This is a genomic window from Amycolatopsis sp. NPDC048633 (assembly GCF_040650695.1).
In the GTDB taxonomy this organism is placed as follows: Bacteria; Actinomycetota; Actinomycetes; order Mycobacteriales; family Pseudonocardiaceae; genus Amycolatopsis.
In genome coordinates this window covers 55,543-113,213 of the sequence record NZ_JBEZHS010000002.1, presented here as the reverse complement: position 1 = coordinate 113,213, position 57,671 = coordinate 55,543, and the positions used below count along the sequence as shown (strand labels likewise).

Annotated in this window: 30 protein-coding genes (2 of these 30 only partly in view); 11 read left to right on the top strand and 19 right to left on the bottom strand. The window is 73.6% G+C overall.

Going from position 1 to position 57,671, the window contains the following annotated elements; translation table 11 throughout:
• Positions 1 to 440: the 3' portion of a GntR family transcriptional regulator gene (locus AB0C38_RS06980; protein ID WP_360667821.1), read on the top strand. It extends 262 nt beyond the left edge of the window; only the last 440 of its 702 coding nucleotides appear in the window; the start codon falls outside the window, past its left edge; it ends in the stop codon at positions 438 to 440.
• Between the two features lie 2 nt (positions 441 to 442).
• Here AB0C38_RS06980 and AB0C38_RS06975 read toward each other — a convergent pair whose 3' ends face one another.
• From AB0C38_RS06975 to AB0C38_RS06890, 18 genes are all read right to left on the bottom strand, one after another.
• The gene (locus AB0C38_RS06975; RefSeq protein WP_360667818.1) at positions 443 to 1,330 is read right to left on the bottom strand and encodes a PfkB family carbohydrate kinase; all 888 of its coding nucleotides are present in this window, start codon (positions 1,328 to 1,330) and stop codon (positions 443 to 445) included.
• The gene (locus AB0C38_RS06970) at positions 1,327 to 2,799 is read right to left on the bottom strand and encodes a cytosine permease (RefSeq protein ID WP_360667815.1); all 1,473 of its coding nucleotides are present in this window, start codon (positions 2,797 to 2,799) and stop codon (positions 1,327 to 1,329) included. Before AB0C38_RS06970 ends, AB0C38_RS06975 begins: the two co-directional genes overlap by 4 nt.
• Entirely contained in the window at positions 2,768 to 3,802 is a 1,035-nt protein-coding gene (locus tag AB0C38_RS06965) for an ADP-ribosylglycohydrolase family protein (RefSeq protein ID WP_360667812.1), read from the bottom strand. The genes AB0C38_RS06970 and AB0C38_RS06965 overlap by 32 nt, the downstream gene beginning before the upstream one ends.
• A 50-nt stretch (positions 3,803 to 3,852) precedes the next feature.
• Positions 3,853 to 4,407 carry a DM13 domain-containing protein gene (locus AB0C38_RS06960; RefSeq protein WP_360667810.1) on the bottom strand — a complete coding sequence of 185 codons (555 nt, stop codon included), beginning with the start codon at positions 4,405 to 4,407 and terminating at the stop codon, positions 3,853 to 3,855.
• On the bottom strand, positions 4,404 to 4,988 hold the full coding sequence (locus AB0C38_RS06955) for a hypothetical protein (protein ID WP_360667807.1): 585 nt from the start codon (positions 4,986 to 4,988) through the stop codon (positions 4,404 to 4,406). Before AB0C38_RS06955 ends, AB0C38_RS06960 begins: the two co-directional genes overlap by 4 nt.
• Before the next feature lie 92 nt (positions 4,989 to 5,080).
• Entirely contained in the window at positions 5,081 to 6,196 is a 1,116-nt protein-coding gene (locus AB0C38_RS06950; protein ID WP_360667804.1) for a GntG family PLP-dependent aldolase, read from the bottom strand.
• Between the two features lie 17 nt (positions 6,197 to 6,213).
• Positions 6,214 to 7,689 (bottom strand): argininosuccinate lyase, encoded by a 1,476-nt coding sequence (locus tag AB0C38_RS06945; RefSeq protein ID WP_360667802.1) that lies wholly within the window; start codon positions 7,687 to 7,689, stop codon positions 6,214 to 6,216.
• 157 nt (positions 7,690 to 7,846) lie between these two features.
• Entirely contained in the window at positions 7,847 to 9,085 is a 1,239-nt protein-coding gene (locus tag AB0C38_RS06940) for an ATP-grasp domain-containing protein (RefSeq protein WP_360667799.1), read from the bottom strand.
• A complete protein-coding gene (locus AB0C38_RS06935) occupies positions 9,043 to 10,077 on the bottom strand; it encodes a pyridoxal-phosphate dependent enzyme (protein ID WP_360667796.1) in 1,035 nt (344 codons plus the stop codon). The genes AB0C38_RS06940 and AB0C38_RS06935 overlap by 43 nt, the downstream gene beginning before the upstream one ends.
• A gap of 5 nt (positions 10,078 to 10,082) precedes the next feature.
• Positions 10,083 to 11,006 (bottom strand): kinase, encoded by a 924-nt coding sequence (locus AB0C38_RS06930; protein WP_360667794.1) that lies wholly within the window; start codon positions 11,004 to 11,006, stop codon positions 10,083 to 10,085.
• Between the two features lie 11 nt (positions 11,007 to 11,017).
• Positions 11,018 to 14,992 carry an amino acid adenylation domain-containing protein gene (locus tag AB0C38_RS06925; RefSeq protein WP_360667791.1) on the bottom strand — a complete coding sequence of 1,325 codons (3,975 nt, stop codon included), beginning with the start codon at positions 14,990 to 14,992 and terminating at the stop codon, positions 11,018 to 11,020.
• On the bottom strand, positions 14,989 to 35,154 hold the full coding sequence (locus AB0C38_RS06920; protein WP_360667788.1) for a non-ribosomal peptide synthase/polyketide synthase: 20,166 nt from the start codon (positions 35,152 to 35,154) through the stop codon (positions 14,989 to 14,991). Before AB0C38_RS06920 ends, AB0C38_RS06925 begins: the two co-directional genes overlap by 4 nt.
• Positions 35,085 to 35,291, bottom strand: a complete 207-nt coding sequence (locus tag AB0C38_RS06915) for an MbtH family protein (protein WP_360667785.1) — start codon at positions 35,289 to 35,291, stop codon at positions 35,085 to 35,087. Before AB0C38_RS06915 ends, AB0C38_RS06920 begins: the two co-directional genes overlap by 70 nt.
• Entirely contained in the window at positions 35,288 to 36,802 is a 1,515-nt protein-coding gene (locus AB0C38_RS06910; RefSeq protein ID WP_360667782.1) for an MFS transporter, read from the bottom strand. Before AB0C38_RS06910 ends, AB0C38_RS06915 begins: the two co-directional genes overlap by 4 nt.
• Positions 36,803 to 36,899: 97 nt before the next feature.
• Entirely contained in the window at positions 36,900 to 38,153 is a 1,254-nt protein-coding gene (locus tag AB0C38_RS06905) for a glutamate synthase-related protein (RefSeq protein WP_360667779.1), read from the bottom strand.
• Positions 38,150 to 39,145 (bottom strand): asparagine synthetase A, encoded by a 996-nt coding sequence (locus AB0C38_RS06900; RefSeq protein ID WP_360667776.1) that lies wholly within the window; start codon positions 39,143 to 39,145, stop codon positions 38,150 to 38,152. Before AB0C38_RS06900 ends, AB0C38_RS06905 begins: the two co-directional genes overlap by 4 nt.
• Before the next feature lie 7 nt (positions 39,146 to 39,152).
• Positions 39,153 to 40,448, bottom strand: a complete 1,296-nt coding sequence (locus AB0C38_RS06895; protein WP_360667773.1) for a methylaspartate mutase — start codon at positions 40,446 to 40,448, stop codon at positions 39,153 to 39,155.
• Positions 40,445 to 40,930, bottom strand: a complete 486-nt coding sequence (locus tag AB0C38_RS06890; protein ID WP_360667770.1) for a cobalamin-dependent protein — start codon at positions 40,928 to 40,930, stop codon at positions 40,445 to 40,447. The genes AB0C38_RS06895 and AB0C38_RS06890 overlap by 4 nt, the downstream gene beginning before the upstream one ends.
• A 422-nt stretch (positions 40,931 to 41,352) precedes the next feature.
• Between AB0C38_RS06890 and AB0C38_RS06885 the strand changes: the two genes are divergently transcribed.
• The 10 genes from AB0C38_RS06885 to AB0C38_RS06840 all read left to right on the top strand — a co-directional run bounded on the left by AB0C38_RS06885 (position 41,353) and on the right by AB0C38_RS06840 (position 57,517).
• Positions 41,353 to 44,196 (top strand): type 2 lanthipeptide synthetase LanM family protein, encoded by a 2,844-nt coding sequence (locus tag AB0C38_RS06885; RefSeq protein ID WP_360667767.1) that lies wholly within the window; start codon positions 41,353 to 41,355, stop codon positions 44,194 to 44,196.
• A gap of 35 nt (positions 44,197 to 44,231) precedes the next feature.
• Positions 44,232 to 44,411 carry a hypothetical protein gene (locus tag AB0C38_RS06880; protein ID WP_360667764.1) on the top strand — a complete coding sequence of 60 codons (180 nt, stop codon included), beginning with the start codon at positions 44,232 to 44,234 and terminating at the stop codon, positions 44,409 to 44,411.
• Positions 44,412 to 44,455: 44 nt separating this feature from the next.
• Positions 44,456 to 44,638, top strand: coding sequence for a hypothetical protein (locus AB0C38_RS06875; protein WP_360667761.1), 183 nt, complete (start codon positions 44,456 to 44,458; stop codon positions 44,636 to 44,638).
• 50 nt (positions 44,639 to 44,688) lie between these two features.
• Positions 44,689 to 44,862 (top strand): hypothetical protein, encoded by a 174-nt coding sequence (locus tag AB0C38_RS06870; protein WP_360667758.1) that lies wholly within the window; start codon positions 44,689 to 44,691, stop codon positions 44,860 to 44,862.
• A 69-nt stretch (positions 44,863 to 44,931) separates the two neighbouring features.
• Positions 44,932 to 47,823, top strand: coding sequence for an AAA family ATPase (locus AB0C38_RS06865; protein ID WP_360667756.1), 2,892 nt, complete (start codon positions 44,932 to 44,934; stop codon positions 47,821 to 47,823).
• Between the two features lie 236 nt (positions 47,824 to 48,059).
• Positions 48,060 to 51,383, top strand: a complete 3,324-nt coding sequence (locus AB0C38_RS06860; protein ID WP_360667753.1) for a glycosylhydrolase-like jelly roll fold domain-containing protein — start codon at positions 48,060 to 48,062, stop codon at positions 51,381 to 51,383.
• A gap of 60 nt (positions 51,384 to 51,443) precedes the next feature.
• Positions 51,444 to 52,541 (top strand): ferredoxin reductase, encoded by a 1,098-nt coding sequence (locus tag AB0C38_RS06855; protein WP_360667750.1) that lies wholly within the window; start codon positions 51,444 to 51,446, stop codon positions 52,539 to 52,541.
• Between the two features lie 44 nt (positions 52,542 to 52,585).
• Positions 52,586 to 53,848: an acyl-CoA desaturase gene (locus AB0C38_RS06850; RefSeq protein ID WP_360667747.1), complete on the top strand. Its 1,263-nt coding sequence runs from the start codon at positions 52,586 to 52,588 to the stop codon at positions 53,846 to 53,848.
• 124 nt (positions 53,849 to 53,972) lie between these two features.
• A complete protein-coding gene (locus tag AB0C38_RS06845) occupies positions 53,973 to 55,946 on the top strand; it encodes a hypothetical protein (protein WP_360667744.1) in 1,974 nt (657 codons plus the stop codon).
• A 2-nt stretch (positions 55,947 to 55,948) separates the two neighbouring features.
• Entirely contained in the window at positions 55,949 to 57,517 is a 1,569-nt protein-coding gene (locus AB0C38_RS06840; protein ID WP_360667741.1) for a hypothetical protein, read from the top strand.
• Here AB0C38_RS06840 and AB0C38_RS06835 read toward each other — a convergent pair.
• Positions 57,514 to 57,671, bottom strand: the 3' portion of a protein-coding gene (locus tag AB0C38_RS06835; protein ID WP_360667738.1) for an alpha/beta hydrolase. It continues 694 nt past the right edge of the window; only the last 158 of its 852 coding nucleotides appear in the window; the start codon falls outside the window, past its right edge; the stop codon is at positions 57,514 to 57,516. The two genes, AB0C38_RS06840 and AB0C38_RS06835, sit on opposite strands and share 4 nt — an antisense overlap.

The following is a 57,671-nucleotide window of genomic DNA, read 5'->3' as shown; positions in this document are numbered from 1 at the left end:
TGGGCCTGCGCGGCATGGTGGCCCGCTTCGCCGCCCGGCACGCGACGCCCGAGCAGCTGGACGGTCTCGACGAGGTCCTCGACGAGGCCGACGACCTGCTCATCCTCATCAAGCAGCGGCACGAGTCCGGGCAGGACGTGGCCAAGCACGTCGGCCGGCTCTTCGACGCGATGCAGCGCTTCAACGGTCTCGTCGAGTCGTGCGCGGGCAACCCGGTGCTCGTCCGGCTGCTCGACCAGACCCGGGTGTTCTCCTACCCGGAACGGCGTTCACGGGTGATCGAACGCGTGAGCGTGGACGAAAGGTTCGGCCTGGACCGCTACGCGACCCACCGCGCGCTCGTGCACGCGCTGCGGGCGGGCGACTCGGCGAAGGCCGAGGCGCTCGTGCTCGAAGACGCCCGGGGCGGGCTGGGCGACCTGCTCGCCGGCGGCTCCTGAAGCTACCGGCGAGCGGCCAAGAGCTCGTCGACCTCCGTGCGGGACGGGCTCGTCGCCGGGCCGTACCGCCCGACCGCGATCGCGGCGGCCGCGTTCGCGCGTTCGGCCGCGACGAGGAGCGGCTCCCCGCGCAGCAGTTCCGCCGCCAGCACGCCGGCGTGGGCGTCCCCCGCGCCGTTGGTGTCCACCGGGTCGACGGGGAATCCGGGGACGCGCACGGTCACCCCGTTCTCCACGACGTCGCAGCCCTCCGCGCCGACGCGCGTGACCCGCACGGGCACGGCCCCGATGCCGTCCACAGTGGACATCGCTTCGGCTTCCGCAGCGTTGCACGAAAGGATGTCGACCCGCGGCAGCACTGCCCGCCAGACATCGGGGGCGACGTCGGCCGCGAGCGGGCCGGGGTCCAGCAGCACCCGGTGCTCCCCCCTCGACGGCAGCCAGTCGAGTAACGCGTCGCGGTTCGACTCCCGCAGGAGGCTGTACCCGGTGACGTACACCAGGTCCCCGGCGCGCGGCCGCACCCGGTGCAGGTGCTCCGCGGTGAGGGTCCCCTCGGCGCCGGTCTCGGTGATGAACGTCCGCTCGCCGCCCGCGTCGACCAGGACGACGCACACCCCGGTGTCCGAGGCGACCGGGAGCTGGACCAGCTCGACACCTTCGGCGGCCAGGGCTTCCCGGACCAGGTCGCCGAACCGCCCGGTGCCGTGCTCCCCCGCGTAGACGACCTCCGCCCCGGCGCGGGCCGCGGCGGCCATCACGTTGAACCCGCCGCCCGCGGTGAAGCGGACGTCGGTGGCGAGCACGTCACCACCCGCGGGCGGCAGCGCCTCGACCCGCATCACGAGGTCCACGATGGCCTGTCCGGTGTGGACGAGCCGGCCGGTCATCGCCGGATCCTCGCACCGCCGAGCGCGGCGTACAACCCGGCGCCCACGACGAAGGTGACGACCCAGCCGAGCCCGTTGGCGCCGAGCCACGTGCCGGACAGGGGCCCGGTGAACCAGGCGTCGTCCCCGGTACCGGCCGTCGTGAACAGGTAGCCCGCGACGATCGCGGCGGCCCAGGCCAGCAGGGCGCGCGGCTCGCAGCCGGCGCGGTACCAGTACCCGCTCGTGCGGTGCATGTCCATCAGCGCCGCCGGGTCGTAGTCCCGCCGGCGCACCATGTCGACGACGAACACCCCGACCCACGCCGTGATCGGCACCGCCAGCAGGCTGATGAACGCGATGAACGGGCCGTAGAAGCCGTCCGCCACGAGCATGAAATACAGCGAGCCGAGGAACGTCACCACGATGTCGACGACCACGGCGTACACCCGCTTGATCCGGATGCCCAGGGTCAGCGTGGTGAGGCCGGCGGAGTACACGGACAGGTGGTTCGAGAGCAGCAGCCCGCCGAACGCGGCGATCAGGTACGGCACGGCCATCCAGCTCGGCAGCAGCTCGCGGATGGCGGCGACCGGGTCACCCGCCGAGGCGAGCGAGGGATCGTCGGCCGAGACCAGGCTGCCGAGCGAGATGAGCAGCACCAGCGGGATCCCCGCACCCGCCGCGGCCGAGGCGACGAGCGAGCCCGCCCGCACGGTCGGCGACTGGTAGCGCGACATGTCCGCGGACGCGTTGGCCCAGCCGATTCCCGTCCCGGCGGCGATGGTGCCGACGCCGGCGATCATCGCGCCGACCGGCGCCGGCGACGCGGCGAACACCTGGCCCCAGTGGATCCGGGTGATCAGGCTGACCGCGACGACCACGTTCAGCGCGCCGAAGATCCACGTCGACCAGCGCTGCACCACCACCAGCACCGCGTGGCCGAGCCCGGAGACCGTCACCGTGAGCAGGACGAACAGCAGCACGCCGGCGATCGTCAGCACCGGTGAGGCTTTCGCGTCCGCGTTCGCGCCGAACAGGATCGCGCAGAGGGAGAGGAACGCGAACGCGGCGGTCGTCGTGTTCACCGTCTCCCAGCCGAGCCGGGACACCAGCGACACCACGGTCGGCCCGATGTTGCCCCGGACGCCGAACACCGCGCGCGAGAGCGTGAGGCCGGGCGCACCACCGCGCCGCCCGGCGATGGAGACGACGCCGACGACCGCGAACGACCCGGCGGCGCCGAGCACCGCGACGAGGGCCGCCTGCCAGAACGCCAGGTGCTGCACCGCGACGAGGGTCGCGCCGAGCGGCAGCCCGAGGATGCTGATGTTCGCGGCGAACCACACCCAGAACAGCTGCATCGGGTGCCCGTGGCGCTCGGCGGCGGGCACGGGCTCGATCCCGCGGGTCTCCAGCGCTCCCGACCGCTCCGGGCCGGCCACCGTGTCCGCGGCGCTAGCGCTGGGGACCTGACCTGATTCGACCATCGTTACCTCGCACCTGAAGGAGGCCGTCCACGATGACGGCCAGCTCGAGCCGGTTGACCGCGCGCACCTTATCGACCAGGTGGGCGGGCAGTCCGGAGATCCCGTGGTGTGCGCCGAGGATCGCCCCGCACACGGCTGCCACGGTGTCGGTGTCGCCGCCGATCCCGGCGGCGAGGGTCAGGGCCGCCGCCGGGTCGTCGCCGAGCGTTTCGGCCAGCGCGAACGCGGCGACCACGGACTCCTGCGCGGCGACCGACGTCCCGATGACCCCGGTGAGCGCGTCGGCCAGGCCGGCGCGGCCCAGGCCCCGCACCCAGCCGCGCGCCCAGGCGATGCGGGCGGCGATGTCCCCGCCCGCGACCCAGTGCCCGCGCAGCGCGCCTTCCGCGGCGGCCTGTTCGGCTTCGTCCAGGGAAGTCTTGAGGTCGGCGCCGTCCACACCGGACGAAACGGCGGCGGCGACCGCGGCGGCCGCGGCGATGCCCAGGCCGGTGTTGTGGGTGACGCGGCTCGCCTCGACGACGGCGTCGAGGAACCCGTCACCCAGCGGCGTCGCGATGCCGACCGGGGTGATCCGCATGGCGGCACCGTTGGTGGCGCCGTCGCGACCGGCCTCGTCGGCGTCGACGCCCGCGTCGAGCCGGTCGAGGGCGCGGCGGGTCGAGGGGCCCAGCAGGTCGAGCGAGCCGCGGCGGATCATGTCCGCCTCCCACTCCCGCAGGGCGGCGGCGAAGGCGTGGGCGTCGATCCGGCCGCCGCCGTCGATCACCAGCCGGGCCACGAGCACGGCCTGTTCGGTGTCATCGGTGATCGACCCGGCCGCCATCCCGGGCGCGATCGGCTGCTCCGCGACGGCGTCGACGAAGCCGCTGATCGTCCCGTAGGCCTGCTCGATGGCGGCGCGCGACATCGACTGCGTGGGCATGCCGAGCGCGTCACCGACCGCGAGACCGTAGAAGGCGCCAAGCGCGCGGTCCCGCGTCAGAGACGTTCGGGTGAACATGTACAAACATGTACAGCTGCGGTGCGGGACGTGTCAAGCCCGGGCCATTGTCAGGCGCGCTCGCCGGACAGCTCGGCCGCGCCGAAGGAGACGTCGAAGCGGTCGCACCAGATGCTCAGGCTCGTGTACCCGGCCAGGTCGGTGCCCGCGGGCAGCGGGTAGTTCTGGTTCCCTTTGTTGCCTTTGAGCTTGCCGAGGTCGAGGTACCTGCCGTCGTCGAACAGGCCCCAGCCGTCCTGGCCGGGCTTCACCGGCGCGTCGGTGAGCCAGACGTGCACGTCCGGGCCGCTGCTGGTCGTCAGGTTCTCCAGGCGCAGCACGAGCGAGCCGTCGGTGGCGCGCAGGATCCGGACGGTGCCGGCGGTCCGGTGCTCGTGGCTGATCAGCGTCCCGGTCGCGACCTCGACGGGCGCAACCGGCCGAGGCGACGGCACCGACGAAGGCTGGGACACCGGCACGGCGACCGGCAAGGACTCCTCGACCGTCTCGTCCACCCAGAGCCGCCACGGCTGGAACCAGTACAGGCCCGCCGCGACCGCGACCAGGCCCACGACCAGGACGCCGACGAACCAAGGCCGGGTGAACAGACGCCGTGCGCGACTCATCGCGTCATCTCCTTCTCCGCACTTCGCTCGCCGGCGAGGTACACCCACGGCATCCCCGCGGCGACGCCGAGCATCGTGAGCACGCCCCGGGGCCAGAAGATGTGACTGTCCAGAAAGGACACGCTGGCGAGCAGCAGGACCACGCCGCCCGGCACCGCCCACCACCCCGCGCGCAGAACCGCCGCCACGACGATCAGGACACTGGCCGCGAGGAAGCAGGCCGCACCGATGAGACCCACCTGGTCGCCGGCCATGAACACCGCGCCGACGACCGGGGTGGCGCCGTGCTGGGCGTGGACCACCGTGCCCCCGGCGATCCCCGCCACGGCGTCGAGACCGCCGTAGAAGGCCGCGTACCCGAACGCCGCCAGCCGGCCGGGCCACTTGAGCCACCGAGGCGCCGGCGTCAGCAGGGACCACTGCGCCACGCCGAGCAACGGGAAGACCGGCAGCAGGATGATGTGCAGCGTCGTCCACCAGGGCGCCGTCGCCGCGTCGAGCTGCGCGGGGTGCACCGCGCCGAACCCGGCCAGCAGCAGCCCCGGGACGGCGACGAGGAACCCACGCGATGACCTGGACACCGGGCGACCGTAGCCCGGGTCGCCCGCGGAACCGGTCATTCACGGCATTAGGAAACCCTTACGGGCCGGGGCCCGCGCCCCGGCCCGGAGGTTCACCGCACCAGGGCGTCGTGGCCCAGGAGGTCGCCGAAGACCGAGACCGCGCGGTCCACCGCGTCGTCGTCGACGCCCGCGTGGGTCACCGCGCGGATGCGGTCGGTGCCGAGTTCTTCGACCCGGATCCCCCGCCGGCGGGCCGCCTCGATCAGCGTCCGGGTCGTGTAGCGGTCGTCGCGGACCTTGAAGAACACCATGTTGGTCAACGGCGGGCCGGGGTCCAGCCGGACGCCGGGGATGCGGGACAGGCCGCGGGCCAGGCGCGCCGCGCGGGCGTGGTCGTCGGCCAGGCGCTCGGTCATGTCCGTCAGCGCCACGATGCCGCAGGCCGCGATCATCCCGGCCTGGCGCATGCCGCCGCCGAGCATCTTGCGCATCCGCCGCGCCGCCGCGATCGTCACGCGGTCGCCGACCAGCACCGAGCCGATCGGCGCGCACAGTCCCTTCGACAGGCAGATCTGCACCGTGTCCGCGTGCTTGGCGACCTCGGCCGCGCTGACGCCGAGCGCCACCGCCGCGTTGAACAGCCGGGCGCCGTCGAGGTGCAGGGCGACGCCGTGCGAACGGATCAGCCGGGACACCTCGCTGAGGTAGTCCAGCTGCAGGGGCAGCCCGCCGCACCGGTTCTGCGGCGTCTCCAGGCTCAGCACCGCGGGCGGCGCGATCTGCGGGTCGCTGCGGTCCACCGCGCACGCCTCGGCGATCGCCGCCGGGTCGATCGTGCCGTCGGGCAGGTTCGGCAGCGGGTCGTAGACGATGCCGCCGCACAGCGACGCGCCGCCCGCTTCGTAGACGTACACGTCGGACTCGTGCCCGACGATCGCCTTGCCCCCACGGGGACAGTGCGCCAGCAGCGCGGTCAGGTTCGCCATGGTGCCGCTCGGCATCAGGCAGCCGGCCTGCTTGCCGAGCAGCTCGGCGGCGAGCTGCTCGAGGCGGTCCACGGTGGGGTCCTCGCCGTAGACGTCGTCGCCGAGCGGGGCGCGCGCGGCCGCCTCCAGCATCGTCGGGGTGGGCAGGGTGAAGGTGTCGCTGCGGAGTTCGACGTGCGTGCCCTGCGCGGGCGCGGCGTCCGGGCGGACGGTGGCGAGGTCGTCGGCGAAAGTGGTCACAACAGGCTCCTGAAAGGTCAGTGGGTGAGGTTTCGGACGGCGTCGTCGAGGCCGATTTCGGCCTGGCTCCAGCGCCAGCGGCGTTCCTCGGCGGCGGCGCGGATCCCGGCGAACGCCGTCTCGGCTTCGGTGACGGCGGCGAGCACGGACTCCCGCGCCGGGCCGCCGCCGTGGGCCGCGTGCTGGGCGACCTCGGCGGGGTCGAGCGCGGCGAGGACGTGCGCCGGCTGCCCGGCCAGCCGGACGCGGGCGACGTCGTGCAGCGGCACCCCGGCGGCGAGGGCCTCCTTGGCGATGGCGCCGACTTCGTGGTGGGCCTGCCGGAACGGGACACCGGCGTCGACGAGCCGTTCGGCGAGGTGGGTGGCCGCGGTCTGGCCGTCGACGGCGCGTTCGTACATCCGCTCCGGCACCGGCTCGGCGCCCTCGACGACGAGCCGCAGCAGGACGACGGCGTCGGTCGCGGCTTCGAGGGCCGACCACGCCGGGGCGACGGCTTCGGTGCCGACGGCGATGGCGTTGGTGAAGCGCGCCGTCGCCATCGCGCTCGCCGACGCGGTGAACGCGCCGAGCGGGGCCAGCGCCCGGCCCTGGACGTGTTCCAGCAGGAACGGGTTGCGCTTCTGCGGCATCATCGAGCTGGACCCGACGACGTCGTCGGCCAGCCGCAGCAGCCCGGCCTCGGCGCTGGTCCACGCCTGCAGGTCGTGCGAGACGCGGCAGAGCAGGACACCGAGGACGGTGGCCGCGGAAAGCTGGCGCAGCACCAGGTCCCGCGACGCGACGGCGTGCAGCGAGTTCGGGATCGGGGTGGCGAAGCCGAGCAGCGCGGTGGTGCGGTGCGGGTCGACCGGCAGCGAGGTGCCACCGACCGCGCCCGCGCCGAGCGGGTTCTGGTCGATCTCCGCGCCGGCCTGCCAGACGCCTTCGACGTCGCGGACGAGCGCGCTCGCCACGCCGGCGAGGTAGTGGCCGTAGGTGATCGGGACGGCGGGCTGGTGGTGGGTGTAGGCGGGCATGGTGACGCCGGCCCAGCGCCGCGCCCGGTCGAGCAGGGCGCGGCCGAGGGCGTCGGACTCGGCGAGCAGGCGTTCGTGCGGTTCGCGCAGCCGCAGCCGGACGACGGTGGCGTTGAGGTCGTTGCGCGAGCGTCCACTGTGGAGGATGCCGCCGACCTCGGCGCCGAGGGTGTCGATGAGGTGGGACTCGTAGGCGAGGTAACGGCCGCGGGGTGCGGGGACGTCGTGCAGCGGCGCGAAGCCTTGCTTCCGCAGGCTTTCGATGCCGTGGAGGAGTTCGCCGGCCCGGGCCCGGTCGACGATGCCGCGTTCGGCGAGCATGACGACGTGGGCCCGGTCGACCTGGCTGATGAGGCCGAGCTCGGCGGCGACCGGGTCGGGGGCGGGGGCGGTGTCGCGGTCGAAGAGGATCTCCCGGGCCGCGGCGGAGATGGGGCTGGTGAGCCGGCCGGTCCCGCCTGGGGCGATGGTCATCGAGGTGCTCCTTCCGGGGTGTCCGGGTGGGGTACTGGGGTGGGCGGTCTGCGCCACGGTGGTGATCAGGAACCGCAGGCTCATCGAGTCCTCCGCTCGGAGTGGCCGGGTGTCATGAACGACTCGTTCAGGGCCTCCGACGACATGAACGACTCGTTCATGACGTCGCCGGCCGGGGTGCGGGAACCAGGGCGGCCCGGAGCCGGTCCAGTCCGGCGGCCGCCGCCGCGCGGGCGCCGCGGGGACGGTCGGCCACGGCCAGGACGTGCCCGGCCCGGTCGCGGTAGTCGCGGGCCGGGCGGACCACCGTGCCGTCGGGCCGGTACAGCCGGGCTTCGGCCACCCCCGGCACCGTCGATGCCTTCGCCACCGCGTCGCCGGCGGCCACCGCCGAGGAGGAGGTGGCCGTCAAGAACCGCAGCGACGCGCACGCCCGCCGGGAAGCCCGCAGGTCCGGCGGCAGCCCGAGGACCGCCGCCACCTGCGCCGCCACCAGGTCGACGCCGGTCGCCGCGCGGACCAGCTCCGGGATCATGCCGCCCGCCGGGCGCGGGTTGACCTCCATCAGCCACGGCCCGGACGGGGTCAGGCGGATCTCGACGTGGGCCGCGCCGAAGCCGAGGCCCAGCGCGGTCACCGCCGCCCGGGCCGTGTCGATCAAGGCCGTCTCGTCCCCGGGGGGCAGCGAAGCCGGGACGTCGTGGCCCACCTCGACGAAGAACGGCGCCGGCCCGAGGTGCTTGCGGACGACCGCGACGACGACGTCGCCGAACAGCTCCACCGAGTACTCCGGCCCGCTCGCGTACGGCTCCACCAGCACCTGCGCCGGCACCGGCAGCCCGCGTTCGTTGTGCGTCACCGAAAGCAGCGCCGCGGCCTGGGCGGCCACCGCGTCGGACGTCTCGCAGCGCAGCACGCCGACGCTCCCCGACCCCTCGGCCGGCTTGAGCACGACCGGGAACTCGGTGGCCGCCTCGACCGCGGAAGCCACCGAAGTCGCCACCGTGCACGGCGCCCCGAGGACGGCCCGCTGGTGCGCCTTGTTGCGGCAGTCGGTCACGGCGTCCGGGTCCGGCCCGGGCAGGCCCAGTTTCGCCGCGATCCGGGCCGCCACCGGGATGAAGTACTCCGAGCTGCTCGTCACCCCGGCGGGCTCACCGATGTCCGCGGCCAGCACCGCGCACACGTCCGCCGTGTCGCACTGGACCACGCGGACGCCGTCCTCGGCCGCGTACGGGTACCGCGAAGGGTCGGCCGCGGCCAGCACCGGCTCGAACCCGAGCGAACGGGCCTGCCGCGCGAACAGCCGCCCGGTGCCGGTGGTGTTGCTCTCGACGAGCAGCAGCGTGCGCATCACGACGCGGCGTCCAGCGAACGCCGCCCCCAGTTCAGCCACGTCCACGAACCACCGGGCTCGGCGGGCGCGACGACCTCGTACGGCTCGGCCGCGCCCGGGTGCGCCAGCCCCTGCGCGCTCAGCCACTCGTCGGAGTACACCGTGTCCTGGTAGCGGTACCCCTCGTCCGGCAGCAGCGCGACGACCGTGGCGTCCGGGTTCCGGCGCGAGAACCAGTCGGCCACCTTGAACGACGCGCCACTGGTCGGGCCCATGAACAGGCAGTGCCGCGCGTACAGGTCCCGCGTCGCGGCGAAGGCCTCGGCCGCGCCGATCCAGTGCACCTGGTCGTAGCTCGCATGGTCGACGTTGGCCGGCACCAAGCTGTTGCCGAGCCCGCGCAGCACCCGCGGCCCGTCCTCCTGGCCGAAGATGGCGCTGCGCTGGGTGTCGACGCCGATGAGCGTCAGGTCCGGCACGAGCATCCGCAGGAACGAGCTCGTGCCCGACGTCGAGCCGCCGGAGCCGACCGCGCCGACGAGGCAGTCGGGGACGCCGATCGTCTCGGCGAGCTGCTCGGCCACCAGCGCGTACGACCGCGGGTTGTCGGGATTGCTGTACTGGCCCGGCACCCAGTGGTTCGGGTACTCCGCGCGAAGCTCCTCCAGCCGGTCGAGCCGCGCCCGCTGGTACCCGCCGACCGGGCTGGGCTTCGGGCAGATCTCGACGCGCGCGCCGAGGTGTTCGAGGCGGCGCTTCAGCGGCGCGTCGATCGCCGGGTCGCCGACGATCGTGAGCGGGTAGCCGCGCAGCCGGCAGACCATGGCGAGGCCGAGGCCGAAGGTGCCCGACGACGTCTCGAGCACGGTCGTGCCCGGGCCGACATCGCCGCGTTCTTCGGCGCGGTCGAGCATGAACCGGGCGGGCAGCAACTTCATCAGGCCGAACGCGGCGACGTGGAAGTTGGGCCGGATCCGGATGATCCGGGGCAGCTCGGTCGCCTCCACAACGGACCGGCTGACAGCGTGGCTGACGGGGGCGGCAAGGGTCATCGGACTCACCTCTCGGTTTCGAACTGCCAGGTTTCGGTCACGTCGAGCCGGTTCGCGGCGAACTCCAGCCGCGCCGGGGTTTCGGCGTCGGCCGCGTCGAAGATCAGGCCGGCGACGTCGCCGCTGTGCGCGACCTGCACGCCGGCGGCCCCGGCGGCGCGGGCGACGGCGAGGATGTCGTCCAGCCCGGGGACGGGCAGGTGACGCTGGTTGAGCAGGGTGCTGGCGGTGGCGACGCGGCCGAGCAGGCCCGCGTCACCGTCGCGCACGGCCCGGCGCAGCAGGCCGCGCAACGGCCGGAACGCCTCGATCTCCCACGACGTGTAGCGCGCGGGCGGGAGCTCCAGAGTGTCGACGCCGCGGCCGCCCGGGCTGGTGCCGAACCCCAGCACGGCCAGCGGCATCAGCTCGCCCAGGTCCTCGATGGGCTCGCCTTCGCGGTGGGCGAAGACGACCGCCCGGCCGCCGTACATCAGCGAGTCGGACGCGGTCTCGGCTTCGACGGCCAGCGCGCCGACCTCGGCGGGCGAGAGCCGCCGGCCGGTCGCCGCGAGGACCGCGCCGATCGCCGACGTCACGTCCGCGGTCGAGGAGCCGAAGCCGCGGCAGAGCGGGATGTCGCTGGTGATGTCGAGCAGGCCACCGGGGATCGGGTGGCCGAGCCGCGCCAGGGTCAGGTCGGCGGCGCGACGCGCTTTGCTGCGCCACGCGGGCCGGACGGTGGTGCCGGTGGCATCGGTGGGCAGGAACGTGGCGCGGGTGCTGTAGAGCGGGCACGGCAGCGTCACCAGGCCGCGGCGGAGCCGGCCGCCCGTGACGAACACCCCTTGCAGGATCTCACCGTGGTGGGCGTCGACCCGGAAGCTGCCCGCCCGCGGGTCGGTGACGGTGGCGGGGGCCGGTGCGGTGACCGCGAGGTCTTCGGTCATGGCGTTCTCCTTCACTCGTCGGCGGTCACGGCGAGCCCGGCCTGCACGGCCCGGGCCAGCTCCGCCACGTGCGGCGGTTCGACCATGTCCCAGTGGTGCCCCGGCACCGGTGTCACCGTGAGCTCGCCGCGCGTGCGGGCGCGCCAGCTCTCCGGCCGCACCTCCGGGCGGCCCTTCACCGGGTGGGTGCCGGTGGAGGTGATGAGGTGGATGCCGGTGCCGACGACGGCCCGGCAGCGGTAGGCCTCGACGGCGTCCTTGCCGGCGAGGTAGACGCGGGCCATCTGCTCGACGACGGCGTTGCCCGCGACTTCCGAAACCATGCCGCGGTCGCGGGCCTCGGCGAGCATCTCGTCGAGCGTGTCGACGGCCCCCGGGGCCAGCTTCAGCACGGCCTCGCCGAACCACGCCAGCGGGTCGCTGGTGTCGACCTCGGGCAGCGGGTTGCCGTAGTCGTCGACGCCGAGGACGGTCGCGTCGATGACGCACAGGTGCTCGACCGCGCGGCCCGCGCTTTCCAGCTGGGCGGCCATTTCGAACGCGACCGAGCCGCCCTGCGACCAGCCGGCCAGCCGGATGGGACGGTCGCCGACGACCGGCAGGAGGTCGGCGACGAACCGCGCGGCCAGCTCTTCGATGGTGTGCACCGGCTCCTCGCCGGGCGCGAACCCGGGCGCCTGCAGGCCGAACACCGGCAGCGCCGGGTCCAGTTCGGCGACGAGCTGCAGGTACGGGAACGGGCTCCCGGCGGTCGGCGGCAGCAGGAACAGCGGCGCGACGCCCGCGCGGCCCGGCGAGAGCGGCACGACCAGTCCCCCGCCGCTTTCCCCGGCGCGGATGTGGTCGGCCAGGGCCCGGACGGTCGGCGCGCGGAACACCTCGGCGAGACCGACGGTCGCGCCCAGCTCGGCCTTGATCCGGTCGACCAGCACCACGGCCAGGAGGGAGTGGCCGCCGACGTCGAAGAAGCCGTCGGTGACGCCGACGCGGCGGCCCAGCAGGTCTTCCCACAGCTTCGCCAGCGCCATCTCCAGCTCGTCGCGCGGGAGCACCCCGGACGTCGCGACCGGCGTGGCGTCCGGGGCGGGCAGCGCGACGCGGTCGACCTTGCCGTTGGAGGTCAGCGGCAGCGTGTCCAAAGTGGTCAGCGTCGACGGGACCATGTATTCGGGCAGCCGCCCGGAAAGGTGCGCCCGGAGCTCCTCGGCGTCCACAGTGGATGGTGCGACGTACCCGGCGAGCGCGCCGTCGCGGACCACGGCGACCGCCTCGGTGACACCGGGGCCGCCGACCAGCGCGGCCTCGATCTCGCCCAGCTCGATGCGGTAGCCGCGCACCTTGACCTGGTGGTCGGTGCGGCCGACGAACTCCAGCCGCCCGTCCGGCAGGTAGCGGGCGAGGTCACCGCTGCGGTAGAGCCGTCCGGGGCCGAACGGGCTGGGCACGTACTTCGCGGCGGTCAGGCCCGGGCTGCCCGCGAAGCCGCGCGCGACGCCGGCACCGCCCGCGTACAGCTCGCCGGTGACGCCGGCCGGGACCGGCCGCAGGTGCTCGTCCAGCAGGTAGACCTCGGTGTTCCAGATCGGCCGCCCGACCGAGATCGGTGTCGTCACGCACCCGGCGGCGGGCAGCAGGTTGATCACGTTGGCCACCGACGTCTCGGTGTGGCCGTACTCGTTGGCCACGACGACTTCGGGTGCGTTCTCGCGCCAGAACTCCAGGGCTTCGGCGGTGAGCTGCTCGCCGCCGACGACCAGGTGCGCGGCCGCGGCCGCCGCCTCGGGGGCGAGGCACCGGCGCAGCGGTTCGAGGTGCGCCGGGGTGAGCTTGACGAAGCTGAACTTCCGGCCGCTCGACAGCACGTCCGCGAGGCCGGCCACCGGGTGCTCGTCCTCCGGCACCAGCGTCACGGTCGTGCCGCACAGCAGCGGCAGGAACAGCCCGGTGACGGTGAGGTCGAAGGCGAGCGACGAGTGCACCGGCGCGCCGTCGCCCTCGTCGGCGCGGTAGGCCTGGCGGCACCAGTCCAGGTAGTGGAGCACGCCGCGGTGGCTGATCATCACACCCTTGGGGCGGCCGGTCGAGCCGGAGGTGTAGATGACGTAGGCGAGGTTCTCCGGGTCGACGACCGGGTCGGCCCACGGCACCGGGTCGTCGGCCACCGGCTCGTCGGCGTAGATCACGACGTCGCCGAGGTTTTCGCCGGCGTAGCGGCGGGTGGTGACGAGCACGCGGGCGCCGGCCTGGCGGAGCATGTACTCCTTGCGGTCCTGCGGGTACGCCGGGTCCAGGGGGATGTAGTGGCCGCCGGTCTTGAGGATGGCGAGCAGCACGGGGAGCAGCAGCGGGCCGCGTTCGCAGAGCACGCCGACCGGGGTCTCGACGCCGACGCCGTGGGCGCGCAGCCGCTGGGCCAGCCGGGTCGCGCGGGTTTCCAGGTCGGCGTAGGTCAGCTCGGCGCCGCCGCAACGGACCGCGATGGCGTCCGGGTTGGACGCGGCCTGCTCGGCGATCCGGCCGTGCAGCGTGCCGCGCAGGTAGGGCTCGGCGGTGGCGTTCCAGGTCTCGAGGAGCAGCTTCCGCTCGTCCGCGCCGAGAACGTCCACTCGGGACAGCCGGACGCCGGGCTTGGCGGCCAGCTCGGTGAAGAGCCGGACGAAGTGCTCGCCCATCCGCCGCATCCGGGTCTCGTCGAACAACGCGGTCGCGTACTCCAGCACACCCGCCACGGAACCGTCCGGCCGGCGGACGAAGGAGATCATCAGGTCGAACTTCGCCGTGCTCGACTCCTGGTCCACCGGGGACACCGCGAGGTCGCCCAGCGCGGCTTCGCCTTCGGAGGAGTCGTAGACGGCGAACATCACCTGGACGACCGGGGTGTGCGCGAGATCGCGCTCCGGGGCCAGTTCCTGGACCAGCCGCTCGAAGGGCAGGTCTTCGTGGGCCTGGTCGGCGAGCCGGGCCACCTTGACGCGGTCGGCCAGCGTCGCGAAGTCCGGGTCGCCGGAGAGGTCGCCGCGGGCGACGACGGTGTTCACGAAGAACCCGACCATGTGTTCCAGCTCGGCCCGCGAGCGCCCGGCGACCGGGGTGCCGACGGCGATGTCCTCGCGGCCGGTGTGCCTCCCCAACACGACGTAAGCCGCGGCCAGCAGCGTCATGAACGGCGTGGCGCCGACCGCTTTGCCCTGGTCGATCACTGCGGAAGCGGCCGGCGCGGGGACGGTGAACCGGACCGAGGCGCCGTGGGGGTCGCGCTGGGCCGGGCGCGGCCGGTCGGCGGGCAGCTCGAGGGTCTCGAGCCCGGCGAGGCGGTCTTTCCAGTAGGCGAGATCGGCTTCGTGGACGTCGACCCGGGACTGTTCCCAGGCCGCGAAGTCCGCATAGGACAGTTCGATCGGCGGCAGCTCCGCGCCGGTGTAGAGCTTGCGCAGGTCGTCGAGGAGGATCGGCAGTGACCAGCCGTCGCAGGCGATGTGGTGGACGTTGAGCGCGAGCACGTGCCGCTCCGGCGCCTCGCGGACCAGCATGGCCCGGAACACCGGGCCGGTGGCCAGGTCGAACGGCTGGCTCACGTACTCCGCCAAGACGGCATCCACGTCCCCTTCGACCACCGGCAGCTCGACCGGGGCCGGGGCGCCGATCACCTGGCGCGGCTTGTTGTCCTCGGCGACGTACGTCGTGCGCAGGATCTCGTGCCGTGCCACGAGAGCGTCGAGCGAGCGCCGCAGGGCCTCGACGTCGAGGACGCCGTCCAGGCGCAGCAGGAGCGGCACCGCGTACTCGGCGCTGTCCGGGTCGAGCCGGTCGAGGAACCACAGCCGCTGCTGCCCGGCCGAGAGCGGCAGCGGGGCGGCACGATCGGCCGGGCCGAACGCGCGGACCGGCGCGGTGGCGCGTCCTCGCAGCCGCCGGGCGAGCACCGCGGCCCGGAGCCGGGCCGCCCGATCGGCGTCGGCCTCCGGGCGGATGTCGAACGTGGTCATGCGCTGGCCTCCTCGGTGAGGGAGTCGAGGAGCTCCTGCTCGGACATGCCGGCGAGCTCGGCCTCGATCTCGGTGTGGACCACCGCGGCGAGCGCGGTGACCGTGGTGGTCTGGAAGAGCACGGGCAGGGGCAGGTCCACGCCGAAGGCGGCCTGCAGCCGCATGCGGACCTTGGCGGCGAGCACGGAGTGCCCGCCCAGTGCGAAGAAGTCGTCGCCGAGCCCGACCCGGGGCACGCCGAGCACCTCGGCCCAGATGTCGGCGATCAGCTGCTCCTCGGGACTGCCCGGGGCGACGTAGTCCGCCGTCTCGTCGGCCGGTTCGGGCAGTGCGGCGCGGTCGAGCTTGCCGCTGGCGTTGACCGGCAGCGTGTCGAGCACGACGAACGCGCTCGGCACCAGGTGTTCCGGCAGCCGCTGCCCGAGGAACGCCCGCAGGTCTGCGGTCGTGACGTCTCCGGCGACGTACGCGACCAGGCGTTTCTGGCCGGCCGGGTCGGGCTTGGCCAGCACGACCGCCGCGGTGAGCGCCGGGTGGGCCCGCAGCGCCGACTCCACTTCGCCGAGTTCGATGCGGAAGCCGCGGATCTTGACCTGGTCGTCGGTCCGGCCGAGGAACTCCAGCTCCCCGGCGCGGGTGCGGCGGACCAGGTCACCGGTGCGGTACATCCGCCCGCCCGCCGGGTTCGCCACGAACCTCGTGGCCGTCAGTCCGGGACGCCCGAGGTAACCGCGGGCGAGGCCCGGACTGGCGACGTACAGCTCGCCCGCCACGCCGGGCGGCACCGGCTGGAGCCGGTCGTCGAGGACGTACGCGCTCGTGTACCGCAGGGCGCGGCCGATGGTCACCTGCTCCCCCGGCACCAAGGGCTCGCCGACGGTGGAGACGACCGTGGCTTCGGTCGGGCCGTACATGTTGAGCATCCGCCGGCCCGGCGCCCACTTCGCCACCAGGTCGGGCGGGCAGACGTCGCCGCCGACGACGACCGTGCGGAAGTCCGGCAGGTCCGGATCCTCCACGGTGGCCAGTGCCGCGGGCGGGATGAGCGCGTGGGTGACGCGGCCCTCGGCGAGAACGTCCCGCAGCTGGTCACCCAGGAGCGGGCCGGGCGGGGTGACCACCAGGGCCGCGCCGGTCATCAGGGACGCGCACAGCTCCAGGATCGACGCGTCGAAGCTCGGGGACACGTACTGCAGCACCCGGTCACCCGGGCCGACCTGGTAGGCGGCGACGGTGTTGGCCACCAGCGTGCCGAGGCCGGCGTGGCTGACCACGACGCCCTTCGGCCGGCCCGTCGAACCCGACGTGTAGATCACGTACGCCGCGTTCTCCGGCTTGACTTCGACGTCCGGCGGGCCGCCGTCCATTGTGGACACCGGCAGGCCTCGCAGCGTGAGCACCGGGTTCGCGTCGTCGAGCATGTAGCGGATGCGCTCCTCCGGGTAGCTCGGGTCGATCGGGAGGAACGCGGCTCCGGTCTTCACCACCGCGAGCTGTGCGACGACCAGGTCGGCCGAACGCGGCAGCAGCAGCGCGACCACCGTCTCCGGAGCGGCACCGCGGCTCTGCAATACGCGGGCCACGCGGTTGGCTGCCTTGTCCAGTTCGCCGTAGGTGAGCGAGTCCGGTCCGGCCACCACGGCCGGGGCGTCCGGGTCCCGGCGCACCTGGGCCTCGATCAACCCGGCGAACGTCCCGCCGGGGGCGTGCTCGGCGAGCGGGGTGACCTCGGCCGCGTCCAGCATGGGGATCCGGTCGACCGGACGCACGGGGTCGGCGGCGAACCCGGCCAGGAGCCGGACGTACCGCTCGGCGAACCCGGCGACCGTGTCCTCGTCGAACAGCGCGACCGGGTACTCGAGGACGCCGTCGACCGCGCCGGAGGGCTGCTCGCGCAGCACCATGGCCAGGTCGAACTTGGCCGCGCCGGTCTCGACGCCGAGGGCTTCGCAGTCCAGGTTGCCGAGCTCCCAGCCACCTTCCGAGACCGTCTGCAGCGCGAACATCAGCTGCACCAAGGGGTTCCGGCTCGGGTCGCGGTCGGGCCGGAGCTCGGCGACGACCCGGTCGAACGGGACTTCCTGGTGGCTGAAGGAGTTCAGCGCCGTCTCGCGGACGCGTTCCACGAGTTCGGTGAAGCCGGGCGAGCCGGTCAGGTCCGCACGCAGGGCGAGCGTGTTGACGAACTGGCCGATCAGCCGCTCGGTGTCCGGGTGGTCCCGGCCGGCGACCGGGCTGCCCACGGCGAACTCGCGCAGCCCCGTGTGCCGGGAGACGAGGACCTGGAACCCGGCCAGCAGCGTCATGAACAGGCTGGCCCGGGCTTCCGCGCCCAGCTCGCCGAGCCGTGTCGCCAGCTCCGCCGGGACGCTGAACTCGTACCGCGCGCCGCGGGGGTCGCGCACCGCGGGCCGGGGCCGGTCCGCGGGCAGCTGCACGACCTGCGGCACGCCGGACAGCTGTGTCCGCCAGAACTCGACGTCCGCTTCGGTCGGCTGGGACCAGGCCGCGACGTCGGCGTACTGCACCGGCAGCGGCGGCAGGTCCACACCGGCGTAGAGGTCGCGCAGCTCCTCGGCGAGGATGCCCTCGGACCAGCCGTCGAGGACGATGTGGTGCGCCGACAGGACCAGGACGTGGTCGTCCGCGGCCAGTCGCCCGAGGGCCGCGGAGAAGACCGGCCCCGTGGCGAGGTCGATCCCCCGAGCCTCCAGGAACGACGTGATCTCGTCGATGTCGGTCACCGGCAGCGGGACCGGCCCGGCCGGGTCGACGACCTGCTTGGGCTCGCCGTCCAGCTCGACGAACCGGGTCCTGAGGATCTCGTGCCGCTCGACCAGCTTCGTGAGGGCGGCGGCGAGAGCGTCGACGTCGAGGGGGCCGCGCAGGCGGACCGCGTTCGGCACCAGGTACTCGGCGCTAGACGGTGCCATCCGGTCGGCCAGCCACATGCCGACCTGGACACCCGCGAGGGGTGCCGGGCCGTCGGGCCGCTTCGGGATGGCCTCGAACTCGCGCCGGGTGGCGCGGGCGACGGCGTCGGCGAGTTCCGCGACCGTGGGCGAGTCGAAGATGAGCCGGATCGGGATGTCCGCCGAGAGCCGTTTGCGCAGCTCGGCGACCACCCGGACGCCCAGCAGGGAGTGCCCGCCCAGGTCGAAGAAGTTGTCGTCCGCGCCGACCCGCTCGACCCCGAGGACGCTCTGCAGCACCTCGGCGACGAGTTCCGCGACCGGGCCTTCCGGCGCCCGGTACTCGGCGCCGGCCGCGGCGGGTGCGGGCAGGGCCTTGCGGTCGATCTTGCCGCTGGTCGTGGTCGGGAACTCCGGCAGCACGCTCAGCGCGGTCGGCACGAGGTAGACGGGCAGCCGCTCGCGCAGCTGCTCGCGGATCCCGGCTTCGGTGAGCGTGACGCCGGCCTGCGCGGTGACGTATCCGGCGAGGCGCTTGTCGCCCGGCGACGGCTGCCACACCGTCACCGCGGCTTCGCGCACCCCGGGCAGTTCCAGGAGGACCTGCTCGACCTCGCCCGGCTCGACGCGGATGCCGCGGATCTTGACCTGCGAGTCCTGCCGGCCGAGGAAGGTCAGCGCGCCGTCGGGGGTGCGCAGGCCGCGGTCGCCGGTGCGGTAGAGCCGCTCGCCGGGCACGAACGGGCTGGCCAGGAACGCGGCCGCCGTCTTACCCGGGTTGCCGAGGTAACCCCGCGCCAGGCCGACGCCGCCGATGAACAGGTCACCGGGGACGCCGACCGGGACCGGCCGGAAGTGCTCGTCGAGGACGTGGATCTGGTTGTTCGCGATCGGCGACCCGACGCTGACCGAGCCCGCGCCGTCGAGGTCGGAGCGGAGGCATTCGCGCATGGTCGAGTCGATCGACACCTCGGTGGCGCCCCACTGGTTGTGCAGGGTCGCGTTCTCCCCCAGCCGGTCGAAGAACAGCTTCAACAGCTCCGGCTGCAGCGCTTCGCCGCTGGTGATGACGTTGCGCAGCGGCTTGAGGGCCGCGCGGTCGGCCGGGGTCAGCTGCTCCAGGAACAGGGTCAGCATGCTCGGCACGAACTGCAGGTTCGACACTTGGTGCCGGATGGCGCCGTCGAGGATCGCGGCCGGGTCGCGGTGCAGGCCCGGCGGGATCAGCGCGACCCGGCCGCCGACGATGAGCGGCCACAGGCATTCCACGGCCGCGTCGTCGAACACCAGCGTCGTCTTCTGCAGGACGCCTTCGCCCGGCTGGAGCCGGTAGGTGTCCTGGTGCCAGCGCAGCCGGTTGACCCAGCCGCGGTGGGTGCTCGCGACGCCCTTCGGCTTCCCGGTGGAGCCCGAGGTGTAGTAGATCGACACCAGGTTGTCCGGGTGGGTCGTGTCGGTCAGCTCTGTCGCGTCACGGTCCAAATCGGACACTTCGAGGAAGACGATCTCGCTGTCCTGTGGGGTTGACGCCCCCGCGTTGACCAGGCAGACCGTCGAGTTCGCGTCGCCGAGGATGCCCAGGACCCGGGGTTCGGGCGCGTCGGTCTCGATCGGGACGAACGCGCCGCCGGCCTTGAGGATGGCGACCAGGCCGACGATCAGGTCGATCGAGCGGTCCACCCGCAGCCCGACCGGGACGTCCGGGCCGACGCCGTGCTCGACCAGCCGTGCCGCGAGGACTCCGGCGCGACGTTCCAGCTCGGCGTAGTCGATGTGGTCGTCCAGGTACTCGACGGCGGTCGCATCGGGCGTCCGCTGCGCCTGCTCGGCGATGAGCTGGTGCAGACAGACGTCCTCGTCGTAGGCGACAACCGTGTCATTGACGCCGTTGACGAGGTGCTCGCGTTCGGTCGTGCTCAGGAGGTCCAGCTCACCGACCGGAGTAGAAGGAGCGTCGGCGATCCGCTCGAGGAGGGTGGTGAAGTGGCCGGCCAGCCGCTCGATCGTGGTGGTGTCGAACAGCGCGGTCGGGTACTCGAAGATGCCGGTCAGGGCACCGTCGGCGTCCTGGGCAAGCGCGAGTTCGAGGTCGAACTTGCTGACCTGGGTGTCGACGGCGAGCCGTTCGACGGCCAGGCCCGGCAGCGCCCAGCCGGCTTCGTCGTTGTTCTGCAACGCGAACACGATCTGCACCACGGGCGTGCGGGTGAGGTCGCGTTGCGGGCGCAGGAGCTCGACGATCCGGTCGAACGGGACGTCGTCGTGGTCGAACGCGGCCAGGGTGCTCGTGCGGACGCGGGTCAGCAGCTCGGTGAACGCCGGGTCGCCGGTGAGGTCCGCGCGCAGCGGCACGGTGTTGACGAAGTGGCCGACCAACGGCTCGGTCTGCGGGTGGCTCCGGCCGGACACCGGGGTGCCGATCGCGAAGTCCCGCATCGCGGTGTACCGGCTGATCAGGACCTCGAACGCGGCGAGCACGGTCATGAACAGGCTCGCACCGTGCCCGGCCCCCAGCGCCGCCAGTTTGGCGACGACGTCTGCCGGGATGTGGACGGGCGTCTTGGCGCCGGCGATGTCCCGGACGAGGGGCCGCGGCCGGTCGGCGGGCAGTTCCGCGACGTGCGGCATCCCGTCGAGTGCGTGCTGCCAGAAGGCGAGCCCGGCTTCGTCGGAGTCGGCGGCTTGCCACGCGGCGACGTCACCGAACTGCACCGGCAGCGCGGCGGGCCGGATCCCGGCGTAGTGGTCGCGGAGCTCGGCGGCGAGGACGCCCATGGACCAGCCGTCGGCGACGATGTGGTGCAGGAGCAGCACCAGCACGTGATCGGTGGCCGACACCCGGCCGAGCGCGGCCCGGAACACCGGGCCGTGCTCGAGGTCGAGCGGAGTGTCCACTTGGGACCGGACGAACTCCTCGACGTTCGATACGTCAGCGATCGGGAGCGGCACCGGCCGCACCGGGTCGGCCACCTGCGCCGGCTCGCCGTCGACTTCCACGAACCGGCTGCGCAGCACCTCGTGCCGCGCCACCACGGCCGACAGCGCGCCGGTCAGTGCCGCCACATCGAGGTCCCCGCCGATCCGCAACGCCAGTGGTACCAGGTACTCAGCGGACCCCGGCGCGAGACGCTCGGCGAACCAGAGCCCGCGCTGCACCGGCGAAAGCGGCGTACGCGCCCCGTGATCGCGGACCGGGATCGGCTCGAAGTCCACAGTAGACGCTCCGGGCACCAGCCGGGCCAGCGCCGCGATCGTCGGGGCCTCGAACAACGCCCGCACACCCAGCCGCACCCCGAACTCCGTGCGCATGCGACCGGTCACCTTCGCCGCCAGCAGTGAGTGCCCACCGAGGGCGAAGAAGTTGTCCTCCACGCTCGGCTCCGGCACCCCCAGCACGTCGGCCCAGATCCCGGCGAGCGCGATCTCGACGGGCGTCCGCGGCGCGACGTGCCCGGCGCTGATCCGCTGCGGCGCGGGCAGCGCGGCGCGGTCGAGCTTGCCGTTCGCGGTCCGCGGCAGTTCCGCCAGGGGCACGATCACCGACGGCACCAGGTACTCCGGCAGCCGCGCGGCGGCGTGCCCGGCCAGCACCGCCGGATCCGCGGTGCCGACGACGTAGGCGACCAGCAGCCCGTCCCGGACCACGACGGCGGCCTGCGTGACGCCGTCGTGCGCGGCCAGCACGGCCTGCACCTCGCCCGGTTCGACGCGGAAGCCGCGGATCTTGACCTGGTCGTCGGCGCGGCCGGCGTACTCCAGCACGCCGTCACGGTTCCAGCGAGCGAGGTCGCCGGTGCGGTACATCCGCTCCCCCGCCCGGAAGGGCGAAGCCACGAACCGCTCGGCGGTCGCGCCGGGCTGGCCGAGGTAGCCGTGCGCGGTGCCGACGCCCGCCAGATACAGCTCGCCGACGACCCCGGCGGGCACCGGCCGCAGCCGCGCGTCCAGGACGTAGGCCTGCTTGCCGGTGACCGGCCGCCCGATCGGGACCGGCCCGTCGACCGCCGTGACCGCGTGGAACGTACTGAAGCCCATGGTCTCGGCCGGGCCGTAACCGTTGACCACCGCGACGTGCGGGTACGACCGCAGCACCTTCGCCAGGTGCGCGGGCGAGGCCGCCTCGCCGCCGGTCATCGCGCGGCGGACGGTCGCGAACACCGCCGGGTGCTCGTCGACCAGGAAGTTGAACAGGCTGGCCGAGACGTCCAGGACCGTGACGTCGTGCGCCACGACCAGGTCCTCGATCAGCCCCGGCTCGGGCCGCTGGCCGGGTTGCAGCACGACCGTGCCGCCGGCCAGCAGCGGGCCGAACAGCTGCGTGCCGAACGCGTCCCACGACACCGGCGCGCACTGCAGCCAGACGTCGTCCGGGCCGAACCCGGCGTAGTCCTGGCCGGTCAGCGTGCCGACGACGGCGCGGTGCGGGGCCGCGACGGCCTTGGGGACGCCGGTGGAGCCGGAGGTGAACATGACGACGGCGAGGTCGTCCGGGCTGCCGGGCAGGCCGAGGACACCGCCGTCGCGGACGGCGATCGCGGCCGCGTCTTCGACGACGTCGATCCGGCGCCAGGGCAGCTCGCGTCCGTCGGTCAGCACGACCGCCGCCGACGTCCGCCGCAGCGCGGCGACCAGACGTTCGGCCGGGAAGTCCGTGTCCAGCACGGTGTAGGCGGCCCCGGCCTTGAGCACGGCGAGCAGCGCGACGGCCAGCCGCGGCGAGCGTCCGATGTGGACACCGACCACGTCACCGCGGTGGACGCCCTCGGCGACCAGGTGCCGGGCGAGCCGGTTGGCCTCCGTGTCGAGCTGCCCGTAGGTGAGCGCCGAGCCTTCGAAGACGAGCGCGGTCGCGTCCGGAGCCCACTGCGCCTGCCGCTCGACGAGTTCGTGCAGCCGCATCGCGGGAGCCGTCGCCGGCGTCGTGCCCAGGGCCAGCAGACCTGCGTGCTCCTCGGCGGTGAGCACGTCCAGGTCCGTGACCGGGACGTCCGGCGTCGTGACGGCCGCGGTGAGGAACCGCGCGAACCGGGCCGCGATCGACTCGGCCGTCGCCGCGTCGAACAGGTCGTCGGCGTACTCCAGCTGGCCGCTCAAGCCGGCCGGAGTGCCATCGAGCAAGTGGTTCTCTTCAATCCCCGCGGTCAGGTCGAACTTCGCGACGTCGCGGCGGACCGTGACGCCCTCGGTCTCCAGACCCGGCAGGCCGAGCCGCGCGGTGGCGTTGTTCTGCAGCACCAGCATCACCTGGAACAGCGGGTGCCGGGCCGCCGAGCGGGCCGGGTTCAGCTCCTCGACGACCCGCTCGAACGGGACGTCGGCGTGCGCCAGCGCGGCCAGCCCGGCGTCGCGGACGCGGTTCAGGAGCTGCCGGAACGTCGGCTGCCCGGAGACGTCGGTGCGCAGCACCAGGGTGTTGACGAAGAACCCGGCCAGGTCGTCGAGCGCGGTGTCGCCGCGACCGGCGACGGCGGTGCCCAGCGGGACGTCGTCCCCGGCACCGAGCCGCGACAGCAGCGCGGCGAACCCGGCCTGCAGCGCCATGAACAGCGTCGCGCCGTTGCCGCGGGCCAGGTCGGCGAGCGCCGTGTGGACGTCCGCGCCGAGCGCGAACTCCACCGAACCGCCGCGGTGGCTCGCCACGGCCGGGCGGACCCGGTCGGCGGGCAGCGCCAGCTCCTCGGGCGACCCGGCGAGGGCGTCACACCAGAACGCGAGCTGTCCTGCGATCTCCGGCTCGTCGAGGACTTCCCGCTGCCACAGCGTGTAGTCCGCGTACTGCACCGGCAGCGGCGCCCAGCCCGGAGCCTCGCCGTCGAGCCGAGCCGCGTAGGCAGTGGCCAGGTCGCGCCACAGCGGCGCGGCCGACCAGCCGTCGGACGCGATGTGGTGCAGCACCAGCAGCAGCACGTGGTCGTCGGCGGCGACCTCGACGAGGTGCGCCCGGATCGGCAGCTCGGTCCGCAGGTCGAACACGTGCGCGGCAGCGGCCGCGAGCACGTCCGGCAACGAGTCCTCGGTGGACTGCGTCAGCGTCCACGGCACCGCGGGCGCGGTCAGGATCTCCTGCCACGGCTCACCTTCGTGCGACGGGAACACCGTGCGCAGCGACTCGTGCCGCTCGACGACGTCGGCCAAAGCGGCCTGCAACGCGGCCACGTCGAGGGAGCCGCGCAGGCGCAGCGCACGCGGGACGTCGTAGCCGGCGTTGGCCTCCTCGGCCTGGTCGACGAACCACAGCCGCTGCTGCGCGAACGACAGCGGCAGCCGCTCGGGCCGCTCGCGGCGGGTCACCGGCGGGCGTGCCGGGGCGGCGTCGCCGAGGACTTCGGCGAGCCCGGCGACGGCCGGGGTGCGGAACAGGTCCCGGATGCCGAGTTCGACGCCGAGCACCGCGCGGACGCGGCCGATCAGCCGGGCAGCCAGCAGCGAATGCCCGCCCAAGTCGAAGAAGCCGTCGTCGAGGCCGACCTCGGGTAGCCCGAGGACCTCGGCGAACAGTCCGCAGAGGACGTTCTCGGTGACGGTCCGCGGCCGGCGGCGCGAGCCCGCCGCGAAGTCCGGCGCGGGCAGCGCGCGGCGGTCCAGCTTGCCGTTCGCCGTCCGGGGCAGCTCGGGCAGGGGCACGATCGCCGAGGGCACCAGGTAGTCCGGCAGCCGGTCGGCCAGGTACGCCCGCAACGCGGCGGGATCAGCCGAGCCGACGACGTAGCCGATCAGCCGCCCGTCGCGGACTACGACCGCGGCCTGCTCGACACCGTCGTGGCGGGCCAGCACCGCGCGCACCTCGCCGGGTTCGACGCGGAAGCCGCGGACCTTGACCTGGTCGTCGGCGCGGCCGACGTACTCGAGGACGCCGTCGCCGTTCCATCGGACGAGGTCGCCGGTCCGGTACATCCGCTCCCCCGCCGCGAACGGCGACGCCACGAACCGCTCGGCGGTGGCGCCGGGCAGGCCGCGGTAACCGTCGGCGAGGCCGTGGCCCGCGAGGTACAGCTCACCCGTGACGCCGGGCGCGGTCAGGGCGAGGTGCGCGTCGAGGACGTAGGCGCGCTTGCTCGCGACCGGCCGTCCGATCGGGATGGCCACGCCGCCGAGATCCGCCGACGTGATCGGGTGGAACGTCGTGTAGCCCATGCTCTCGGCCGGGCCGTAACCGTTGATCAGCTGGACGTCCGGGTACTCGCGCAGCGCCTTCGTGACGTGTTCGACGGACGCCGGCTCGCCACCGGTCATCGCCCGGTGAAGCACGGTGAAGACCTGCGGCTCCTGGTCGAGGAGGTAGTTGAACAGGCTCGCCGAGGCGTGCAGCACGGTGACGCCGTGCTCGACGACGAGGGCCGCGATGCGGTCCGGCTCCGGGTTCTGGCCGGGCTGCAGGACCGTACGGCCGCCGTAGAGCAGCGCGCCGAACAGCTGCAGCGCGAAGCCGTCCCACGACACCGGGGCGCATTGGAGCCACACCTGGCCGGCGTCGAAGGTGGCGTAGCGCTGGCCCATCGTCGCGACGACGCCGCGGTGGGAGGTGGCGACGCCCTTGGGCACGCCGGTGGAACCCGAGGTGAACATGACGCAGGCCAGGTCGGCCGGGGTCACCTCGACGTCCGGGTTCGTGCGGTCCGCGTGGTCCGGCACGGTCCTCAGCACCCGCTGCACGCCGGCCTGCTCGATGACCGCGGCCAAGCGCTCGGCCGGGTAGCTGGGGTCGAGCAGGGTGTACGCGGCCCCCGACTTGAGCACGCCGAGCACCGCGGCCGCGAAGCCGAAGCCACGGTCCAGCAGGACGCCGACGACCTCACCGCGACGGACACCGTCGTCCAGGAGGTGGTGGGCGACCTGGTTGGCGCGGGCGTTCAGCTCGCCGTAGGTCAGCTCTTCGCCCTCGAACAGGATCGCGACGGCGCCGGGGTCCTGGCGTTCGACGATGGTGTGCAGGCAGTCCTCGGGCGCGGCGCTCAGCTGGACGGCGTTGCCCGAGATCAGCACGAGGTCGCGTTCGGCGCTGGTGAGCACGTCGAACGCGGCGATCGAAGTCGTGGGCGCGGCGGCGATCTGCTCCAGCAGCCGGACGAACGCGGCGGCCAGGCGCTCGGCGGTGGCGGCGTCGAACAACGCGGTCGCGTACTCGAAGGCACCGGTGATCCCCCCGCCGTTGCCGTGCTCCTCCAGCGCGGCGGTGAGGTCGAACTTGGCGACCGCGCGGGCCACCTCGTACGGCTCGGTGTCCACTCCGGACAGAGCGACCGGCGGCGTGTCCTGTTGCAGCACCAGCATCACCTGGAACAACGGGTGCCGGGCCGCCGAACGCGCCGGGTTCAACTCCTCGACCAGGCGCTCGAACGGGACGTCGTCGTGCTCGAACGCGCTCAGGTCGGCTTCCCGGACGCGGTCCAGCAACTCGGTGAACGCCGGGGCGCCGCCGACGTCGGTCCGCAGGACGACGGTGTTCACGAAGAACCCGACGAGGTCGTCGAGCGCCGGGTCGGGCCGGCCGGCGACGGGGGTGCCGATCGGCACGTCGTCTCCCGCGCCGAACCGCGCCAGCAGCGTGGCGAGGGCGGCTTGCAGGACCATGAACAGGGTCGCGCGCTGCCTGGCCGCCAGCTCCAGGAGCCGCGCGTGCAGCTCGGCCGGGATCGTGACGGCCGCGGCCCCGCCGGCGTGGTCGACGGTGGCGGGCCGGACACGGTCGTAGGGCAGGGCAAGCTCTTCCGGCAACCCGGCGAGCGCGTCCGTCCAGTAGGCGAGGTCGCTGTCGAGTTCTCGTTGCCACAGCGTGTAGTCCGCGTACTGCACGGGCAGCGGCACCCACTCCGGAGCGCGGCCGCCGAGCCGGGCCGCGTAGGCGTCGGCCAGGTCGCGCAGCAGGACCGGGATCGACCAGCCGTCCCCGGCGATGTGGTGGGTCACCACGAGCAGGACGTGCTCGTCGCCCTCGCTGAACAGCCACGACCGCACCGGCGGCGCGGCGGCCAGGTCGAACGGGGTGCGCGCGGCGTCGGCGACCGAGCCGGTGCCGACCTCGAACGGCACCACGAACTCGTCCAGGATCACCTGGTACGGCCCGGACTCGTCCTCGGCGTAGTACGTGCGCAAGGCTTCGTGGCGTCCGGCCACATCGGACAGTGCGGCCGCCAGCGCGGCAACGTCGACGTCGCCGCGCAGCCGCAACGCGATCGGCATGTGGTACGAGGTGTCCGCACTGTCCATCCGGGACAGGAACCACAACCGCTCCTGGCCGGGCGCCAGCGGAAGCCGCTCCGGCCGCGCGCGCCGGGTGATCGCCGGGCGAGCCGCGACGGCGTCACCGAGGCTTTCGCTCAGCCCGGCGACCGTCGGGTTCGCGAACAGCGCCCGCACGGTGACGTCGAGGCCCAGCACCGCGCGGATCCGCCCGGCGAGCCGGGTGGCCAGCAGCGAGTGGCCGCCGAGGTCGAAGAACCCGTCGTCGACGCCGACCACGGGCACGCCGAGGACCTCGGCGAACAGCTCGCACAGCGCGTGCTCGCGGGCACTGCGCGGGAGCCGGCCGGCGCCGCTTTCGAGCGCCGGCGCGGGCAGGGCCTTGCGGTCCAGCTTGCCGTTCGGCGTCCGGGGCAGCTCGTCGAGCAGCACGAACGCCGAGGGCACCATGTACCCGGGCAGCGCGGCGGCCAGGTGCCGGCGGAGGTCCTCGATCTCGACCGGCGCGGCAGGCACGACGTAGGCGACCAGGCGCTTGTCGCCGGGCCGGTCCTCGCGGACGACGACCGCGCGCAGCGCGACCGCCGGGTGCGCGGCCAGCACGGCCTCGATCTCGCCCAGCTCGATGCGGAAGCCGCGGATCTTGACCTGGTGGTCGACGCGGCCGAGGAACCGGATCTCAACGTCCCGGCGGCGGGCGACCAGGTCCCCGGTGCGGTACATCCGCTCCCCCGCCTCGAACGGCGAGGCGACGAACCGGTCGGCGGTGAGGTCCGGGCGGCCGAGGTAGCCGCGCACGACGCCGTCACCGGCGAGGTACAGCTCACCCGGCACGCCTGCCGGCACCGGCCGCAGCGCCCGGTCCAGCACGTGGACCTGGGTGTTCGCGATCGGCGTGCCGATGGTCGGCGCGCCTTCGCCGACGCGGGCGGTGGTCGACCAGATCGTCGTCTCGGTCGGGCCGTACATGTTGGTCACCGACGCGGCCCGCGCCCGCAGCGCGACGGCCAGGTCGTCCGGCAGGGCTTCGCCACCGACCAGCACGTGCACGCCGGAGAGGTCGACCGGCTCGGCCAGCAGCGCGTGGAAGAGGCTCGGGGTGGCCTGCAGGAGGGTGACGCCGTCCTCGGCGAGCGCGGCCAGCGCGCGGGTGTCGCGGACGTCGTCGCGGCTCGCGAGGACGACGGTCGCCCCGGCCAGCAGCGGCGCGAAGATCTCCAGGCCGGCGATGTCGAAGCCGACGGTCGTGACGGCCAGGAGCCGGTCGCCGGCGGTGATCGCGAACCGGTCGACCATGTCGAGCAGGAAGTTCAGCAGCGGCCGGCGCGGGACGACGACGCCCTTGGGGCGGCCGGTCGAACCGGACGTGAAGATCACGTACGCCGGGCTGTCCGGCGACGCGGTGTGCGCCAGGTTTCCGGCGTCGCCCTCGAAGGCGAGTTCGTCGCGGGTGAGCACCAGAGCCGGGTCGGCGTCCTCCAGCATCATCGCGATGCGGTCGGCCGGGTAGTCCAGGTCGAGCGCGAGGTACCCGGCGCCGGTCTTGAGCACGGCGAGCATGGCGATGATCAGCTGCTCGTCGCGGGGCAGGGCGAGGGCGACGTACCGCTCCGGTCCGGCGCCGCGGCCGGCCAGGCGGTGGGCGAGCTGGTTGGCTCGGGCGTTCAGCTCGGCGTAGGTCAGCGTGGTGGTGCCGAACTCCAGCGCGGGCGCATCCGGGGTCGCCGCGGCCTGGGCCTCGAACAGCTCGATGACCGAGGTGTCCGGCAGCTGTCGCTCGGTCTCGCTGTTGGATGCCTCGATGGCGACGCGCTCGACGTCCGACAGGAGGTCCACTGTGGACAAGGCCGCGGCGGGCGTCGCGACGGCGGCGGTGAGCAGCCGGACGAATCGGTCGGCCAGGTCGGCCGCGGTGCCCGGGTCGACCAGGTCGGTCGCGTACTCCAGGTAGCCGCCGATCCCGGCCGGCGTGCCGTCGGCGCCGGTGGTCTCCTCCAGGTTGAGGGTGAGGTCGAACTTTGCCGTCGCGGTGGTCACCGGCACGTCCGCCGCAGCCAGGCCGGGCAGGGCCAGGTTCGCCGCGACGTTGTTCTGCAGCGCCAGCATCACTTGGAACAACGGGTGCCGCGCGGTCGAGCGGGCCGGGTTCAGCCGCTCGACGACCCGTTCGAACGGGACGTCGGCGTGGTCGAACGCCTTGAGCGAGCTTTCGCGGACCCGGCGCACGAGGTCGGTGAAGCTGGGGTCGCCGCTGAGGTCGGTCCGCAGCACCAGGGTAGAGACGAAGAAGCCGACGAGGTCGTCGAGCGCGGCGTCCGGCCGGCCCGCCGACGGGGTGCCGACGGCGACGTCGTCCCCGGCCCCGAGCCGGGACAGCAGGGCCGCGAACCCAGCCTGCAGCACCATGAACAGCGTCGCGTGCTCGCCGCGGGCCAGGTGCAGGAGCCGGGCGTGCAGGTCCGTGTCGAGGGTGATCGGGACGGTCGCGCCGTGGTGGCTCGCGACCGGCGGGCGCGGGTGGTCGAAGGGCAGGGAGATCTCGTCGGGCAGTCCGGCGAGGGCGTCGGCCCAGTAGCCGAGAGAGTCGTCCGGCAGTTCCTGCTGCCACAGCGCGTAGTCCGCGTACTGCACCGGCAGCGGTGTCCACTTCGGAGCGTCGCCTTCGAGCCGGGCCGCGTAGGCGGCCGACAGGTCGCGCAGGAGCGGGCCGAAGGACCAGCCGTCGGCGGCGATGTGGTGGGTGACGATCACCAGGATGTGGTCGCCGGCCTGACGCAGCAACGCCGCGCGGATCGGGAGGTCGGCGGCCAGGTCGAACTCGCGGGCGGCGAACTCGGCCACGTCCACCGCGGCTTCGGTCCACGGCAGCTCGGTGAGCGGGCGGATCTCCTGGCGGGGCACGCCGTCGGTGTCCGGGAACACCGTCCGCAGCGCCTCGTGCCGCTCGACGACGTCGGCGAACGCCTGGCGCAGCGCGGGCACGTCGAGGGCGCCGGTCAGCCGCAGGGCACGCGGGACGTTGTAGGTGGCGCCGGCCTGGTCGAGCTGCTCGACGAACCACAGGCTGCGCTGGGCCGGCGAGAGCGGCAGGACGACCGGGCGCGGCCGGGCCACGACGGCCGGGCGGGCGGCGCGGGCGGTGTCGAGCACCGCGGCCAGGCCGGCGACGGTCGGCGCGCGGAAGACGTCCGCGACGCCGATCCGGACCCCGAGCACCGCGCCGACGCGGGCGACGAGCCGGGCGGCGAGCAGCGAGTGCCCGCCGAGGGCGAAGAACCCGTCATCCACGCCGACCGACTCGACGCCGAGCACGTCGGCGAACAGTCCACAGAGGACCTCTTCACGCGGGGTGCGCGGCGTGCGGCTCGTGGTCGTGCGCTCGGGAGCGGGCAGGGCGCGGTGGTCGAGCTTGCCGTTGGCCGTCAGCGGCAGCGCGTCCAGCAGGACGAACGCCGACGGCACGAGGTGCTCCGGCAGTCGCTCGGCGAGGTACGCGCGGAAGTCGGCCGGCTCGCCCACGACGTAGGCGACCAGGAGCTTCTGGCCGGGCCGATCCTCGCGGACGACGACGGCGGACTCGGTGACGGCCGGGTGCGTGCCCAGCGCGGTCCGGATCTCGCCCGGCTCGACGCGGAACCCGCGGATCTTGACCTGGTCGTCGGCGCGGCCGACGTACTCGAGGACACCGTCGGCGCGGCGACGCACGAGGTCGCCGGTGCGGTACATCCGCTCCCCTGGCCGGTGCGGCGACGCCACGAACCGGACGGCGGTCAGGCCGGGCCGGCCGACGTAGCCGTCCGCGATGCCGCCGCCCGCGGCGTACAGCTCGCCGACGACGCCGGGCGCGACCGGCCGCAGCCGCTCGTCCAGGACGTACGCGCGCTTGCCGTTGAGCGGCACCCCGATCGGGATCGGCGCGCCCGTGAAGTCGGCGGCCGTGACGCGGTGGCTGCTGACGAAGATCATGTTCTCGACCGGCCCGTAGGCGTTGGTGAACGCCACCGCCGGGTGGCTTTCGAGCGCCTTGGCCAGGTGGGCGACCGACGCGACTTCGCCGCCGGTGTAGACGTGGCTGACCTGCGCGAACACGGCCGGGTACTCGTCGAGGAGGAAGTTCAGCAGGCTGGCCGAGGCGAACATCGTCGTGACGCCGTGCCGGTGGACCAGGTCCGCGATGAGCGCGGGCTCGGGCTTGGGACCGGGCTGCAGGACGCAGGTCGCGCCGGTGAGCAGCGCGCCGAACAGCTCGAACGCGAAGGCGTCCCAGGACACCGGCGCGGTCTGCAGCCAGACGTCTCCGGTGTAGCCCTGGCCGAGGACGGTCGTGGCGACGGCTTCGTGCGAGGCGACGACCCCCTTCGGCGTCCCGGTGGAGCCGGAGGTGAACATGACGCAGGCGGGACCGGCCGGGGACACCGCACGACTCGGCGGCGTCGCGAAAGAGTCCACAGTGTCCCATTCGGACAGGTCGTCGAGCACGACCGGCGCGTCGACCTGCTCGGCCAGCAGCTGCCGCCGCTCGGCGGGGAACGACGGGTCCAACAGCGTGTAGCCGCAGCCGGCCTTGAGCACGCCGAGGATGGCGGCGACCAGGTCGGGGCCGCGGTCGAGGCAGATCGCGACGATCCGCCCGGCCGGGACGCCGGCCAGCAGTGCGGCGACGCCGTTCGCGCGGGCGTCCAGCTCGGTGTAGGTGACGGTCCGGTCCTCGAACAGCAGCGCGGTGCGGTCCGGGGTGCGGCGGGCGTGCTCCTCGATCACCTCGTGCAGGGTCACGGCCGGCGCGGCGGGCGCGGGCATGCCGCCCGTCTCGGCCTGGATCCGCTCGGTCGCGTCGAGGAGGTCGAGGTCGCCGATCCGCGTGTCGGGGTTCGCGGCGACCGCGGACAGGACGCGCAGCAGGCGGCCGGCCAGCGTGGCGGCGGTGTCGCGGTCGAACAGGTCGCTCGCGTACTCCAGCAAGCCGGTCAGCTCGCCGTCGCGTTCCTCGAAGATCGCGGCCAGGTCGAACTTCGCGTACCCGATGTCGACGCGCTCGCCGGTGGACCGGGCACCGTCGACGGTCAGCTCGGCGGCGAGGTTGTTCTGCAGGACGAGCAGGACCTGGAACAGCGGGTGGCGGCTGAGCGAGCGGGCCGGGTTCAGGTCTTCGACGACGCGCTCGAACGGCACCTCGGAGTGCTCGAACGCGGCCAGGCAGGTCTCGCGGGCGCGGTCGAGGAGCTCGCGGAACGTCGGGTCGCCCCCGGTCGCGGTGCGCAGGACGACGGTGTTGACGAAGAACCCGACGAGGTCGTCGAGGGCGGCGTCGGTGCGGCCGGCGACCGGCGAGCCGACCGGGACGTCCTCCCCGGCGCCGAGGCGGGTGAGCAGCGCGGCGAACGCGGCCTGCAGCACCATGAAGAGCGTCGCGCCTTCCGCCGCGGCCAGTCCGGCCAGGCGGCGGTGGACGTCGGCGGGCACGTCCATCGGGACGACCCCGCCGCGGTGGCTCGCGACCGCCGGACGCGAGTGGTCCGCCGGCAGCGGCAGCTCCTCGGGGAGCCCGGCCAGAGCGTCACGCCAGTACGCGAGGTCGCGCTCGACGGGGAGTTCCTGCTGCCACAGCGTGTAGTCCGCGTACTGCACCGGCAGCGGCGTCCACTTCGGAGCGTCGCCTTCGAGCCGGGCCGCGTAGGCGGTCGACAGGTCACGCAGGAGCGGGGCGAAGGACCAGCCGTCGCTCGCGATGTGGTGCACGACGAGCAGCAGCACGGCGGTGTCGCCGGGCAGGGTGAAGAGCGTGGCACGGATCGGCAGTTCGCGGGCGAGGTCGAACCCGGCCTCGGTGGCCGCGGTCAGGTCCGCGGCGAGCATGTCCTCAGTGGACGTTGTTGCTACCCACGGGACTTCACCGGTGGGCAGGATGCGCTGCACCGGCTCGTCGCCGTCACGGGTGAAGATCGTGCGGAGGGTTTCGTGCCGGGCGACGACGTCTTCGACGGCCCGGCGCAGCGCGTCCGCGTCGATCGGGCCGGTCAGGCGGACGGCCTGCGGGACGTGGTAGCTCGCGTTCCGCGTGTCGGCCTGGTCGAGGAACCACAGCCGCCGCTGGGCGAACGACAGCGGCATCGGCTCGGGACGGGGTCGCGGGGTCAGGGCCGGGCGGGCTTCCGGGGCGTCTTCGAGAAGCTCGGCCAGCCCGGCCGGGGTCGGCGCGCGGAAGATGTCACCGATGGCCGCTTCGACGCCGAGCGTCGCGCGGATGCGGGAGACGAGCTTGGCCGCGAGGAGCGAGTGGCCGCCGAGGGCGAGGAAGCCGTCGTCGATGCCGATGCCGTCGACGCCGAGGATCTCGGAGAACAGCTCGCAGAGCGCCGCTTCGCGCGGGGTGCGCGGGGCGCGGCCGGTGCGGGCGGCCGACCAGTCCGGCGCAGGGAGAGCCTTGCGGTCGAGCTTGCCGCTCGGGGTCAGCGGCAGCGTCTCCAGCACCACGAACGCGGCCGGGACCATGTACTCCGGCAGGTTCTCGGCGAGGGCCGCGCGCAGGGCTTCGACATCAGGAGTGCCGTCCGGGACGACGTAACCGACCAGGCGCTGGTCGCCCGCACGGTCTTCGCGGGCCAGCACGCACGAGCCGCCGACGCCGGGCTGCCGGTCGAGGACGGCCTCGATCTCGCCCAGCTCGACGCGCAGGCCGCGGATCTTCACCTGGTGGTCGGTGCGGCCGAGGTAGTGCAGCGCGCCGACCGTGCCATCCTCGGACCAGCGCGCGAGGTCGCCGGTGCGGTACATCCGCTCCCCCGGCTCGAACGGGCTGGCCACGAACCGCTCGGCCGTCAGGCCCGGCCGGCCGTGGTAGCCGCGGGCCAGCTGGATCCCGGCGAGGTACAGCTCACCGGACACGCCCGGCGCGACCGGGCGCAGCTCCGCGTCGAGGACGTAGGTGCGGGTGTTCCACACCGGACGTCCGATGGGGACTGTCCGTTGTGCCGGGTCGCACGCCCAGTACGTGACGTCGACCGATGCCTCGGTCGGGCCGTAGAGGTTGTGCAGCTCGACGCCGGGCAGCGTCTCGAAGAACCGGGCCTGCAGCTCGGCGGGCAGCGCCTCACCGCTGCACAGCACGCGGCGCAGGCCGGTGCAGGTCGCCGCGGCCGGGTCGAGCAGGAACGCCTGCAGCATCGACGGGACGAAGTGGACGGTCGTGATCCGCTCGGCGCGGATCAGGCCGGCCAGGTAGGCGGGGTCGCGGTGGCCGCCGGGGCGCGCGACGACGAGCGTGGCGCCGGTCAGCAGCGGCCAGAAGAACTCCCACACGGAGACGTCGAAGCTGGACGGCGTCTTCTGCAGCACGCGGTCGGTCTCGTCGAGACGGTACTCGGCCTGCGTCCAGGCGAGCCGGTTGACGATGCCTTCGTGCGGCACCAGCACACCCTTGGGGCGGCCGGTGGAGCCGGAGGTGTAGATGGCGTAGGCGAGGTCCTTTGTGGACGTCGTTGGTGCCGGCTCGGTGTCCGGGTAGGCGGTGAGGTCGAGGGCGTCGAGGCAGAGGGTCTCGGTGGTCTCGGCGTCGAAGAGGCTTCTGTGGTGGGTCTGGGTGAGGACGACCGGGGCGGCGCTGTCGGCGACCATGTAGGCCAGCCGGTCGGCCGGGTAGTCCGGGTCGAGCGGGACGTAGGCGCCGCCGGCCTTGAGCACCCCCAGCAGGGCGATCACCAGCTCAAGGGATCGGTCGGCGCAGACGCCGGTGAGGACGCCGGGGCCCACGCCCCGCTCGGCCAGGAGATGCGCGAGCCCGTTGGCCTTCCGGTGGAGCTCGCGGTAGGTCAGGGACTCGCCTTCGAACACCAGCGCCGTCGCGTCCGGGGTGCGGGCCGCCTGCTCGGTGAGCAGCCGGGCGAGCGTGCGGCCCGCTTCCGGGACGTCGGTGGTGGTGTCGTTCCAGGCCGCCAGCAGCTGCCGGTCGTCGACGTTCACGTAGATCAGCTCCAGTTCGGTTACTGCCGGCGGGTGGGTGGTCAGCGCATCGCGGCGACGAGGCTCGCCGGGCGCAGGTCGGTCCAGTGCGTCTCGACGTACTCGAGGCACGCGGCGCGGGTGTCCTCGCCGTGCACGGTCCGCCAGCCGGCCGGGACGTCCACAGTGGACGGCCACAGCGAGTGCTGGTTCTCGGCGTTGACCAGGACCAGGAAGGTGCCGTTCTCGTCTTCGAAGGGGTTGGTCATGACTTCTTCTCCTCTGTGAGGGCGGCCCGGCCGAGTGCCGGGGTGGCGACGAGCAGGGCGAGCGCGACGAGCGCGACCGCGGCGTGGGCGAACATCGTGAGCGGGACGCCGATCGTCTCGGTCAGCACGCCGATCAGCAGGTTGCCGACCGGGGTGGCGGCGAGCGTGAACAGCGCGAGGATCGACATCACGCGGCCGCGCATCTCGGGGGTCGCCCACCGCTGGGCGAGGCTGACGAGCACGAGTGCGGTGAGCCCGGCGACCAGGCCGAGGGTGAAGAAGGCGGCGATGCCGACGGCCAGGGAACCGGAGGCGAGCAGGGCGAGGCAGCCCACCTGCGCGGCGAGCCCGCAGGTCGCGAGCCGGCCGGCCTTTTCCCGCGGCGGCCACTTGACCGAGACGACGAAGGCGAGGGACGCGCCCAGCGTCATGGCGGTGAGCAGCCAGCCGGCGCCCTGGGTGCCGCCCAGCAGGACCAGGCCGAGGTTGATCGGGCCGGCCCCGCTGAGCTCGAGGAGGCCGGTGACGATCATGGCGGTCCGGAGGGCGGGCCGGCGCGCGACGTACCGGCAGCCTTCGCCGATCTCCGTCCCGAGCTGCCGGATCTTGACGCGCTCCCGGGGTTCCGGTTTGCCGAGGGTCTTGGTCTTCCCGGCGGCGAGGGCGGAGATCCCGAAGCTGACGCCGTTGACGACGGCGACGGTGACGAGCCCGCCGAGCCCGGCCAGCCACGACCCGAGCGCCCCGCCGGCGGCCTGCCCCCCGCGCACGGCGGCCAGGTAGACGGCGTTGCCCCGCACGAGGTGTTCGGGCGGCAGCAGGTTCGGCCGGAGCGCGTCGGAGGCCGGGATGAAGAAGGCACTGGCCACGGCCATGACGACGATGAGCCCGGCGAGCAGGGGAAGTTCGGGCCCGACGACGAGAACGGCGGCGGCCCCGCCGAGCATGGCCCCGGCCCGGATGAGGTCGGTGGTGACGAGGACGCGCCTCGGCCCGGTCCGATCCGCGACGGCGCCGCCGACGAGCAGGGTGAGGACTTTGGGGAGGGAGCCCAGGGCGAGGACCAGGCCCGCGAGGGCGGGTCCGGCGGTGCCGACGAGGGTGACCGAGAGGGCGATCAGCCAGACGGCGTCGCCGAAGGAGGAAAGGCCCATGGCGAGGACGAGGCCGAGGAAGGGCGCGGGAAGAGCTTTGCCCGCGGTGGTGGCGGCCTTGCGTTCCGAGGCGCCCCCGCCTGCGGCGGTGGCGGGCTCGGCCGCGGAAGCGAATTCGCCTTCGGCGGCAGCCTCGCCCACGGCAATGCCAGGCTCGGCGGCGGCCGCGAGTTCGGCCACCGCAACACCCGGGGCGGATGGGAGTTCACCTGCGGCAGCGAGCTTGGCCGCGGAAGCAAGCTCGCCTTCAGCGGCAGCCTCGCCCACGGCAATGCCAGGCTCGGCGGCGGCCGCGAGTTCGGCCACCGCAACACCCGGGTCGGCCACCGCGGCGCGCGGCTCGTCGACGGCCGTCATGACGCACCGCCGATCGCCGTCACGCGGAGCGTCGCGAATGATTCATTCGGGACCTCCGAAGACCCGAATGAGTCATTCGCGACCTTCGGGCCGGCCCTCATGAGAGCACCTGCTCGCGGACTCGGTCCGGGGTTCCCGGGAACCACACGTCCTCGCGGGTCAGCGCGTCGGCGCGGTACTGGCCCAGCGCGCTCAGCAGCAACCTCAGCTCCAGCGCCAGCGCCTCGGCGAACCGGACCAGCCCGTCCACCGGGTCCGTGTCCACCGCCAGCAACGCCGCCCGGCCCAGGCCCGCCGCGCGGGCTCCGAGCGCCAGGACCTTCGCCACTCGCGTCCCCTCCCACATGCGGCCCGAGGCCAGCAGGCAGCCCGCCGGCGGGCCGATCCGGGCGAGGCACTCCGCCAGCGGCAGCCCGACCGACGCGAAGGACAGCGGGGCCCAGCCTGAGCCACCCTCGGCGCCGTCGACCGTCACCGCCGACGCCCCGGCCGACCAAGCCACCGAAGCCGCCGCACCCACGTCGCGGCCGGGTGGGAGCTTCACCCACACCCCGGCGCGCGGGAAGTTGTTGCGCATCAAGCGGATCTGCTGGCGCAGGATCTCGTCGGTGAACGTCCCCGGCGAGCTGCTCCGCAACACCGAAGAGCCCAGCGAAACGTCCACTGTGTACAAGTCGGCCAGTGAATCGGCGACGGACGGCGAGACCAGGGTCATCCCGCCGAGACCCGGCTTCGCGCCTTGGCCCACCTTCAGCTCGAACGCCAGCCGCCCCGACTCCAGCAGGGGCGCCGCCGACGGGTCCGAGTACACGAGGTTCCACACCTCGGCGTCCGCGTCCTCGGTGCTCTGCTGGACGACCACGCCGCCGAGCCCGTCGGGCACCGCGTCCGCGTACGCCCGCATCCGCTCCAGCAGCGTCCCGTCCGACGCTCCGCCCGCGCGGCCGTGGCCGTGCATCGGGACGACGTTCTCGCCGATCACCATCGGGATGCCGAGCCGCGCGGCCTGCGCGGAAGCCGCCGCGCCCAGCCCGGCCCCGGCGACCTGCGTCGACCCGAACGCCGACAGGTACAGCGGCAGCGACGACTCGAAGCCGCCGATCGACGCCGAAAGCGAGACGTCGCCGTACAGCGGCTCGCGGCCCAGCTCGATCAGCTTCTCCAGCCGCCGCGGCACGAACACCGGCGGCACCAGCCGCGCCTCGTCCAAAACGTCCGAAGACACACCGGCAAAAGCACCGAACAACGAAGTCCCGTAAGACGAAGCAGGCGGGAACACCGCCGAAGCACCGTGCAGGGCCCGCGCCCGGACGAGATCCTCCGGGAAACCCTCGGCGTGCAACGCGGTCACGGCGAGACCACCCCCGGCAGCTTCGGGAACGCCGTCGCCTGCCACACCGCGTCCAGCCCGGCGACGTACCGCGTGAACCGCTGCACCCCCAGGCCGAAGCCCGCGCTGGCCGGGATCCCGTCGCGGACCAGGTCGAGGTACCACGCGTACTTCGCCGGGTTCTCGCCCGTCTCGCGCATCCGCGTGACGATCCGGCCGTAGTCGTGTTCGCGCTCGCTGCCGCTGCACAGCTCGCCGTAGCCCTCCGGCGCGATCAGGTCGAAGTTGCGCAGGACACCCGGCGTGGAAACGCTTTCGCGGTCGTAGAACCCGCGCGAGCCCTTCGGGTAGTCGACGAGGAAGAACGGCCGCGCGTGCTTCTCCGAGAGGATCGCTTCGCCCGCCCAGTCGATCTCGGCGTCCGCGCTCTGCGGGTGCCCGAGCTCGCGCAGCGTTTCGACGGCGGTGGCGTGCGACAGCCGGCCGAACGCGCCGCCGAGCAGGTCGGCGAACGCGCCCGAGTCGCGCCCGAGCGCTTCCAGCACGTCGCCGGCGTCCTCGACGACCCGGCGCACCACGTGCGCCACCAGGTCCTGCAGCAGGTCGAGCACGTCGTCGCGGGACGCGCCGGCGACCTCGACGTCGAGCTGGTGGAACTCGGCCAGGTGCCGGCTCGTGTTCGCCGTCTCCAGCGGTTCCAGCCGCACGTTCGGCGCGACGTAGAAGATCTTCGGGAAGCCCAGCAGCGACGCCTGCTTGTACAGGATCGCGCTGGTCATCAGCTTGTAGCGGTGACCGTAGAAGTCGACGTCGACCTGTTTCGCGCCGCGGCCGCCGGGGTCGGTGACGGGGCCGATCACCGGGGGCAGCAGCTCCGTGAAGCCGCGGGCGCCGAGGAACGCGCGCGCCTCGGTGAGCATCCGGTGCTGCAGGCCCAGCACGTGCCGCGTCGTCTCGGCGGTCAGGTGCGTGCGCGGGTCCGGCGGCACGGTCGCGGGATCGGTGTACTCCATGGCGTTCTCACTCCCAGCTGGTCGGCTGAATCAGGGACGGACCGGTGCGGGCACCCGGCAGGACCGGGTCGAGCCTTCGGCGGTGGTAGGACAGGTCGGCGAGCAGCCGGGTCGCGCTGACGCGGTCGTGGCCGCGGCGGCCGCCCAGCGCGGGCGGCAGCGGCATCCGGCCGGTGTGCCACCACTGCAGGCGGCCTTCGTCGTCGAGCACGCACCGGGTTTCGTTGCCGTTGTCGGGGTGCAGGCAGTACGGGACGTCGAGCAGGCCGCGTTCGAACGCCGCCGGCAGCGCCTCGGCCAGGGTCGGGGCGAGCGAGCGCACCTCGTCGACGAGCCGCCGCGCCTGCGCGTACACCTCGGTGTCCCCCGGTGGCGGCGCGGCCGGCGCGGGCTGCTCCAGCGCGGTGGCGTGCGCCAGCCGCAATGCCTCGACGTTCTCTTCGACGGTCGGGATCCGGTGGGCTTCCGCGGTGGTCTTGACGATCAGCCGCTCGGTGCCGGTGCGCACGGCCAGCCGGACGCTCTCGGCGACCAGCTCCCGGGCCCCGGCCGCGGACTCCGGGAAGAGGCCCATGTAGGTGTAGAGCACGACGTGGTAGTCCACAGTGGACAACTCCTCGGCGCACAGCCGGCGCATCGCCCACAGCGCTTCGGCGTCCTGCTCCGGGCTGGTCTGCTGCGCGTAGCTGGCCGACACGCTGCGCACGCCGTGCTCGGCGAAGAACAGGCACTCCAGCACCGACAGCGCGACGAGCAGGCCCGGCGGGCACAGCTGGCCGAGCATGCAGCCGCCGAAGCTCTCCAAATGACACTCGACGGCCTGCTCGGCCAGCAGCGACGCCGAGCGCGACCACGACTTCGCGGCCGTCCGCAGCGGCACGCTGCTGTAGGGCAGGCAGTAGGACACCGGCCCGCCTTCCGAGGCGTCGAGCCCGGCTTCGAGCATCGCGGCGAAGATGTCCTCCGGCTGCGCCGACCCGTGCCGCACCTGGACCGGGAACCGCGGGCCGTACAGGCCGTCCACCAGCTCGGCGGTGACGGCCGGGCCGAGCGCCACCAGCGGGTAGCCGTTGAGCGGCACGCCGGAGGAGATCGACAGGGCGGCGAGGTCGTGCTGCCCGGTGCGGGTGTAGCTGTCCAGGGTCACGGTGCCGACGGCCGGCACCCCGGCCTCGGCCACCGCGCGCAGCCCGCGGCGCATCGTCACGGGGTCGGAGAACCCCATGCGTGGCTGGACGAGCAGTGTCCGGCGGCGCCGGTGCTCGGCCACGAAGCCGCTGAACACCGACCGGGCAGCGGTCACCGCAAGGTCCGGACGTTCGCGGCGACGAACTCGCGGAACGATTCGATCGCCTGGCCGGAGTCCCCGGCACCGACGTGGAACACCGCGTCGTAGCCGAGCGCCAGCAGCTCGGTCTCCAGCCCGGCGTTGGCGTCGCCCTGGACGCCGAGCTTGCCGCCGATGACGGCGGGCAGCCCGGCCAGCGCGGGGTCGGCGCGCAGCGCGGAGATCACCCGGGCGCCGTCGACGTGGCCGTGGCCGTTGATGGTGCTGATCACCAGGCAGTCCGGCCGCTCGGCACGGCACGCGGCCAGCAGCCGCTCCACCGTGACGCAGGCGCCGAGGTTGACCACCTCGTGCCCCATCTCCTCCATGATCAGCTGGAGGGCGACGAGGTTCCACATGTGCGAGTCGGACTGGACGCTGGACAGGACGAACTTGAGCGGGGGCCCGGCGGCCACGCCGGGCCCGTCGGGGGTCTGCTCGATCTGGAACGTGGTCATCGTGCGTCGCTCCCTGTGCGTTCGGGGAACGTCCGCGGGGCGAGCCGCGAACTTCTCACGACGAATCGTCATCGCCGCGGGGCCGTCGCACATGGGTGCGGCGGCCCCGCATTCCGGGCCGCTCCCGGCGCCGGAGTCCGCCTCGCGCGCGGGCGACGCGGTCGCGCGCGCGACCGCGGAACCAGGGGGGCCGGACGTGCCCCACATGGGGGATCGTGGGTGCGCGCACCCACGTCAACCCCTGTCGGGCCCGACCGCCAAACGGACCAGCCGCCACGTCCGTCCGGCGTAGTCACGTAGGTCGCGACCAGGCGTTTCGCCGGCGGCGCCCCCATGAACCCCTAGAACGCCCCCATGCCGGACGGGAATGCGGGCGTAGCACCCCCATGTAACCCACGTCACCCGCTGGCATGCTCGATCTCGTGACTCCCCCGCAGCCGAACCCGGCGACCACGACGCTCCCGCCCACCTGGTGGGCCGCGGCGCTGACCACGCAGGAGCGGCGTCCGGACGGCGCCCGCCCCGCGTGGGTGGACTTCGCCGAGACGGCGCTCGCGTCGGCCCGGCCCGCCGCCCCGGCGCCCGGCCCGCACTGGCGCACCGCGTTCGCCGCGGTGTTCCACCCCTTCACCGACGCGGCCCACGCCGCGATCGCCGGCGCCGCAGCGGCTTCGCCCGCCGTCGACGCCACCGCGGTCGCCGGCGGCTGCGCCGCGCGGCTGGGTCACCAGCTCGCCGGGCTCGCCGCCCGCACCCTGGTGCTCGAACTGGGCCGGGCCCGCCGCGCGGAGGTCCTCGCGGGAGAAACACCGGAAGAGCGCTTCGCCGACTTCGTCCGGCAGACCGGAACGCCGGCCGGGCTCACCGACCTGCTGCACCGCTACCCCGTGCTCGCGCGGCTCGCCGCGCAGGCGGCCCTGCACGCGATCGAGTCGGTCACCGAACTGCTCGGGCGCTTCGCCGCCGACCGCGTCGCCCTCACCTCGTTCACCGGCCCCGGCCCCGGCCTCCTGGTCGAGATCAGCGGCGGCACCGGGGACGCCCACCAGCGCGGCCGCTCGGTCCGCGAGCTGCGGTTCGCCGGCGGCGCGCGCGTCATCTACAAGCCCCGCCCGCTCGACCTGCACGCGGCGTTCACCGGCCTGGTCGACTGGCTCAACCCGCGCGTGCCCGGTCTCGAGCTGCGCACGGTCGACGTCCTGGTGCGCCCCGGCTACGGCTGGCTCCGCTTCGTCGAGCACCGGCCGTGCGCCGACCTCACCGAGGTGGACCGGTTCTACCGCCGCCAGGGCGTGCTGCTCGCCCTGCTGCACGCCCTCGACGGCACCGACGTGCACTTCGAGAACATCATCGCCGCCGGCGACCAGCCGGTGCTGATCGACATCGAGACGCTCTTCCAGCCGGTGCTGCCGGCCGAAGAGACCGAGGTCGACCCCGCCGCCGAGCTCCTCGCGCGGTCGGTGCACCGGACCATGCTGCTGCCGCAGATGATCGTCGGCGAGCACGGCGCGGTCGACATCTCCGGGCTCGGCGGTGGCCGCGCGACGGCCCCGGCGCTGACGCGCGTCGACTGGCTCGACGCCGGCACCGACCGGATGCGGCTGACCCGGGTGCCCGGCGGCGTCGGCACCGGCGTCAACCGGCCCACCCTCGGCGGCGTCGACGTCGAACCGGCCGAGCACGGCGCCGCGCTGCTGGCCGGGTTCCGCGCCGGGTACGACGCCATCGCCGCCGCCGCGCCGGAGTTCGGCCGGCTGCTGGACCGCTGCGCCGGCAAGGGGATCCGCGTCCTGGTCCGCCCGACCAGCTTCTACACGCGGCTGCTCGACGAGACCACGCACCCGTCGCTGCTGACCGGCGCCGACGCGCGCGACGAGGCGTTCGGGCTGCTGCACGACGACAGCACCGACGACGTCCGCCGCGGGCTCGTCGCCGCCGAGCTCACCGACCTGTGGGCGGGCGACGTCCCGATGTTCACCGGCCGGCCCGGGTCCGCGGACCTCTGGGACGCCGACGGGAACCGCCTCTCCGGGCTCCTGGGCGAACCGCCGCTGGAGACGGTGCGCGCGAAGGTCGCCGGGATGACCACGATCGACCGCCGCGACCAGGAGTGGCTGATCTCCGCGGCGCTGGCCACCCGGCCGGCGGCCGAGACCCACGCGGGCACCGGGGTCACCGGCACCGTCCTGCCGAGCAAGAGCCCCGAACCCGCGCACCTGCTTTCGGCCGCGTGCGGCGTCGCGGACGCGATCATCGCCCGCGCGTCGTCGGCCGGCGGCCGCGTCAACTGGGTCGGCCTGGAGCTCGTCGACGAGAAGTACTGGACCGTGCTGCCGATGGGCGCCGGGCTCGGCGAGGGCTACACCGGCGTGGCGCTGTTCCTCGCGCAGCTGGCCGAGCTGACCGGGATCGACCGCTACCGCGACCTGGCCGGGAAGGCGCTTTCCGGTCTGCCGTGGCTGGTCTCGGCGCTGGAGGCGGACCCGGAGCTCGCCGCCGCGGCCGGCCCCGGCGGGCTGCTGGGCCTCGGCGGCGTCGCCTACGCCGCGGCCCGGCTCTCCCGCCTGCTCGACCGGCCGGACCTGCTCGAGCTGACCGCCCGCACCGTCGCCGTGATGCCCGCGCCGACGCCCGGGACGTCACCGCGGTACACCACCGGGCTGGCCGGCGGCCTGGTCGCGCTGCGCTCGGTGGCCACCCAGACCGGGTCCGGCGAAGCCGCGCTGCTGGCCGACGCCTACGCGGCCGAACTCGCCGTCCGCTCCCTCGACCCCGACCTCGCCGACCCGGGGTTCGCGCACGGCGCGGCCGGCGTCGACTGGGCCCTCGCCGGGTACCCGCGCGAGACCGCGACCCTGCCGCCCGCCCAGGCCGCCACCGGGCACGGCTGGTGCTCCGGGCTGGCCGGGCAGGTGCTGGCCTACGCCGGGCAGCCCGCGGTGCTCGGCCTCGACGAGCAGGTCGCGGCCCTCGCCGCCCAGGACCCGCTGCGCGACCTGAGCCTCTGCCACGGCGAAACCGGCATCACCGACGTGCTCGGCTTCCTCGCCGAGACCGGGCACGAAGGCGCCGCCGCCGCGGTCGCCACCCGCACCGGGCAGCTGCTCACCGCCGTCGAACAGGACGGCGCGCGCTGTGGCACCCCCGACGGCGTCCCGTCCCCCGGCCTGCTCACCGGCCTGGCCGGCATCGGCTACGGCCTGCTGCGCCTCGGCTTCGGCCCCCGCGTCCCGTCCGCCCTGCTCCTGCAACCCCCGACCCGCTGAGCCGTCCCCATCCCATCTCGAGGAGAGAACGAACGATGCTCGAAACCCCCGCCGAGACCGTCGAAGCCACCGTCGGAGCCCTGGCGCTCCCCCGCGTGAACCGTGCCGGTGCCCGCAACCAGGCGCTGGCCGGCACCCGGCCCCGGCTCTCCGGGATGACCCTCGACACGCTCGGTGGTCCCACCGTCGTCACCAACGGCACCTTCGCACTCTGACGTCCGTCCCTGCCCCGATTGCGACCGAAAGCGGAGAACACGCCATGAGCGAGCACGACTTCACCGGCACGGACAACCCCATCGGCGACCCCACCCTCCCGGTTCCGACCCGGACCGGCGCCCGCAACCGCGCGCTGTCCGGCCGGAGGGCGCGGCTGAGCCACAACGGCGCCGACACCATGGACATCACCCCGGTCTTCACCGTCAGTATCGCTTTCCCGCAGTAGTCCTTCCCGCCTTCGTCCGACCCAGCACTACCGAGAGTGGAGCCACCCGCATGACCGAGCACGACTTCGCCGGCACGGACAACCCGATCGGCGACTTGACCCTCCCCCGGACCTCCCGCACCGGCGCCCGCAACCACGCCCTGTCCGGCAAGGCGGCGCGGGTGAGCCAGAACTCGCTGACCACGATGGACATCACCGTCGTCACGGGCGGTTTCACCGAATAGTGAGACATCCGGCGGCGTGGGTATTTCGACCTACGTCCGGAGGGGGCCCATCCGGTTATAGTGACCGCGATGAGCATCCGTTCGACGCGTCTCATCGGGCGCGACAGGGAGCTCGGCGCTCTGTCCCAGGCTCTGGAGAAGGCCCGCACCGACCACGGTGGGGCCTTCTTCCTTGTCGGCGAAGGCGGGATCGGCAAGTCCCGGCTCGCCGCCGACGTCGCCTCGCGGGCCCTGGCGACCGGGCTCCCGGTGCTACGCGGACGAGCCAGCTCCATCGGCCCGATGGTGCCGTTCCGGCCCCTGGCCGAAGCCCTGCTCTCCCACTTCCGCGGCGGCCTGCCGCCCGCCGCTCCCGAGCTCGACCCGCTCGTGCCGGTGCTCGCCCGGCTCGTGCCCGACTGGTACCGCGGCGACCGGCCGCACGACAACGGGAACCTGCTCGTGCTGGCCGAAGCCGTGTTCCGGCTGCTGTCGGTGGCCGGCCGCGAAGGCGGCTGCCTGATCGTGCTGGAGGACCTGCACAACGCCGACGCCGAAACCCTGTTCATCGTCGAGTACCTCGTCGACAACCTGGCCTCCAGCCGGGTCATGCTGATCGGCACCCTGCGCGGCGAACCGGGTGAGGCGCTGCGGCTGGCGACCGCGGCGGCGCAGCGCTCGTCCAGCCACACCTTCGAACTGGGCCGGCTCGACGCCGAGCGCACCCGCGAGTTCGCGGCCGCCTGCCTGGAGACCGAGCCGGCCGCGGTCCCCGCCGCCGTCGCGAACCTGTTGTGGCAGAACAGCGAGGGCGTGCCGTTCGTCGTCGAGGAGCTGCTGCACGGCATGCTCGGCGACGGCCTGCTCGTCGGCGGGGCGGGCGGCTGGCAGGTCGTCGGCGAACTGCAGGCCCGCGTGCCGGAGGCGCTGATCAGCAGCATCGCCACCCGCGTCGACGCGCTCGGCTCGGACGGGGAAACGCTGCTGTCGGTGGCCGCCGTGCTGGGCAGGCGGTTCCCCCTTTCGGTCGTGCAGGCGGTCACCGACATGGACGACCGCATGCTGCACAACCACATCAGCGCGAGCGTCGCCGCACACCTGGTCACCACCGACGAGACCACGCCCGGCTGGTACGCCTTCCGCCACCCGCTCACCGCCGAGGCCCTGCTGGCCCGGCTCGTGCCGTCGACGAAGGCGAACCTGGCGCGCCGGGCCGCCGACGCCGTCGAGCTCCTGCACCCCGGCCTGCCCGGCGAGCTGTGCGCGCTGGCCGCCGCACTGCGGCTGACGGCGATGGACCACCCCGGCGCCGGACGGCTGTTCGCCGAAGCCGGCCGCCGCGCGCTCGACGGCGGCGCGGCCGACACGGCGGTGACCATGCTGACCCGCGCCGTCGAGCTCCTGGCCACGGCGGGCCCGGATGACCGGGCCGACGCCCTGGAGACCCTGCTGCACGCGCTCGGGCAAACCGGACAGTTCGACCGGGCCGTCGAGTTCTCCGCCCGCTTCGCCGAGATCGGCCGCCTGGAACGGGCGGTCGACCTGCACATCCAGCTGGCGTGGGCGGCCTACATCGGCGGACGGCACGACGAGTGCCTCAACCAGATCGAGCAGGCCCGCGCGCCCCTCGGCGGCGAGATCACCGAAGAGCAGAAGGCGGGCCTCGACGCCGTCGAAGCGACGCTGTGGCTGGACATCCCCGGCCCGGCGCACACCGAGCGGGCCCGGAAGCTGGCCGAGCAGGCGTGGGAGGTCGCCGAGCGCGCCGGCGTGCCGTTCGTGTCGTGCCAGGCGCTGCAGGTCCTCGGCATGGTGGCGTTGGAGACGGACCTGACCGAGGCCGAGCGGTACCTGCAGCTGGCGCGGCGGCTGGCCGAACAGCACCAGCTGACGCACCTGCGCACCCAGGTGCTGGTCCGGTTGGGTGGGCACCGGATGCTGGCCGAGGGCGACGTCCGGACGTTCGACCTGGCCCGCTCGGAGGCCCAGCGCACCGGTGCGATCACGCTAACCTGCGCGGTCGACGCGAGCCGCGCGGTGCACGCGGCGATGCGCGGCGAGTTCGCGCAGGCCGACACGATCCTCGACGAGAACCTCGCGGTGCTCGGCCGGCTCGGCCTGGTCGCGCTGCTGCAGTACACGCACATGACGCGCGCGATGGTGGCCGCGCACCAGGCGGACCGGCCGCGGATGGAACGCGCGCTCGAGGACTTCCGCGCGGAGGGCGGCGCGACCGCGCAGGAGCTCGTCCTGAGCGTGGGGCTGGCCCAGGTGTTCTGCTCCCTGCTGGAGGAGGACGCCGAACGCGCCCGCCGCGAGCTGGCCCAGGTGCTGACCCTGGAGGAGCGCCAGCCCAGCCGCTTCCACCTGGCCGGCCAGCACGGCCTGCGGCTGCTGGTCGAAGCGCTGGACGGGACGGAACCGGAGGTGACCCGGCCCCCGACGGCGGTGAGCGGGATGCGCTGGAACCGCCAGTTCGTGCTGCTGGGCGACGCGGTCCGCCACGGCCGCGCGGGCTCCCCGGAGCAGGCCGACACGGCGGTGGCGGCGGCGATCGAGGCGGCGGCGCCGTTCCCGGTGAGCCGGCACCTGGGCCTGCGGATGGTGGCGGAGTCCGCGTCGGCTGACGGCTGGGGCGACCCGGTGACGTGGCTCAAGGAGGCCGAGGAGTACTTCCACCAGGCGGAGGTGACGGCGGTGGCGAGCGCGTGCCGCGGCCTGCTGCGCAAGATCGGCGCCCCGGTGGGCCAGCGCCGCACGGGCTCGGACCGCCTCCCGGCGAGCCTGCGGTCGGCGGGCGTGACGGTCCGCGAGTACGAGGTGCTGCAGCTCCTGGCGGACAACATGGGCAACAAGGACATCGCCCGCCGGCTGCACATTTCGCCGCGCACGGTGGAAAAGCACGTGGCGAGTTTGATGGCGAAGTCGAATCTGCAGAACCGGGGCGAGTTGACGGAGTACGCGCGCAATACCCCGCACTAGGTTGCGCGGGCTCGGTCCGGACGTCATGAACGACCCTTTCATGGCGTCGGACGAGGTGAACGGGTCGTTCATGTCGCTCGCGCAGGGGCCTGGCAAAGTCGGCCGCCGGCCCGCGCGGGCCCCATTGTCCACATCGGACAAATCTGCGGTCACCCCTGATCAGTCCTTGACGCGCGTGACTCAGGTCACGTAAATTACCTACCCATTGAATCGTTTCAATCGATCTGGGGAGCCTCATGCCCGAGCACGACGAAGTGCCCACCGCCGGCTTCCGACTGTCCCGGCGGCAAGCGCTCGCGCTCGCCGTCGCCACCGGGGTGGCCCTCCGGATCCCCGCCGCCGAAGCAGCGACCGGGGCGACCAGCGGCGCCGGCTTCCCCGCCGGCCGCTTCGCCGACCCGCGCCCCGACTCGCGCCCCACCGTGCTGTGGTTCTGGAACGGCACCGTCACCCCGGACCTCGTCGCCGCCGGGCTGGCGGACCTGCGCGGCCAGGGCGTGCACGAAGTCCTGCTGTTCCCCTTCGAGACCGCTGCCCTGAAGCCGGAGTTCTTCAGCGAGGGCTGGTTCTCCGTCATCGAGTTCGCCCTGCGCGAGGCGCAGCGTCACGGCATGCACATCTGGCTGTTCAACGACGACTACTTCCCCAGCGGCCGCGCCGGCGGGTTCGTCGTCGACGGCGGGACGGTCGGCGGCCGCGTCTACCCGCCGCGACCGGACCTGCGGCTCAAAGGGGTCGGGCACCAGGTGCTGACGGCCGCCGGTGGCACACCGGTGCCGCTGGAGAGCCGCGGACTGTCCGTTTCGGACGGCCGCCTGCTCGTCGACGCGGCCACTCGCGACGGCGTGACGCTCCTGCGCGACGGCACCGGCTGGCAGGACTACGACGTCGAGGCGAAGGTCCGCATCGACAGCGCGACCGCGGGGCTGATGGTGCGCAGCGCCGACGAAGGCGACGGCGTCCTCGCCGACCTGCGCGCCGACGGCGCCGTCGACGTCTGGCAGCAGACCGGCGGCTCCTTCGCCCTCGTCCGGAGCGGGACTCCGGTGCCGGGCTTCGACCCCGCCGTGGACCACGTCCTCCTCGTCACGGTCCGGGGCACGCACCTGACGGTGACGCTGGACGGCACGGCGCAGGCCCCGGCGGACATCGCCTTCGCCGCCGGCCGCGTCGGGGTGCGCGCGGTGGCGAGCCAGCGGTCCTCCTGGGACCGGCTGACCGTCCGCGATCCGGCCGGAACCGTGCGGTACGACGAAACCTTCGACACGGCGGCCGCGCTCGACGCCTTCGACCTGCCCGCCACCGGCCTCCCCCTGGTCGCCGCGACCGCCCGCCCGGCGGGCTCGGCCGACCCCCGGTCGCTCGTGGACCTCACGAAACAGGCCCGCGCGGGCGGGACCTGGACCCCGCCGCCCGGCCGGTGGCAGCTGGACCTGTTCACCGTCCGCCCGCTGAGCACGCCCACCGGCTCCGGCCGCGCCTACCTGGATCTCCTCGACGACGAAGCGGTGCGGTTGTTCCTCGACGCCGTGCCGGGCGAGTACCTGCGCCGCTTCCCGTGGGCCGCGAAAACGGTCCTGCGCGGCTTCGCCGACGACGAGCCCTACCTCGCCTCGGCGCACGGCCCCTTCGACACGGTGCCCTGGTCCCCCACCCTCGACGCCGAGCTGGGCCGCCTCGGGACGTCGCCCGGCATCGCGCTGACCGCGGTGCACGACGACCTCGGCCCCGGCGGCCTCCGCCTGCGCGGGCTGTTCTGGCGGGCGGTGAGCAACCGGTTCGCGGCCGCGTACTACCGCACCCAGGGCCGGTGGATGGCCGACCACGGCGTCCAGCTGATCTCCAACCCGCTGTGGGACGAATACGGTCCGGGCGAACAGCTGCAGAGCTCGGGCAACCTGAACGCGAACAACCAGTGGGCGCAGGTGCCGGGCACCGACCTGATCTTCGACCACTACCAGCGCGGCTACCACCGCACGCTGTCGCGGTTCCCGGCCAGCACCGCGCACCAGCTGGGCCTCGAGCGGGTCTACCTCGAAGCCATGGGCGGTACCGGGTGGACGGTGACCCCGGCGTTCGTCCGCGAGGTCGTCGGCGCGTTCGCCGTGCGCGGGGTCAACCACACGCTGCTGCACGCGCGGTTCAGCGACGAGAGCCAGATCGTCTACCCGCCGCCGTTCCAGCCCGCCAACCCGTGGTGGCCGGTGTCCGCGCCGCTGAACGACTGGATCGGCAGGCTGATGGAAGCCTGCCGCGCGCCGGCCGTGGCGCGGACCGCATTGCTGCAGCCGCAACGCGCCGCGGAGTCCACACAGGACACTCCGGCGATGGCCGAGCTCGACACGGCGTTCCTGACCACCGCGCACGCGCTCGAAGACGTCCAGGTGGACTTCGACCTCCTCGACGAGGGCGCGCTCGACGCCGACCCCGCGCTGGTGACCCACGCCCGGCCGAGCGGGCCGAAACTCGTCGTCGGGCAGCAGGCCTACCGGATCGTCGTGGTGCCGGCGACGCCGGTCCTGGCGCTCGGCTCGGTGCGGACGCTGACCCGGTTCGCCCGCGGTGGCGGCGTCGTGGTCGTCACCGGAGCGCCGCCGTCCCGCGAAGCCGGTGGCAACGACGCGGGCCTGCGGGCCGCGCTGGCCGAGCTGTTCGCGACGCGCTCGGTGACGCGGGCGGCCGACCCGGGTGCGGCCGCGGCCGCGGCGGTCACCGCCGGCGGCGCGGCGGCCGCGCTGGACCCGCCGCACGCCGACGTCCGGTTGCTGCGCCTGGAAAACCGCGGAGAGCAGGCGTTCGTGGTGGTGAGCGAACGCGCCGACGCCGTCGACCTGACCGCGACGTTCCCGGCGACCGGAGTCCCCGAGGTGTGGGACCCCGACACCGGTGCGGCGACCCCGGCCGGGGTCTGGCGCAAGGCCGGGGCCACGACGGAGGTGCCGCTGCGGCTGGAGCCGAAAGCCGCGCTGCTGGTGGTCTTCCGCGGCGGGCGCGAGCCCCTGCACGCGGTGTCCGCGTCGGCGCCGGTGGAGCGCATCGACGGGCGGAGCGCGATCGTGCGGGCGAGCGGACCGGGCCGGATCACCGTCACCGCGACGGACGGCGCCCGCGGCTACTCCGGCGCGGCGACGGTCTCCGACTCCCTCGCGCCGGTTGCGCTCGGCGGCGACTGGACGTTCCGCTTCGACCGCGCGGGTGCGCCGGTGACCACGCGGCCGCTCGGCTCGTGGACCGACGTGGACGCCGCGTACTCCGGATCCGCTTGGTACGAAACGGAGTTCGACGTGCCCGCCGTCCCCGGCCGGCGGTGGACGCTCGACCTCGGCGAGGTCCACGAGGTGGCCGAGGTGGAGGTCAACGGCCAGGCCGCCGGGTCACGGCTGTGGCCGCCCTACCGCGTCGACGTGAGCGCCGCCCTGCGTCCCGGCCGCAACCGGGTCCGGGTGCGGGTCACGAACACCGGCGCCAACGTGCGCGGCCAGGTGCTCGCGTCCGGCCTGCTCGGGCCGGTGGTGCTGCGGCCGTACCGGCTCGTCGGCGTGCCGCTGTCCCCCCGATGACTTAAACGTTTCACACCACTCGGCGTGCGAGTTGAGTGCACGTCTGTACACTCAACTGGCATGGCTGAAGTGGGAATGCGACCCCCGGCGTCGCCGCTGCGGCGCCGGGCACTGCGCGCGGTGCGCTGGCTCTTCACCCCCCTGCGCCCGGACGACTACCTCGAGCTGATCAACCCCCTGTGGTCGACCCGGGAGCTGCGCGGGCGCGTCGAGCGCGTCGTGCCCGAACGGGGTGGCGCGGCCACCGTGCTGATCCGGCCCGGCTTCGACTGGGTCGGGCACCGGCCCGGGCAGTACGTGCGGCTCGGCATGGTCATCGACGGCGTCCACCACTGGCGGGCGTACTCGCTGACGTCGAGCCCGGACCGCCCGGACGGGCTCATTTCGGTCACCCCCAAGAAGGTCGACGGCGGGGTGGTCTCGCCGTTCCTGGTCGAGCGCGTCCACCCCGGCGAGGTCGTGCGGCTCGGCGAGGTCGAAGGGGCCTTCACCCTGCCGGACCGGCTCGACCGCGGCCTGCTGTTCGTCACCGCGGGCAGCGGCATCACGCCGGTGATGAGCATGCTGCGCCACCTGGCGCCGGGGCCCGGCCTGCGCGACGTCGTCCACGTGCACTCGGCGCGGGAAGCGGACGGGGTCACGTTCGGCGAAGAGCTGGCCGGCCTCGAAAAGCAGCACGAGGGCTTCCGCCTCGAAGTGCGCATCACCAGCGAGGACGGCCGGTTCACCCCCGCCGCCCTGGACACCCTGTGCCCGGACTGGCGCGAGCGGGAAACCTACGCCTGCGGGCCCGGCGAGCTCCTCGACGCGTTGCAGGCGCACTGGAAACGCCACGGCGACACCGGGCGGCTGCACCACGAACGGTTCCAGCCGATCGTCGGCGGCGAAGACGCCGAAGGGGCGGGCGGCACCGTGCGGTTCGCGCACCGCAACCTCGACGCGGACTGCCCGCCCGGCACCCCGATCCTCGTCGCGGGCGAGAACGCGGGCGTCGACATGCCCTTCGGCTGCCGGGTCGGGGTCTGCCACACGTGCGTGCTGCCGATCCGGGACGGCCGGATCCGCGACCTGCGCACCAACGTCGTCAGCCAGATGAACAACGAGATCGTGCGCACCTGCGTGCACGGCGCCGAAGGCCGGATCACGGTCGAACTCTGAACGTCGGACTCCGAACGTCCAATTCTGAGCGGAGAAAGGAACCCATGACCGCCACCACGCACCCGTTCGCCCACCTGAGCGCGGACCAGCTCACCGAACTCGCCCGCGAGTTCGACGCCATCCACGACCAGGTGCGCGGCGACCTGGGCGAGCGCGACCGCCGGTACATCAAGGGCGTCATCCGGCTGCACCGGCAGATCGCGGTGGCCGGCCGGGCGCTGCTGCTCGGCTCCCGGTCCAAGGTGGCCTGGACGGCGGGCACGGGCTGCCTGGCGATCGCGAAGATCCTGGAGAACATGGAGATCGGGCACAACGTGCTGCACGGTCAGTGGGACTGGATGAACGACCCCTACATCCATTCGTCCACATGGGACTGGGACACCGCTTCGACGGCGGCGGCGTGGAAGCACTCGCACAACTTCATCCACCACACGTACACGAACATCCGCGGCAAGGACAAAGATCTCGGCTACGAGATCATGCGCATCGACCCGCACCAGAAGTGGCACCCGGCCTACCTGGCGCAGCCGCTGTACAACCTGCTGCTGATGGCCTTCTTCGAGTGGGGCGTCGCGGTCCACGACCTCGACGTCGAAGCGATCCGCTCCGGCGAGAAGCCGATGAAGGACGTGTGGCACGACATCAAGGGGATCTCGGGCAAGGCCCGCGACCAGATCCTGAAGGACTACGTCGGCTGGCCGCTGGTGAGCGCGCTCGCCGCGACGGCCGTGGGCCGGCTCGTGAAACCCGAGCCGCGTTCCCGGGCCCGGGTGCTGGCGGACCGGGCCCGCGGGCGGCGCCGGCGGGGCGCGGTGCGGGCCCAGCTCGCCGCCGTCCGTGAGGAGGGCGGCGGCACGTTCGCCGCGACGTTCTGGGCCGACTTCACCGCGAACATCATCCGCAACCTGTGGGCGCACTCGATCATCTTCTGCGGCCACTTCCCCGACCAGACGTACACGTTCAGCCAGGAGGAGGCCCGCGACGAAACCCGCGGCGGCTGGTACGTCCGCCAGCTCGTCGGCGCGGCGAACATCACCGGCTCCCCGCTGTTCCACCTGCTGAGCGGCAACCTCGGCTACCAGGTCGAGCACCACCTGTTCCCGGACATGCCGAGCAGCCGCTACGCGGAGATCGCCCCGCGGGTCCGCGAAATCTGCCGCCGCTACGGCCTGCCGTACAACACGGGCCCGCTGTCCAAGCAGCTCGGCACGGTGCACCGCACGATCCTGCGGCTGGCGTTCCCGGGCGGGAAGGTCCGCCCGAAGCCCGGCCCTTACCAGGGGGACGAGCTGGATCGCGCCGCCTGAGGGCCGGGTGCCGGGGTGTGCCGCCGCCGGCGCCACCCCGGCAGCGGCACGACCGTTCGTCGGAGCCGGTCGATTGTTCCCATTCCGCTCGTATCAGGCCTCGGCACCTCCTACTCTCACTGGTGTGGACGGCATCGAGAGTCTCCGGCACGCGATCGAGACGATCCCCATTCCCGGCGCCCCGCCCCGGCTGTCCCGGCGGGGCGCGGCCGTCGGGCTGGCGCTCCTCGACACCTCGTTGCGGCTCAACCACGTGCGCCGGCTCACCGAGCGGCTGACCGTCGTCGAACACGGCACCGCGCGGCGGAGCACCGAGGTCGACGTCAGTCTCAAGCTGCTCGACGAGGGACAGCGGCAGGCGACCGCGGAGCTGCAGGACCTCATCGGCCAGGAACACGGCGAGCGGGCCGCCTCGAGGCCGGCGCGGCAGCGGTCCCTGTGGGTGCCGCTCGCCCGGCTACCACGCCGCGACGTCTCCCCCATCGACGTGTTCGACAGCGCCGGCCAGAAGCTGCCGCGGCTCACCCAGCACGAGGCGTCCCGGCTGGTCGCCGCCGGGCTCTACCGGTTGCTGCGCGGGATCCTCGCCGGCGACGAAAACGCGCAGACCGCCAAGCACGAGCTCAACACCTTCCTCTTCCAGGTGCACGAACCGCGCTGGCTCATCCAGCAGGCGCTGCTGACGCTGCTCACCGAGCGGAACCACCCGGAGGAGGAGTTCACGCTGGCCCCGGCCGCCGGCACGGTCGCCGGGTACGGCAGGCAGTGCCGGGAGCTGGCGCTGGACATCCTCTCCGGCTGCGCGGACCTGCTGGTCGAATACGCGTACCTCCTGAACGTCGCCGTCCGGGACTACATGCTGGTCGTGGCGCTGGACGACTCGGTCGAGGAACACCGGCTCAGCTACGAGACGCCGCTGCACGTCGACGCCCGGCAGCCGGTCGCGAAGGAGCAGTGGCGGCGGCTGGCCGCGAGCCGCCGCGGCTACGTCGTGAGCTACGAGACCATGATCCCGGCGACGCTGAAGTCCTACCACCTGGTGGCCGGCACCGCGCCGCAGGCCGAGATCTCCCGGATGTACCTGTCCACCGACGCCGACCAGCACCAGGTGGACGGCCTGGCCGAGGACCTGCTCTCGCTGGCCGAACGCCAGGACGCCGCCCCGCTGCAGGAAGCCGACGGCGCCCGGCACAAGATCCTCGAGCTGCAGGCGCAGACCGTGCTGCGGCGGCTGGCGGACCTGGTACGCCGCCGCAAGTGGGAGGCCGGGCAGTCCGGGGTGGAGCTGTCGGCGCGCAGCCTGCCGGCCTGCCACCGGCTCGCCGCCGCGGCCACGACGGGCGAGGCGGTGCGCACCGGCACCAACGAACTGGACAACTCGCTGCGGCGGCACCCGGAGTTCACCGCCGCGAACCTCCGCGAGGCGGCGCGTGAGCTGACCGAGCGGGAGTTCGGGCAGGACCTCGTGCTGGTCAACGGAATCGTCGACAACGAGGCGCGGGCGTACTGGCGCCGCTCCGGCGGCCGCGACCCGCGCGGCGACCACGTCCGGATCCGCGCCACGCTCGTCCTCAAGGACTCCACGAAGTCCGGCCCGCTCAACGTGACCTTCTACGCGCTCGCCGTCGCGACGGTCTCGTTCGTGCTCGGCTGGATGCTGGTGGGCAGCCCGTGGCCGTACGGCCGGGCCGCCACCGAGGCACTCGGGCACATCGGCGACGGCCAGTCCGTGATCACGATGCTGCTGCTGTTGCCCGGTTTCCTCTACAGCCGCTTGTCGCTGCCGCCGCGCCGCACCGTGCTCGGCTACCTCGGCACCCTGCCGCAGGCGCTGGTCCAGCTGAGCATCGCCGCCATCGCCGGGTTCGCCGCGGCCGTCGCGACGCAGAGCCGCGGCGAGGTCGTCCAGGTCACCCTCACCGTGGCGGTCGGGTTGCCGGTGCTCGCCGCGCTCGTGCTGTTCGGCCAGGCGTCGTGGCGCGAATCGGCGATCCCGCTGTCGCGCATCGGGGCGCCGCGGTGGGCCGGCTCCGGCGCCTGGGACCGCCGCAAGCCCCTGGAAGCCGACGTGCGGTTCGACTCGTCCGGGGGGTGGTGAGCGTGCGCGGCCAGCGGATCTCCGTGCGGAACGTGGCCGACCTGGCCCGGGCCGGCTTCGAGATCGCGCGGCAGCCGGTGACCAAAGTGGACTTCGAGGTGCACCACGCGGTGGCCCGCCCCGGCTACCTGCGCGAGCTCGTCACCACGGACTCCGAGAGCACGGTCTTCCTGGAAACCCTGTGCTCGGCCACGAACGGCGCCGGCGTCGTGATCGGCACCCGCACCCGCAAGCCCCTCGACGGCACCGAGGTGGTCGAGCGCGTCGACGGCCAGCAGCCGGCGGAACGCCCCGAGCAGAACGCGGGCGGCTGGGTGTTCCACCAGACGACGTCGCCCAACCCGACGTTCATCTACGAGTCGGCGCAGACGTTCGAGGGCCTGATCGCGATCGACCCGGCGGCGCACGAGGTGTACGAGTGGCACGGCCTAGCCGTCCGCGACCTGGTGCGGGAGATCTCCGACGCCGCGTCCTCGCTCGTCGACGCGCCGCTGCTGTCCCTGCAGTGCCCCGCCCAGCTGCCGACGCTCGTCAAGACCCGCAACCACGACCTCCGCACCCGCAAGGAGGTCGCGCCGCCGTGCGCCTCGCTGGCCGTCCGGTTCTCGATCGCGCTGCGGGACGCGTCCGCCGCCGCCCGGTTCGACCTGGCCGACCGGTTCCGGGAGCTGTGCGAGAAGCACGGGTTCAGCTTCTGGCTCGCCGACACGCGGCCGGGGCACCGGCAGGGCAACTGGTTCGAGGTCTACCACGCCGACGGCGAGTTCTCGCCGCTGTACAAGGGCGACCTCCGGTCCCGCCAGCGGATCGGCACGGTCCTGCCGGTGACGTTCGTCGGGCCGGCGCGGATCGGCTCCACGGACGCGATCGTCTCCTTCCTGCAGCGCTACCCCCAGGTGGGGGTGGTCGGCTGCGCCGCCACGACGCTGTCGGACGTCGCGTTCGTCCACCTGCAGCTGGCGATCCACGGCGTGGCCGCCGACCGGCTCAACCGCATCCTCGGCAAGCTGCTCGGCGAGTCCACCACCCCGGCCCGGCCGCACAAACTGCTGCGCGAGCTGTTCAAGCGGCTCGGCCTGCCGCCCGACCCCGACGGGCCGAGCCCGGCCGCCCAGGACCCGACCGGCGACTACCAGACGTTCACCGGCCCCGCGTTCGCCTACCGCGCGCACCAGATGCCGGACTGCATGGCCGTGTGGGTGTCGTGGGAGATCGCCCGCCAGCAACGGGGCCTGGCCGCCCCGCTGGACTGCCTGTACCGCGCGCTGGCCCAGGTGGCGCCCCGGGTGTCCCCGGAAACCACCGGCTCGGCGGGCGACCTGGCCACCGTCGAGTACCTCATCTGCCGCGCCACCGAGCAGTCCGTCGTCCGGGGCAAGGCGAAGCTGGCGGTGCCGAAGTCGGTCCTGCGCCAGTTCTCCTCCGGCGGCGTCGAGCTGCCCGCGTCCAAGCTGTGCGCGTCACTGGAGGAGGCGTGGAAGGCCCACGTGGACCAGTCCGGTGTGGACGGAGTCGGTGAGCTGACGGTGGCCTGGCGCGAGTCCTGGCTGGGCCACTGGACCTACTCCTAGCCCGGCCCGCCGAAGAACTCACGCAGTTCCCCGGCCACGACGAGCGGCGCGCCGTCGTCCTCCGGTCCCGAATGGCCGACTCCGGGGAGGGAGACGCGCCGCGCGTGCGGGAGGACGTCGGCGAGTTTTCCCAGGGCCCGGCTCAGGTATCGCG

Excerpts from the sequence above, each read along its gene's own strand:
- AB0C38_RS06965 (WP_360667812.1), bottom strand. The coding sequence starts at position 3,802 with ATGTTCACCCGAACGTCTCTGACGCGGGACCGCGCGCTTGGCGCCTTC.
- AB0C38_RS06960 (WP_360667810.1), bottom strand. The coding sequence starts at position 4,407 with ATGAGTCGCGCACGGCGTCTGTTCACCCGGCCTTGGTTCGTCGGCGTC.
- AB0C38_RS06880 (WP_360667764.1), top strand. The coding sequence starts at position 44,232 with ATGCTCGAAACCCCCGCCGAGACCGTCGAAGCCACCGTCGGAGCCCTG.
- AB0C38_RS06945 (WP_360667802.1), bottom strand. The coding sequence starts at position 7,689 with ATGACCATCGCCCCAGGCGGGACCGGCCGGCTCACCAGCCCCATCTCC.
- AB0C38_RS06910 (WP_360667782.1), bottom strand. The coding sequence starts at position 36,802 with ATGACGGCCGTCGACGAGCCGCGCGCCGCGGTGGCCGACCCGGGTGTT.
- AB0C38_RS06855 (WP_360667750.1), top strand. The coding sequence starts at position 51,444 with ATGGCTGAAGTGGGAATGCGACCCCCGGCGTCGCCGCTGCGGCGCCGG.
- AB0C38_RS06975 (WP_360667818.1), bottom strand. The coding sequence starts at position 1,330 with ATGACCGGCCGGCTCGTCCACACCGGACAGGCCATCGTGGACCTCGTG.
- AB0C38_RS06935 (WP_360667796.1), bottom strand. The coding sequence starts at position 10,077 with ATGACCCTTGCCGCCCCCGTCAGCCACGCTGTCAGCCGGTCCGTTGTG.
- AB0C38_RS06865 (WP_360667756.1), top strand. The coding sequence starts at position 44,932 with ATGAGCATCCGTTCGACGCGTCTCATCGGGCGCGACAGGGAGCTCGGC.
- AB0C38_RS06930 (WP_360667794.1), bottom strand. The coding sequence starts at position 11,006 with ATGACCGAAGACCTCGCGGTCACCGCACCGGCCCCCGCCACCGTCACC.
- AB0C38_RS06870 (WP_360667758.1), top strand. The coding sequence starts at position 44,689 with ATGACCGAGCACGACTTCGCCGGCACGGACAACCCGATCGGCGACTTG.
- AB0C38_RS06900 (WP_360667776.1), bottom strand. The coding sequence starts at position 39,145 with ATGGAGTACACCGATCCCGCGACCGTGCCGCCGGACCCGCGCACGCAC.
- AB0C38_RS06875 (WP_360667761.1), top strand. The coding sequence starts at position 44,456 with ATGAGCGAGCACGACTTCACCGGCACGGACAACCCCATCGGCGACCCC.
- AB0C38_RS06915 (WP_360667785.1), bottom strand. The coding sequence starts at position 35,291 with ATGACCAACCCCTTCGAAGACGAGAACGGCACCTTCCTGGTCCTGGTC.
- AB0C38_RS06850 (WP_360667747.1), top strand. The coding sequence starts at position 52,586 with ATGACCGCCACCACGCACCCGTTCGCCCACCTGAGCGCGGACCAGCTC.
- AB0C38_RS06890 (WP_360667770.1), bottom strand. The coding sequence starts at position 40,930 with ATGACCACGTTCCAGATCGAGCAGACCCCCGACGGGCCCGGCGTGGCC.
- AB0C38_RS06925 (WP_360667791.1), bottom strand. The coding sequence starts at position 14,992 with ATGACCACGTTCGACATCCGCCCGGAGGCCGACGCCGATCGGGCGGCC.
- AB0C38_RS06970 (WP_360667815.1), bottom strand. The coding sequence starts at position 2,799 with ATGGTCGAATCAGGTCAGGTCCCCAGCGCTAGCGCCGCGGACACGGTG.
- AB0C38_RS06860 (WP_360667753.1), top strand. The coding sequence starts at position 48,060 with ATGCCCGAGCACGACGAAGTGCCCACCGCCGGCTTCCGACTGTCCCGG.